The following is a 55708-nucleotide window of genomic DNA, read 5'->3' as shown; positions in this document are numbered from 1 at the left end:
GAACTGTGCGAAGAACCAAAAGAAGAGGCCCGCACAAGCGGGCCTCTTCTTTATATGGAGCCGCTGCATCAGCGACTGGCTTTCATCACGTCACGGGGTACGTACTTGCCGATCTCGTATTTGCCAATGGCGGCGCGATGCACCTCATCCGGGCCGTCGGCCAGGCGCAAGGTACGTTGCATGGCGTACCAGTAGGCCAGCGGGAAGTCGTTGGACACTCCGGCGCCACCGTGCATCTGGATAGCCCGGTCGATCACCTTGAGCGCGACGTTGGGCGCAACCACCTTGATCTGGGCGATTTCGCTGGCAGCGATCTTGTTGCCGACGGTATCCATCATGTAGGCGGCGTTCAGCGTCAGCAGGCGCGCCTGGTTGATCTCCATGCGCGAATCGGCGATGTGGTCGATGTTGCCCCCCAGGCGCGCCAGCGGCTTGCCAAAGGCGGAGCGACTCACCGCGCGCTTGCACATCAGCTCCAGGGCGCGCTCGGCCATGCCGATCGAACGCATGCAGTGGTGGATACGGCCCGGGCCAAGGCGGCCCTGAGCGATCTCGAAGCCACGCCCCTCACCCAGTAGCACGTTCTCATACGGTACCCGGACATTTTCGAACAGCACCTCGGCATGGCCATGCGGCGCATCGTCGTAGCCGAACACCGGTAGTGGGCGCAGCACACTGACACCAGGCGCATCCATCGGCACCAGGATCATCGAGTGCTGCTGGTGGCGCGGTGCGTCCGGATTGGTCAGGCCCATGAAGATCATCACTTTGCAGCGTGGGTCGCAGGCACCGGAAGTCCACCACTTGCGACCGTTGATGACCCACTCATCACCTTCGCGACGGGCGTTGGCCTGCATATTGGTGGCATCCGACGAGGCCACGCCTGGCTCGGTCATGGCGAAGGCAGAACGAATCTCCCCGGACAGCAGCGGCTCCAGCCAACGCTGTTTCTGCGCTTCATTGGCGTAACGCACCAGCACTTCCATATTGCCCGTATCGGGTGCAGCGCAGTTGAACGGCTCCGGCCCAATCAGCGAACGGCCCATGATTTCCGCTAGTGGCGCGTACTCGGTGTTGGTCAGACCGGCACCGTAGTCCGATTCGGGTAGGAACAGGTTCCACAGTCCCTCGGCTTTGGCCTTGCGCTTCAGTTCTTCCATGATCGCGGTCGGCTGCCAGCGGTCGCCCTCGGCCACCTGCTGCTCGAACACCGCTTCGGCCGGATAGACGTGCGCTTCCATGAACGCGGTGACGCGCTCACGCAGCTCTTGAACCTTCGGGGAATAGGCGAAATCCATGGAGATACCTTCTGACGGGTCGGTTTGTGACAAAGGGTGTGACGTTGTGGAAATGATGCTAGAACAGCGCTTAAGATTTATCGAACCTATTTTCAGCGTGTATGAACATTCATAACCGATATATGATCGGCCAATAACAATAGCTCTGGAGCACGTCCGGCATGAACCTGACCAAGGTGGATCTGAACCTCTTCATCGTCTTCGACGCCATCTACACCGAGGCCAATCTGACGCGAGCCGGACAGATCGTCGGCATCACTCAGCCCGCAGTGTCCAACGCCCTTGCCCGCCTGCGTGAAACCTTCAATGACCCGCTGTTCGTGCGCACCGCCCAGGGCATGGTGCCGACGCCGATGGCGCAGAACATCATTGGCCCGGTGCGCAACGCCCTGCAGCTGTTACGTGTTTCGGTGCAGGAGAGCCGCACCTTCAACCCGCAACAGGCCGGCAAGACCTACCGCATCAGCATGACCGACCTGTCCGAACAGATTCTCCTGCCGCCGCTGTTCCAGCGCCTGCGTCGCCTGGCGCCAAGCGTGTGCATCGAGAGTTTCCTGGCCAAACGCCGCGAAACCACCAAGGAGCTGGCTGCCGGTCGTCTCGATTTTGCCGTCGACGCGCCGCTCAATACCGACCCACAGGTGCGCCACGTCAAGCTGCTGGATGACCGCTACGTCTGTGCCATGCGTCCCGGCCATCCGCTGGCCAAGGACAAGATCAGTCTGGATGAATACCTGTCACTGACCCACATTCATATCTCCAGCCGCCGCAGTGGCCTCGGCTATGTCGACCTGGCCCTGGGCAAGATGGGGGTTCAGCGCAAGATCGCCCTGCGCTCGCAGCACTACCTGATGGCCAGCAGTGTGATGCAGCAGACCGATATGGTGATGACCGTGCCGGAACGCTTCGCCCGTCGCCACAACCTGCACCACGTGACCCTCCCGGTGGGTGACGTGCCGGCCCTGGAAACCCACCTGTACTGGCACGAAAGCACCGACCAGGACCCGGCCAACCGCTGGATGCGCGAGCAAATGATCGAGCTGGCACAGCAGGTTGCTGCGCAGGAGAAGAAAGCCGAGCAGGCCACCACCGCCTGATCGGTCATAGACAAACGCAAGAAGGCCCGCAGATGCGGGCCTTCTTGTCGGTGCCTGACGAATCAGCGAGCGAGCTTGCTATCGACCGACAGCTTGCCAGCACCTTCGAACAGCAGGGCCACGCTGATAGCCAGCAGCGCCAGAGCGAACTCGTAGCCGTTGTTGCTCATGAAGAAGCCATTGGCCAGGTGCACGGTGAAGATTGCCACCAGCATGGTCACCGCAAGCACCGCCGCAGCCGGACGCACCAGCAGGCCGATGATCAACGCCACACCGCCAAAGAACTCGGCGCTACCGGCCATCAGCGCCATCAGATAGCCCGGAGCCAGACCGATGCTTTCCATCCACTGGGCAACACCTGCCAGACCATAACCGCCAAACCAGCCAAAGAGCTTCTGCGAGCCATGGGCGGCAAAGGTGATGCCGGCGATGATACGCAGGATAGTGATACCGAAACCGGCCTGGCTGGCAGTGATGTTTTTGATCAGATTGTTCATTGCAAGGCTTCCTTTGGTGTGTGAGGTAGATGGCGCACAGAATATCCAATTTATTCGATAACAAAACAGCAAAATACCGCTTATAAAAATCAATTTAATAGATATTTAATTAGCCGTCAGCCGCCGTCCCTGCGGTTCGAGCAAATAGCGCTCACGGTCATAAGCAAGGTAGTACTTATTCACCGCATTCACATAACTCACCACCCCCATTCCCATCTGCTCCATGGCCACACGCTCGACCTGAAAGAACCACTGATTGGGATTGAGGCCTCGCCTGCGCGCCTCGGCGCGTAGGCTCTGGACCCGTTGCGGCCCCAGGTTGTAGCCCGCCAGCACGAACGCCATGCGCTCGCGCTCGTTGAGTTGCGGGCTATTGAAGAAGTTACGCCGGATCATCGCCAGGTACTTGCTGCTGGCCTGGACGTTATCGTCGAGATTCTGGATGTTGCTCACCCCGACACTGCGTGCCGCCGCCGGGGTGATCTGCATAAGACCGGTTGCCCCACTGGCACCGCGCGCCGACGGATTGAGGGTCGACTCCTTGAACGCCAGCGCGGCCAGCATCAGCCAATCGAAGCCCTGTTGCTCGGCGTGTCGCTGCAACACCTGACGCACCTTCTCCAGACGCTGGCGCTCAGTTCGCCCCAGCGGCGAGTGAACCTTGTACAGCCGGCGGTAGACGCGCTGGAACGCAACGTCCTGATCGGCCGGGCTCTGATAACCGGTGAAGAACCGATCAATGCTCGCACGCAGCATCGGCGAATCGGGCCGCACGAACCATTTCATATCGCCGTCGCGTGCCAGCACCAGATGCTTGTCGACCCGCAGCTTGGGCATCACCTTCGCCCAACGCTCGGCGATCGGCAACTCCACCGCCGTACGTTCGAAAATACCGGCCTGAACCATCTCCAGCACGTCCTCGACCGCGAGGCTGGGATCAACCCACTCGACCACGATGGGCGGCAGCTTGCGATCGGCCAGTTGCTGATTGATTCGTCTCAGCGCTTCCCCGACGGCGCTTCCGGCCGGCAGAGAAAGGCTGCGGCCGGCCAATTGCTCGAGGCTACGGTAATGCCTGTTGCCCTGCTTGGACACCAGCACCAGCGGCACCTCGCGACGAATCGCCGTGCTGGCGCTGACATCATGCCCGGTACGCACGCTAAGCAATTCACCAGGCGCCACGAGGTCGCCCTCGCCGCGCTGCAGGGCACCAAGCAACTGGTCCTTGGCCTTGGGAATGATCTTCAGCGTCAGTGTTCGGCCATCACGAGCATTGCGATTGAGGTACTGCTCGAAGGCTCGCAGACGATGGTATTCGACACCGATGCTCTGCCCCTTCACCGACCCCGAACTGTTGCGGCTCTGGTTGACCAGTACGCGCAACTCGCCGCTGCTACGGATAGTCGGCAGATCACGGGCGCTGCCAACCTGGCTGCCGACCTCCGGCGGGCCGGCCAGTCGTGCGCTTACCGGCAGCGGTAGCACGACCAGCAGGCACAGGATCAGCAGCAATCGCGACATCAATTCTCCGGGGATGTCAGGTAGGTCGTACAAGCATCAAGGGATGCGCAGCCGGGCTCCCGGCAAACCAGGCAACGCCGCCAACAGCGCTGGCAGGGGCGCGGAGATTGGCATAGCAACGTGCTGCAGCGCCAGCCCACAATCTTGCATCAACCTTAAAAACAACGACCAACTTATTGTTTTAGATGGACTTCCTGACGAACGGATGGCATCTGCTATGCTGCCCCTTCGCGCTTACCAGGTGGCACCATGCAACTCATCGATATTGCCGTCAATCTCACTCATCCCAGCCTGGCGCCACAGGCCGAGGCACTGCTCGAACGCGCCTATGCCGCCGGCGTCTGCCAAATGGTTCTGACCGGCACCAGTCTGACCGAAAGCGAAGCCTGCATCGCACTTTGCCGACAGCTGGACAACAGTGGGCAACGCCTGTTCTCTACAGCGGGCGTCCACCCCCATGATGCCAGCTCGTGGGACAGCGCCAGCAGCAGCCATCTCAAGGTACTCCTGGCGGAACCGCAAGTGCGTGCCGTAGGAGAATGTGGCCTGGATTTCGATCGTGACTTCTCACCGCGCCCGCTTCAGGAAAAAGCCTTCGAAGAACAACTGGCGCTGGCAGCGGAACTCCAGATGCCGGTCTTCCTGCACGAACGCGAAGCCAGTCAGCGCCTGCTGGACATTCTTCGGGACTACCGAGATCAATTGCCCGCAGCGGTGGTGCATTGCTTCACCGGTGAGCGACGCGCGCTCTATGCCTATCTCGATCTCGACCTGCACATCGGCATCACCGGCTGGGTCTGCGATGAACGCAGAGGCACTCACCTGCACCCTCTGCTCAAGGACATCCCTGACGATCGCCTGATGCTCGAAACGGACGCCCCGTTCCTCTTGCCACGCAGCCTGCGGCCGAAGCCCAAGAGCGGACGCAACGAACCGGCGTACCTTGGTGAGGTGCTACGCGAGGTTGCCTTGCATCGCGGTCAGAGCGAGCAGCAAGTAGCAGCGCAATCCACAGCCTGCGCCCGGGCATTCTTCAATATGCCGGCCATACTCAATGGCAACGCAGCAGACTCTTGATTGACGTCAAGACTCTGACCTCACCCCGATGCATACTAATGGCATATAGCCAATAGCGAACACAGCGAGACGGATAACTACAGCATGGGCGCCTGGATCAGCGATCTTTCTCTCAAGTACAAATTCTGGGCGGTCAACGCCGTTGCCTTCGTCATCAGCCTGATGCTGGTGCTGTTCGCTCTGCACACTGAACAGCAGGCACGCAGCGGCGATGCCCGGCTGGCTGCCAACGCCCAGGCACGCCTGCTCCAGCAATGGCCAGAGCAAGTGGCACTGCCCAACGCCAGCACTATCCAGCTGCTGCAAGGCAATACCCCGCTGGCGAATGCCCAAGGCGCAGCCGATGCCAGCGGCTGGCAGGCGTTGCAGCATGACGCCTGGTTCGGCGACATGCCTGCTGTTGGCGCTCAGCGAGTCACTCTCGGCGACGGGCGCAACCTGGTTGTACTGGCGCGCGCGCCAAGCCTGCTTGACCTGTTCGCCCAACATGCGCTGTCCTATGCGGTCGCGGTGGCCATCCTCATGCTGCTATTGCTGGCGGCCTCACAGTTGCTGATCCGCTTCCTGCTCAGCCACCTCAACACCCTCAAGGACGTGATGCTACAAGCCGAACGCAGTGGCGACCTGTCCCTGCGCGTTCCGCTGGACAGCCGTGACGAGGTTGGCCAGATGGCAGCGGCTTTCAATGCCATGCAAGCTGGTTATCAGCGCGTCGTCGGCACTGTTGGCCAAGTCGCCAGCGAGCTGAACAACGGTACGCGCGACATGGCCGAGCGTATGGGCTCCGTGCGCCAGGGCATGCTCAGTCAGCAGAGCGAGACCGACCAGGCGGCCACCGCGATCAATGAGATGTCCGCTACCGTGCAACATATCGCCGAACATGCCGGCACTACCCGCGATCAGTCACACAACGCCGATCAATTGGCACGCGCCGGGCAACAGGTGGTCGAGCGCGTCGAGCAATCCATTGCAGCCCTGTCTCAGGGCGTACGCCAGAGCGCCGGAAGCATCGAGCGTCTGGCCGAGGACAGTCAGCACATCAGCCGAGTGGTCGCGGTGATTCACGGCATCGCCGAACAGACCAACCTGCTCGCACTGAACGCTGCCATCGAAGCCGCCCGTGCGGGCGAAATGGGGCGTGGTTTCGCCGTGGTGGCCGACGAAGTGCGCAACCTGGCCAAACGCGTACAGGACTCCACCGATGAAATCACCCAGATGATCGGCAATCTGCAAGGCGGCACCCGCGATGCGGTGGAATTCATGCGCGAGAGCTCCGAGAGCGCCAATCAATGCGTGCAACTGGCTCAGGAAGCGGGTGAATCGCTGGCTGCGATTACGGCTGCAGTCGCCCTGATGCGTGACAGCAATACGCAGATCGCCGTTGCAGCCGCGCAGCAAAGCCAGGTCGCCGAGGAGATGAGCCGCTCGGTAGTCGGTATTCGGGACGTCACCGAACAAACCGTTGGCCAAACCCTCGAGTCGGCAGCCACCAGTCAGCAGTTGGCACAGCTGGCCAACGAACTGAGCAAGGCCATCCGCCAGCTACGCCTGTAACAGGCGTCCGCACAGGCACAGCAGCGTTCGTCTATCTGCGCCATAGCCAAGCACAATTCGTCGACGTCACCGGTCGTCCCTAGACTTGCACCATCGAGTCGAGGGTCACTCCATGAACAAACGTCACCCCAACCTTCTGGCCTGGCAATGGCGTCATTACGCCGAGCAACACAGGCATCCGACCAATCTGCTGCTGCATCTGATCGCCGTACCGCTGTTCCTGCTCTCACTGGCACTACTGCTGATCGGGCTCTGGCGCATGGGATTCGTACCGCTTGCCCTGAGCGCTATCGGCTTGTACGCCGCGCTTGCCCTGCAGGCCCACGGCCATCGCCTGGAGCAACAGCCAGCAGAGCCCTTTACTGACAGCAAAGATGCCTGCAAGCGTCTGCTCCTCGAGCAGTTCGTGACCTTCCCGCGCTTTCTGATCAGCGGCGGCTGGTGGCATGCCTGGCGCAGACGGAAGCGGTGATCGCTCCACTCGTCGGAGCATCTGAAGATTTTGCTCACAATGCGATAAGGTCGACAAAATATTGGCCAAGGACAGCAGTATGTCGCCTAAGCGGCATTTTTTTGTCACTTTATTTTTGACGTTTCTCTGCCAGTTGAATGCCAGTGCCGCTCCTCCTCCCTACCCCCTGGAGCGCACAGCGTTGACGATTCACCTGGCCAACGGTCAACAACAGACGTTCAGCCTCGAGCAATTGCAGCGCTTGCCGCATGCCTCGATACGACTGCGTAGTGCTGTGGGTGATCCACAGACATGGACGGGGGTACCCCTGCAGCGACTGCTGGCAGAGGTACCGGGCGCCGATAACGGTCGCCCCCTGCACACCTCAGCACTCAACCACTACTCGGTCGTCGTGCCCTACGAAGACATCCTGCGCTATCAGCCACTGGTGGCCTACAAGCTGAATGGGCAATTCATGTCCATTCGCGATCACGGCCCGCTCTACCTGATCTATCCCTTTGATGATCATCCCGAACTGCATCAACAGCTGTTCTACAACCGCTCCATCTGGCAGCTCAGCGATATTCACACCGAGTAAGCCAATGCCTGAGATGCCAGTCACTCCACTCAAAGCCGGACATTCCCGCCTGAAGCTTACCGCTCTGGCGGTACTGGTCGTCGCCATGACCCTCACCGTCGCCGGCTCGCTCTGGTTGGTACAGAAGAAAGCCAGGCAGCTGGCGTTGCCGACACTGCACAGCGAGCTCTGGCAGGCCTATCAGGTGCATATGGAAATGGACCGTCTGCTGCAGGCGGCAAATCAGCTGCTGGCGGGCAGCCTGGACAGCGACGACCTGGTCGTACGGATTCAAGTCTTGCGCAGCCTGACCGTGCCTCTCGAAGGCGAGCACCTGTTCGATTTCCTGCCCGAGTCGCGGCCGGCCGCCGAGAAGACGCTGCAACGCATCATCGCGCTCAGCCGCGAATGGGATGGACAAGCGCAATGGGGGGACGCCGCTGCTGCCCACAGAGTCGCCGTGCAGGCAGTGCAGGAGCTGCCCGCGTTACAGCGGCCAATGCACGAGGTCATGGTGGCCAGCAATATCTCTCTGGCCAATGAGCTGGATGTCGAACGACAAAACCTTTACGACTATTTCATCAGTTTGGGCTGGGCACTGCTCGGCCTGTTGATCGGCGTTTCGCTGCTGGTCCTGCGTCTGGTCGGCAATTACCGCGAAGCACGCGAGCTGTCGCGCAGTCTGAGCGAATTGAATCAAACCCTGGAGCAACGCGTATCGGAACGCACCGCTGAGCTGAGCGAAGGCCATGCGCTCCTCAGGCAGATTCTCGATGCCAGTCCCAGTGATGTGGCGCTGACCGACAGCAGCGGTCAGCAGGTGTATTTCGTCAATCGGCGCCTGATGCAGAGACTGAATCTGCACAGCGCCGCTGACTTTTCACTGAACCGGCTATTCAGCAACCCGCGCGAGGCACTGCACTTTAGAGAGGCGCTGCAGGCACGGCACCGCGTCGATGACTGGGAGGGTCTGCTCGCTGGTGAACCGCCCTACTGGGGCGTCATTTCAGGACGCCTGCTGGAGTACCGCTCAAGCCCGGCGCAACTGATCTGGAGCTATGACATCAGCCTGCGCAAGGCCATGGAGCAGGAACTGCTGACCCTGGCTACCACAGATGCACTCACCGGCCTGAGCAACCGCCACGCGTTCATGCAGCGCGCCCAGGAGTTGCTGAAGCATGCAGAGCGTTTCGACCAGCCCTGCGCTCTATTGATGCTCGATGTCGATCACTTCAAGCAGATCAACGACAGTCATGGACACCTGGTTGGCGATCAGGTACTGAGCCAGCTTGGGGAACTGTTGAAGGAGGAATTGCGCGAAGTGGACATCATTGGTCGTCTCGGCGGTGAAGAGTTCGCAGCGCTGCTGACGCAAACCGATCAGATCGATGCCATGCAGGTTGCCGAACGCCTGCGCGCCAGTGTCGAGGCCATGCAGCTGTCTTGCGCCCAAGGCACGCCGTTCGGCCTCACGCTAAGTATCGGCCTGGCCATTCGCCACCCGGCAGAGCCGCTGGAAGGCGTGCTAGGACGCGCCGATGCAGCGCTGTACAGAGCCAAGGCGGCTGGGCGCAATCAGGTGATCAGAGCGAACACCTGAAGCCAAATCTCAGCCGAATACTGTCACCGTTTGCCGGCTCAGCGCGATCAACTCACCAGCGGGCGTCCAGATCGCCGCAGCCACATGGCCGTAGCCATCCCGGGCATGTTCGATTTCCGCGCGATACAGACACCAATCCTCGCTGCTAAGCACCGGTAACGGTTGCACGAATTCAATCGTCCAGGTCAGCGAACTGCCAGGCGCCGGACTTTTCAGGTGCGGCAACACCGCCGGAGGCCAGGCATCGACCAGCGCCAGCAGATGCGCCTCGGTCATGTCCTGCGGCTCGCTCTCGCCACGCAAACGCACCCAGCCGCCCATTTGCCGTGACGGATTGTTGGTAAAAGGCATGCCGCCCAGGCCCCAACGCATGGCCAGAAAACGAGTGAATTCCGGTGTGACGCCACGCACGTAGGGCAACTCCTGACACTGCTCCGCCGGCGCGAGCTGCGGTGCGGCCAGTGCCTCCACAGCAATCGCCGAGTGACGAGATGCGCCAAAGCTGCCCTGCACCACCGTGACCACCTGACCATCCTGGACCGCGCGCAGGAACATCTGGCTGACCGCCTTACCCTCGCGCAGCACCTCGGCCTGGAAGCTAACCGGAATATCCGGCGCCACTGGTCCGACGAAAGTGATGGCCAGCGAGCGCACCGGTCGGCCCTGCGGCACCCTGGCGTGCATGGCCTCGAATGCCAGCGCCGCCACCAGGCCACCGAAACTGGCACGTCCCTGGCCCCATTCGGCAGGAATCACCACGGTATCAGCATCGCGGCGCACCGCTTCGAGCATTTCGGAGAAGATCATACGCACCTCGGCATTCATCAATGGCGATGATCTTAGGGGATGGCAGACGTACAACGATAGCTCGACGAGAAGGCTATACGGTCATATTGCCGGCGAGAATGTCACCTCGAGCCCTCAGCTGGAAAATCCACGTACAACGCCAGCAAGGCATCATCTGCACGCGCTTCGGCGGCCAACTGAGCCTGCAACCAGACATCCTCGCACGCCCGCAGAGAGTCGATGGCCTCAGCCTGCGCCAACCACTGCACATGATCGTGCCAGTCACCCAGCGCGCTTTGCGCTCGCTTGAGGCGCCCTCGCACAGCCTTATCCAGGCCGCTCTGCCGCGGATAGGCCTCGGTGGCATAACGCACTCGTTTGATCAACAGGCGCAGGCGATGGCGGTCATACGCAGGATCACGCAACGCCAATGCCAGCTGCAGCTGCTGGCGCCGCAAGCGGCGGCGGATGCGCTTGTCGATACCCTGCAACTGCCCGCGTCTTGCAGCTTCGTGCCAACCCGCAGGCCAGGCGTCGAACTGCGCCAGCAACTCGCCCAACTCGCGACAACCTGCAACTGCGGCATATCCTGCTGCGCGGGGGCTCGCGGCGGACGCCAGCAGCGACGCCTGCCCCAGGCGCTCGAGCTCGGCCAGCAGAACCTCACGATCACGCAGAGGCCCGGTCAGCCTGCCCAGAACTGCCGCGGCCTGTTCCAGTGCATCTATGCCAGCCAGGCCACGCATTGGGCGTAACACACTGCGCAGTTGCCTCAGGGCAATACGCAGGTCGTGTAACGCTTCGCTATCAGTGTCGCCTGCCAGCCGCGCCTGGCAGGCATACAGCCGTACCTGTAACGCCAACACGCGCACCAGGGTGTGTTCGAAGAAATCACTCATGCCGCTTCTCCCGAACCATGAAATCAAAGGCTATCAGGCCGGACTCCTTACCAGGTGTGCGACCCAGCGTCACTGCTTGAGCAACCGCCAGGGCAGAGCCTTGCGCAGCGCCCTCAAGGCATCGCGCAGAGCCACTCGCGAAAGTGGATCGCCGGCATATTGCTGACGCTCGAAGCAATGCGCGAAGTGGGTTATCTGCTCGGCCTGTTCAGGCAACTCTTGCCCAGCCCGCTGGGCGAAAGCCCGAATCCCCTCCCCAGCCTGGTAACGCACGCCATGGCGCGCCAGCAAGCGCTCGAAGCGCCTGAATGCCTGGCGCTGGGGATCCTGTCGACGCCGCCACGGCTTGAGCAAGCACAGCGCCAACAGCCCGACCAGGAAAGTGCCACCTGCGAGTAACAGTAGAGCGAGGCGCTGCCAATCGAACCTGCCGAACCAGTCATGCAACAGCTTGAACTGCTGCTCGCCCTGATAACCGAGCACCCAGCGCTGCCAGCCGTAGTTGAGATTCTCCCAGCCCAGGCGCAGCTGATTGAGCCAGGCCAGTTCGCGATAACGCAGCGGCGAGAATGGCTGGTCATCGAGGAAGCCATCTTCCTCGGGCAATGCATCCTGCAAACCCTGCTCGATTCGCTCGGGTGCAACCTGGAAGGTAGGATCAACGCTGCGCCAGCCCTGGCCCGGCTGCCAGTATTCGACCCAGGCATGGGCATCGAACTGACGCACCTGAATGTAATTGCCCGAAGGATTGAGCTCACCGCCCTGGTAGCCAGTGACGACACGTGCCGGAATGCCGGCAGCGCGCAGCACGAACGTCATCGCCCCCGCGTAGTGAGCGCAAAAGCCATTGCGGGTATCGAACAGAAACTCATCGATACTGTCCTGCCCCAGCGGCTGCGGGCGCAGGGTGTACACGAAGGGGTCACGATTGAAGTGTTGCAACAATGCGTCGACCAGCGCATCAGCCTGCGGATACTGTGCCTGCAATTCGGCGGCCCAGGCGCGGCTCCGCGGGTCGCCCTGCTCCGGCAATTGCAACGCGCGGCGCAATGTCTGTGGCTCGGCATCGGGCTCACGCAAGGCCTGTGGCCAGGAGCGCACCTGGTAGAGCAAGGGGCGATCCACGGGCCGCCGCCTCTGCCAGCGGAAATCGCTCATCATGCGATTGCCCTCTTGTGCAACCTCGCCAACATCGAGCGCAAACAGCCAGGGCTTGCCGCTGGGCTGCATTATGATGCTGTAATCGAGCGACGGGCCAGCCTTGCGCCACTGCGGTGCGATGGGAAACTCAGCATAGCCCGACTGTGACCAGCGCCGACCGTCGAAGCGCTCCAGCGTCAGCGCCCGCCAGTAAAGCTGGTTACGTGGCGGTACCGCCCCCTCGAAACTGACCCTGAAGGCCAGCTCCGACGAGCGACTGAGCTCGGCTATATCCGCCGGCTCCATGCTGTCCGACAGGCCGGTCACGCCCTTGTCGCTGGGCATTGGCAGCGACCACAGAGGGCCCATACGGGGAAAGAACACGAACAGCAGCAGCATCAGCGGCAGTGCCTGCATCAGCAGCCCGCCGGCAAGGCGTAAAGTTGGCCAGGAGCGCTCGGCGAAACCGCTACGCTGCAGGCCGATCAGAGCGGCCAGAAGCGCGGTGACCGGCAGCAGGCTGTATAGCGCGGCGAGAATGCCATCGTCGAACAGGTAGGCGGTGACGACACAGAAGAAGCCAAGGAAGATCAGCACCAGCGCATCGCGCGGCGTGCGCATTTCCAGCAATTTGAGAATGAAGGTGGCGATCAACAGCACCACTGCCGCATCCAGCCCCACCAGCGTTCCTCGAGAAAGCAGGATACCCAGCAGGACCAGCACCATCAGAGCGCCTTTGGCCCAGCCGTTGGGGTAGCGCGCGCGCATACGGAATATCTGCACGCGCCAACCCGCAGCGCCCAGCCACAGGGCAATCATCCACAACGGCAAATGCACCAGATGCGGAATAATCACCAGCACCTGAGCCACCAGCAACCAGGTCAGGGCGATTCGCGGAATACCCGGCAGCGCAGTCATGGGCGCGCTCCAAACAGCGCCAGGGCACGCAGACAGACATCACGATGCCCCTCTCCATAATCCGGGTCGATGACCATGCCCGGCAATTGCAGGCCAAAAACCTGCTGCCGATTGGAAAATTGCAATACCCAATAGCAGAGCAGCGACAGACGCATTTCACTGTCGCCCTCCATGCTGTCGTAATCCAGCCACAGATCACGCCCGCTGAGCATGGCGAAATCCTTGACCAGCAGCCCCTGGCCGCGCGAATAGGCTTTCCAGTCCAGGCGCCGCTTGGAATCGCCCGGCTGATACTCACGCAAACCCTGGAAGTCATCGGCGCCGTGACCTCGCGCTCGCATGCCCTCCTCTTCATCTTCATCGCCGAGGCCTGCAGAAAGTGGCAGGTCGCCTTCGAGTGGCCGCGGGTAGATCAGCACCGCCTGATCCAGGTCGACCCAGCTCCAGGCCACCAGCAAACCCAGCGGGAAACGACTCTCCACCCGCAGGCGAGCAGGTCGCAGCCATCCTCTTCGTCGCGCCGGCAAAGCAAGGTCGACTTCGGCCAGCCCCTGGCGCGGCACATCACAGATTGTCAGCTCAGCCGGCGGCCAACCCAACGCCACAGCCTGGTGTTCGCGCTCACGACTTTCCAGGCGCACTCGAAACATCGCCTGCTCACCGACGAACACCGCACTGCCACCACCAGCTTTCAGCACCAGCCCGGCGAGATTGCGGTAGGTATGCAATATGGTGACGATAAACACCGATACCAGCAGGAATGTCAGCCCGTAGGCCAGGCTGTTCTGATAATTGATGGCGACCAGCAGCATCAACAGCAACGCGACGGCGAAGGCGGCGCCGACCCGACTGGGCAGAATGAAAATACGCCGCTGGTTGAGACGCACGCTGGCCGCTGGCGGAATACGTTTCGCCAACCAACGCCCCCAAGCGGGCCTGAGCCGCGCCAGCATCAGAGTGCCGGCACTTCACGCAGCAGCCACTGCACCAGGCTGCCGCCACCGTGGCCTGTCGGATCGGCACGCTCACGCAAGCGATGGCCGACCACCGACGGCAGAACCGCCTGCACATCCTCCGGTATGACGTAGTCACGCTCGGCCAGCAACGCCCAGGCCCGCGCGGCGGCCAGCAACGCCAGGCTGGCGCGCGGTGAAAGCCCCCAGGCGAACTGGGGCTGGCTGCGAGTGGCCTCGACCAGGCGCAAGACATAGTCGACCAGTGCATCGCTGGCACGAATCTTCGGCACCTCGGCCTGCAGGCGGGCCAGTTCGGCGTGATCGAGAATCGGCTCGAGCCTCGGTAGCAGATCACGCCGCGCATCGCCGAGCAGCAGCGCGCGCTCGGCCGCCTGAGCCGGATAGCCGAGCGACAGACGCATGAGGAATCGATCGAGCTGGGATTCGGGGAGGGAGAAGGTACCGCCGCTGCTGACCGGATTCTGCGTGGCGATGACGAAAAAGGGCTCCGGCAGCGGGCGGGTCGCACCCTCGATGGTCACCTGCCCCTCCTCCATGGCCTCGAGCAAGGCGCTCTGGCTCTTCGGCGTGGCGCGGTTGATCTCGTCCGCCAGCACCAGCTCGGAGAAGATAGGCCCAGGATGGAACACGAACTGTCCGCTGTCCTTGTCGAAGACCGACGTACCGAGAATATCGCCAGGCAACAGGTCGGAAGTGAACTGAATGCGCTGGAAACTCAAGCCGAGCACCCGCGCCAAAGCATGGCTGAGCGTGGTTTTACCCATGCCCGGGAGGTCTTCGATCAGCAGGTGCCCCCGTGCCAGCAGGCAGGTCAGCGCCAGGCGCACCTGTGGTTCCTTGCCCAGCACAACCTGATTGACCGACTCGAGACAGGTATCCAGTTTGCTTCGCATCGTTTGCTCCTTCGTACGGAAGACCGATGCTACTGGGCCACTCGAGCGGGGCAAAGCGCCATGTAACCTTTGCTCACGAAACTGTGAAGAGTCGTCCAAAGTCTGCGAGCCGGGAACAGCGCTCGGTAGAGCATGCCGCAAGACATCGGTTACAGGCGAAAGTGCGCTGCCATTCCTTGCAGCTCACGCCCCAACTCAGCCAGCTGGATACTCGAAGCTGCGGTTTCGTCCATCGCGGTAGCCGACTGATCGGCAATGTCGCGAATCGAGGTGACGCTGCGGTTGATCTCCTCCGCCACCGCGGACTGTTGCTCGGCGGCGGCAGCGATCTGCTGGTTCATCTCGGAAATCAGCGACACTGCTTCGGCAATCGCAGTCAAAGCAGCCTCGGTCTGGTTGGCGTCACCGACCGTCTGCCCGACCAGGCCAGCGCTCTGTTCCATGTCCGCCACGGCCCGGCGGCTGCCTTCGCGCAGGGCGGAAATCAGCGACTCGATTTCGGCCGTCGACTGCTGGGTACGCTTGGCCAACGCGCGCACCTCATCGGCCACGACCGCAAAGCCACGTCCTTGCTCACCAGCACGGGCCGCTTCGATTGCAGCATTGAGCGCGAGCAGATTGGTTTGTTCGGCAACGCTCTTGATCACATCGAGCACCGCTTCGATGCGTTGCGTGTCCTGACTCAGGCGTTGGATGCTGCTGGTGGTGGCGTTCATCGCCTGGGCAAGCTGCTCGATTCGCTGCAGCGTCTGGCGTACCACCTGACTGCCGGTATCGACGCGCTGATCCGCCTGCTCGGTGGAGGCTGCAGCAGCTTCGGCATTACGCGCCACCTCATGCACCGTGGCCGTCATCTGACTCATGGCGGTAGCCACCTGATCGGTCTCCAGCTTCTGGCCGTTGACCCCCTGACGGGTCTGCTCGGCGGTCGCCGACAAGGATTGCGCCGAATTGGAAATCTGCGCCACGCCGCCCTGTAGCCGACCGACCATGTCACGCAGATTACCGGCCATGCTCTGCATGGCTGCAAGTAGTTGGCCGATCTCATCGCGGCGATCCTGCTCGATGCGCACACTGAGATCGCCGCCGGCGATCGACTGCGCCAGGGCGATGACACGCTTGAGCGGCCGTACGATCGCCAGGCTGATGATGACGGCCGCACCCAGACCGAAGAGCAGCGCCATCGCCGCCGCCACCAGGATCAGGGCACTGCTCGCCTTGCGCCCGGCCTGCATGGTCTGGTGCTGGGCCTCAAGGGCCTGCTCCACGCGCTGCAGCAGCAGCTCCACCTGAGCGACCAGTTGCCCATAGACTTCCTTCTGCTGCTGCAGTTGGCTCGCATATTCCTTGAGTCGTTCATTGAACGAGTCGACGTTGACGACAACCTCACCGAGCACAGCGGCATATCCGGGATCGTCCAGGGCATCGCGCAGCTCGGCAGCCAGGGCCTGCGCCTCGCCTGCCTGAGCAATTTCCGCCTGTTCCATCACATCACTGCGCCGACTGGCCTCCAAGCGCTGGCGCGCCTGATCGAGAGCCTGCAGTAGCAACTGGTGAATCTTGCCCACTTGGCCTGCGTGCAGCACGGACTCACCACCCTGCTCGCCCTGAGAGCTCTTGAGCATGTCGACGCCATCTTCGGAGAGACCTTCCTGCAACAGATCCAGACTGTTGGCGGCACTGACCACCAGCCAGTCAGCAGCCTGCAATGACAGCTGCATATTGTCTGTGAGTTCGACATAACGGGCGAAGGCGCTGCGGTAGTCGGCCAGGGCCGGTTCGACCTGAGCCAGAATTGCGCCAGTGTCGGCGTCCAGCTCACTCTGCAGGGCCTGCCCTGCCTGCTGGATGGCCTCGGCTTGCTCATTGAGCCGCTCGGCATACTGAGCGTCGCCCGTCACTGCGAAGGCCTGCTCACTGCCGCGCATGCGCAGCACCTGATCACCGAGCGCCCCCATTCGTTGCTGCAGCTCGGCGCCGGCCGTCACTTCTCGTAACGCCAGCAGTCCCGTGCCGGCGACCAGAGCAGTCAGCACCAGCACCAGCGCGAAACCCAGCATCAACTTGCTAGCCGTATTCAAACTGGCCAGCCGCTTGGTCAATGAGCTACCCATGACACCCCCCTGCCTACTGCAGCCAGCCCGAACTCTGGAAAATAGGAGCGCAACATTGCTGGCTACAAGCCAGTAAGCACGTAAATGGCCGGAACAGCTAACTTCAGGTCGCTTTCAGAACGGATTTAGGGGCGTTGCATCTGGAATACGTCGCGCGTACGGCAATAGGCACTGCCACCCAAACGGCCGATTAGATCGAGCTTCTTCGGGTCGAGGCGTCCCTGTTCGGACAATAATGCATCGTCGATATGGGCCAGCAGCACCTCGGCGAAGATCAGGTGGCTATTGGGCTGCTGCGGCGGATAGGGCTGAATCTGCGCCACTCGACACTCGAACGTCACAGGCGCCCCGGCAACACGCGGTACATCAATACGCTCGCACGGCAGATCGGCGATAGCGCAGTGAGCAAACTCGCTGGTTTCGTAGGGCAATACCGCTGCGCTGGCATTCATCGCTTCGGCCTGCGCGAAGTTGACGAGATGAATCGCCAGTTCACCGCTGGCCTGGGCATTGCGCAAGGTGTCCTTGAGGCTGCCATCGCCGCGGGTGTTGACGTTGACCAGCAACGTGGGCGGATTGTCGCTGATCACCTGGAAGAAGCTGAACGGTGCCAGGTTGGCGACCCCTTCGGGCGAACGCGTCGACACCCAGGCGATCGGCCGTGGGGTGACGCTGGAAGCCAGCCAGCGATACGCCTCAAGCGGCGTCAGGGTGGAAAAGTCGAGCTGCATCAGCGCCCCGCTCGTGATTCACGAATGTAGAAACGTGCCCGCTCGGCCTTGCTCGTGCAGCCCTCGTAGACTTCGAACTGCTGCTGGGTCTTGGCCGCCGTAAGCAACGAAAGCGCCTTGGAATAGCTGACAGTGCCGGCAAAACCTTCCGCCTCGGCAATGCTCAACTCCTTCCACGCAGCATCCAGCTGATTGGCACAGGTCTCACGATAATGCGTCTTGCCGGCACAACCGGCCAGCGCAACCGCAAGCAGCGGTAGACAGATCCATTTTTTCATCAACCTTACTCCTCGAACGGATATGACCACGATTTGGCCCATTCTATGACGCTGCGTCCTGATGAAAGTGCCCGCTTCACCGCTCGTTTCGACTACGCAGATACTCCACGACTGCCTGCTGCTCGCCAGCGAACTCGATGCGTCCAGACTTGCTTTCACGTTGGAACACGTACATAGGATCGTAGTACTCAACCAGCAAGGCTTCGATCCAGCCGCGATGGGTATCGACCACAGCGTCGTTCTGCTGCTCCAGCAACGCCTGGTCCATGATCGCGGCAAGACGTTGATAACGCTCACCCCCCAAGCGCCGGGTGATGTTGCCCAGACTCTCGCGCAAGCGCGCCGCAAAAGCAGGAAATCCACTCTCGGCACCCTGCACCTCGACAAACTCGGCGCAGAGCTCGACGACATAGGCCTGCAGAATGCGCTCAACGCGGTTTTCCAGGCGATCCTCCAGCCACACCAGCGGGTAATTCTGCATGCTCTGGTGTAGCGACAAGGGCAAGGAGCAACGACCGATCAGACGCGCTTCGTCCTCCAGCACGAACTGCCGCTGCCCTGTCGCCCGGCGCTTGAGCAGATCGATGGCCAGGGCATTCTCGAAATCGATCTGCGCTGGCTGGCCACTGGCTCGTTTGCCGAAACTGGAGCCGCGATGATTGGCGTGTGCTTCCAGATCCAGGCTGTTGCTCAACTGAGTGATGACCTCGGTCTTGCCAGTACCGGTCATCCCGCCGACCAGAACGAAATCACATTCTTCCACCGCCTGCTCGGTGGTATGCAGCAGGAAGTTGCGCATCGCCTTGTAGCCGCCGACCACCCGCGGATAGTCGATGCCTGCCTCGCTCTTCAGCCATTGCTGGACGATCTGCGAACGCAGCCCACCGCGAAAGCAGTACAGGTAACCTTCGGGGTTGGCCCGGGCGAAGCTGGCCCAGGCCTCGATGCGCTCGTCCTTGCTGCGCCCGCTGACCAGCTGGTGCCCCAGTTCGATGGCAGCCTGCTGGCCATGTTGCTTGTAGCAGGTGCCGACCTTCTGCCGCTCGACATCGTTCATCAGCGGCAGGTTGATCACGCCCGGGAAGGCGCCCTTGTGAAACTCGACCGGCGCACGGGCATCCATCATCGGCCGATCGTGCAGGAAGATGTCGCGGTAATCGGTGCAGTTGTCACGCATTACAGCACCTCGACCGCGTAGCGCTGTCGCTCGACCATCTCGCCGATGGGGGCCAAGTCCAGCCCCAGTTCGGCGGCGACCGCCAGGAACTGCGCCTCGCCCTCCGGCGCTACGGCCACCAGCAGCCCGCCGCTGGTCTGCGGATCGCACAGCAGCAGCTTGCTCAGCTCGGGTAGTGGCGCGATCTTGTCGCCATAACTGTCGAAGTTGCGCTGCGTACCGCCAGGTACACAGCCTTGCTGCAGGTAATGCTCGGCGCTGTCCAGACGCGGCACGCTCGCGAATCGCACGCGCGCACTGAGACCACTGCCGTCGGCCATTTCCACCAGGTGCCCGAGCAGGCCGAAACCGGTCACATCGGTCATCGCGCGCACGCTTTCCAACTTACCGAAGCGGCTACCCGGTTTGTTCAGGGTGCACATCCAGTCACGCGCCAGGCCGATATCCTCGCTGCGCAGCTTGGCCTTCTTCTCCGCCGTGGTGAGGATGCCGATACCCAGCGGCTTGGTCAGGTACAACTTGCAGCCAACCGTCGCGGTGTCGTTGCGCTTGAGGTGTTCCTTGCTCACCAGGCCAGTCACGGCAAGACCGAAAATCGGCTCCGGCGCATCGATGGAGTGGCCGCCCGCCAGGGTTATACCGGCCTCGTCGCACACTGCACGGCCGCCGCGAATCACCTCGCGGGCGACTTCGGGCGCCAGCACGTTGACCGGCCAGCCGAGGATGGCGATAGCCATCAGCGGATCCCCGCCCATGGCGTAGATGTCACTGATGGCGTTGGTTGCGGCGATACGGCCGAAGTCGAACGGATCATCGACGATCGGCATGAAAAAGTCGGTGGTCGATACCACGCCACGCGCCTCATCGATGGCATACACCGCCGCATCGTCGCGCGAGGCGTTACCCACCCACAGTTTGGGGTCGAGGTTCTGTGCTCCGCTCCCGGCGAGAATCACTTCGAGCACCTTGGGCGCGATCTTGCAGCCGCAACCGGCACCGTGGCTGTACTGGGTCAAACGAATGGGCTCGCTCATGCTTCTCTCTCACTGCGACGACTGGCGACGGATTCTAGCAAAGACCGCCTTGGCGCAGCGTCATCGCGCGAGTAAGGTCGTGGCTTGAACGGGGGATTTTCACATGAGCAAGAAAGTGGCGCTGGTGCTGGGCTCAGGGGGAGCGCGCGGCTATGCGCACATCGGCGTGATCGAAGAGCTGCAGGCGCGCGGCTATGAAATCGGCTGCATCGCGGGGTGTTCCATGGGCGCCGTGGTCGGTGGCATCTTCGCCGCCGGCAAACTGCGCGAATACCGTGAATGGACCGAGAGCCTGGACTATCTCGACGTGCTGCGTCTGCTCGATGTCAGCTTTCGGCTTGGAGCAATAAGAGGCGAACGGGTTTTTGGGCGAATCCAGGAAATTGTCGGCGAAGTGGATATCGAGAACCTCGACATTCCCTTCACCGCCGTGGCCACCGACCTGACCAACCAGCAGGAAATCTGGTTCCAGGAAGGCTGCCTGCACCAGGCCATGCGAGCCTCGGCGGCAATCCCCAGCCTGTTCACCCCGGTGGTCCAGGGCAAGCGCATGCTGGTCGACGGCGGACTGCTCAACCCACTGCCGATCGTGCCGGTGGTGTCCAGTCACTGCGACCTGATCATCGCGGTCAACCTCAATGCAACCAATCAGGTTCAATATCAGCTACCGGTAATCGAGCGGCCGGCAGCCTTGAAGGGGCGCATCGACCAGATGATGAGCAACCTGGGCTCGCGCCTGCCGAGTTTTCGCCGTAAAGGCGAGGATGACGCCTTGCTGCTTGCGCAGGAACAGCAACGCGTCGATGACGTCAGCCCAGCCGCCGCACCGGACCGCAGCGAAGACGGAGCGACACCCAAATCAGCCAGCGGCTCGCATGTGGCTGAGCTCAGCGGGCCGGCCTCGCTGCTAGAACTGGTCAACCAGAGCTTCGAAGTGATGCAGACCTCGCTGGCGCAGTACAAGATCGCCGGCTACCCACCGGACATTCTCATCAACGTGCCGAAACGCGTGTGCCGTTTCTTCGAGTTCTACAAGGCGCCGGAGCTGATCATGCTCGGCCGGCAGATCGCTCGCGACACCCTGGACAAGTACGAAGGTGAGCGCGGTTGATGCTCAACCGCGCGATTCCTCGCCCGGCAGCGGCTTGTCCACCACGGTTTCGGCGGGCGGCGCCCTGTCTGCCACCCAGTCGCTGAGCAGGCTGTAGGCCACGGCCAGCAGGGTTGGGCCAAGGAACAGCCCCATGAACCCAAAGGCAAGGATGCCGCCGAACACCCCGAGCAGGACCACCACCAGCGGCAGGTTGCCGCCGCGGCTGATCAGATAGGGCTTGAGAATGTTGTCCACGCCACTGATGACGAAGAAGCCCCAGATGCCCAGGAAGATCGCCATGCCGATCTCGCCCTGCCAAACCAGCCAGGCTACCGCCGGCCCCCAGATCAGCGGCGGGATCATGATGAAGCTGAAGGCGAAGGTCAGCAGCCCCAGCACCAGCGCGCCAGGCACGCCGGCGATGATGAAGCCGATATAGGCCAGCACGGCCTGCGCCGCCGCCGTACCGATCACGCCGTTGACCACGCGTTGTACCGTGCCGGCCACCAGTTCCAGATAGTGGTCGGCACGATCACCGATCAGCCGCTCCAGCAGGCTGTGCACGAACACCGCCAGGCGCGGCCCGTCGCGATAGAAAAAGAACACCAGCACCAGGCTCAGTGCCAGCTCTACCATGCCACCGCCAATTTTGGCGCTACGCGCCACCAGCCAGTTACCCACCTGGCCCAGGTAGGGTCGCACGGTGTCGAAGAAGGCTGCGCCCTGCTGATCGATGGTGTGCCACATCTCCACCAGGCGATCACCCACCAGCGGTACAGCCTGCAGCCAGCTCGGCGGAGGCGGCAGGCCTTCGACCTGCAGGTCCCTGACCAGTGCATTGGCATCCTTGATGTGGTCGGCCAGATTGAACCCGAGCCAGACCAGAGGCACGGCCACCAGCACCACCCAGACGCCGGTCAGGATCCCGGCGGCCAACGACATGCGGCCGTTCAACAGTTGTGTCAGCAGACGCATCAGCGGCCAGCTGGCGAACGCCAGCACCGCCGCCCAGAACAGCGCCGACCAGAACGGCGCCAACACCCAGAGACTGGCAGCGAGCAGACCGAGCAGCAGAATCTGCACCAGCAGACGATCATTCGTGGCCATCAATCGAAACTCCATTCGACGAAACGACAAAGCGCCCGAGATGGGCGCCCTGCAAACAACAACCGACTGCAGCAACCCGCTTAACGTAACAATCGCACATTCAGCGTATCGCCTTCGCTGTCACCCAGCTCGAGCCGTGACTCGCGTACACGCTGGGCCATCAAGGATTCGCGCCAGGCCGGCGCCTGGTTACCGGACAGACTGACGCGCAGGGTGCTGTCCAGATTCAGGCTGCGCGCCAGCACCTCTCCCCAGGCGCTGTCGGCTTGGGCATCGACTGGCAACTGCAATTGACCGTCGCTGCGCAGTTGCCGCAGCAGGGTCGCAGGCGTCGGTAACAAGGTGCCCAGTGGCGCATCGGCATCCAGCTGTTCGGCATGCAGATAGGCGCGGCGGTTACCTCGGGTAATGCTGTAGAGCGCCAGCAGGCTTTCGTGATTGGGCTCGGCCAGGCGCAACAGGGCGTAAGCCTGCTGGTCATCCGAGCCGTACAGGGTGGAGTTGTCGAATACGGCGTTGGCCCACAGGCTACTGGAGCCACATTCACGCCCCTGGCACCAATACAGCAGCTCGGCGCCTTGCTTGAGCAGCGCTTCGCGCGCCGCGGTGAAGACCTGGTCAGCACTGTGAGTGCGCGGCAATTCGTAAGTCACCGCGACATGCTGCCCCTGCGTCAGGACTTCGCGCTCATAGCGCAAGCGCCCACTGATACGGCGAACGGAACCCTGTGGGTAGATGCGCTCGGCGCCGGCCTGCTCCTTGAAGGCGACGATGTGACTGGCAGGAAAGCGCGGCAATGCTTCGAGGTCACGGCTGCCGGCCACATCGACGTCGGCCGCCAGCAGCGTACCGCTAAAGACCGTCACGAACAGCGCAGAGAATAGTTTCATGCCTCCCCTCATCAAGTGAACATCCTCTCAGGGGAAACGTTAGCCGGTCTTGCTGAATACTGGGTGGCGACTTCGAAAGAGTCGTTCATGCGATCCTCCATGGCAGACCGCCACACCTTTCCCCAGGAGCTGCTGGCAAGTCAAGGCGCGCGCAGGAATGGATTGAAACAATCCGCTACGAGTTGCGCACCACGCTCATCGTCCAGATGCAGGTGGTGGCCTCCTGGCAACTGGTGCACGTCGAATGGCAAGTCCTGCAGCAATGCCCTGACCGCCGTTTGCGCCCCCATCATGCCTTGCTCCGCCAGCACCAGGCTGACCGGACATTGCAGTGAACGGACAAATGCCTGGGCATGCGCCCAACTCAGGCGCAGCGGCGAAGGTAAGGTCAGGCGGCTGTCGGTGCGCCAGGTATAACCGCCAGGCACCGGCATCAGACCACGCTGAGCCAGCAGTTCCGCGGCCTCGCGACTGACGGCGCCGACACCCTTCATGCGTGCCTCCACGGCACGCGACACCTCGGGATACACCGGTTTGCGTTTGTCATTGAGCTTCTGGCGGGCGCGCAGCGCTTCACCGAGCTTTTCCGGCGCCTGCTCGGCTTCGCCGGTGTAGGGCACCAGGCCATCGATCAGGGCCAGGCGTGCGACCCGCTCGGGCATGGCGCCGGCCAGCAACACGGCGGTAATGGCGCCCATTGAATGGCCGAGAATGGAAAACCGCGACCAGCCGAACTGCTCGGCCACCTGCAGAACGTCGAACGCGTAGTCCCACAGCGCATAACCAGCGCCTGGCGCACGGTGTTCGGAATGGCCATGGCCGGCAAAATCCAGCGCGACGATACGCAGCCCCTCGAGCCTGGGAGCCAGGCGGGCAAAACTCGCGGCGTTGTCCAGCCAGCCGTGCAAGGCGATTACTGGCACGCCGTCCTCAGGGCCATACAGGTGAGCGGCCAGCTCGATATGCGGCAGACTCAGACGTACTTCTTCGAAACCGCTGTTCATGCTCTCTCCTCATGACTGTCTGCCCACCGAACGAACAGCTGGCGCAACAGCTCGGCAGTCGCCTGCGGACGCTCCAGAGGGAACATGTGCCCTCCGGGCAAACTGTGATATTCGGCACGCGGCATGCTGCGCAGCAGGCGTGCGTGGTGCGGCAGGACCACACGACTATGACGGCCGCGCACCATGGCCAGCGGCACCGCCAACTGCTGTGGGCGGCCAGGCAATGTATGCGGCACGCTGCGATAGATACTGATCTCGGTGGTCGGGTCGAAACGCAGGCGCAATCCCTGCTCGCCAGCCTGCAAACCATGGCTGACATAGGCATCGAGGCATTCGGGATCGAAGCGGCGAAACAGACTCTTGCCGGCGAAATAGTTACGCGCCTCAACCGGATCAGCGAATGTTTCACGCCGGCCGAGGGTACGCCCGGCCGGCGTGATGCGGTCGATAAAGCCGAAACGTTTGGCGGCGCGAATCACCATGCGGTCGGCCAGCGTCAAAACTGGCGAGTCGAGCATCACCACCCCGCGATACAGCTCCGGGCGGAGCATGGCGGCGTGATAGTGCAGCACCCCGCCCAGTGAGTGGCCCACGCCCCAGACCGGCTCGTCGCTGAGCTGCAGATGATGGATCAACTCATCGACCAGATTGGACCAGTTGTCATTCACCGGGAAACGCGGGTCGTGACCATGCTGCTGCAGATGCCGAACCTGAAAGTCCGGCGCCAGGGCGGCGAACAGCTTGCCGTAGGTCGCGGACGGAAAGCCGTTGGCGTGAGCGAAGAAAAGCGGCTGCGGCATGCATGCAACTCGAAAAGTCAGTACCTGTGCAATTTTCCGGCAGCCCGTGAGGCACGACAATGACCGTAACCGCCATTGATGGCGGCGCAATGGTCAGGACTATAACAACAGGCGGCCAACGATACTCGCCGCCACCAGCAGAAACACCAGGCCGCAAACGAAGTCGATGGTCGGCGCCACCTGCAGCAGGCGCTCACGCATTAGCGGGCGGCTCAGGGTCATGCCAAGCAGGCTGAACCAGAACAGGCTGAGGCCGAACAACAGCGCCGCACAGGTCATCTTGCCGGGCAAGGACATGTCCGCCGGCACCACGCTGGTGAGCAACGCCAGGAAGAACACCAGCGCCTTCGGGTTGCCCAGGTTGGTCAACACACCGCGCAGCCAGGGACCAAAGACCGAGGGAGCCAGCTCGCCGTCCAGGCGCCGACTACCAGGAGCGCCGCGCCACCAGGCCTGTACCGCGCCGATACCCAACCAGCCCAGATAGAACGCCCCACAGACCTGCAGCAAATCGAACAGCCACTCGGTGCGGCTGAGCAGCAGTGCCACACCGCTGAGCACCAGGGTGCCGTGCAGGAGAATCCCGCAAGCCAGGCCCAGCGCGCTGAGCAGGCCTGCACGCTGGCCCTGGTGCAATGCGGTACGCACGACCAGTGCCACATCGGGCCCGGGACTGATGAGCGCTACCGCGAACACGGCAGCCAGCGACAGCAAGACAGACGTCTCCTGCATGGTGAACTCCACGAGATTGAGGGAATTAAACGGAGGCTACGGCTGGCTCAGCGCTGACGCAGTCGCGCAGGTGGCAAACCATAGGTGCGGCGAAACAGCCGCGAGAAATGCGCCTGGTCGTAAAAACCCAGGCGCAGGGCGATTTCGCTGAGCGGCTCGCCAGCCAGAACCAGCGGTAACGCCCGCTGCAGGCGCAGCTGAGTGAGCCACTGATGCGGCGGCAAGCCTGTGTGTTGACGGAAACGTCGTAGCGCCTGCCAGGGACTCATCGCACAGAACGTTGCGATCTCTTCCAGCGAAGGAGGATCGTCCAGGCGGCTCTCCAGCCAATCGCGCAACAGCTGCCAGGTGCGCGGATCGAATACGCTGTCTGGCTCGCTGATACGCAAGGTCGAGCCCATGTCCAGCAAATAGGCCAGCGCTTGCCAGAGCGCACTTTCCTGCGCCAGCGTCGAGCCTTCGAGCATGGCTGCATGAAAGCGTTGCAGGTGCTGCGACAGCAGCGGATGACGCAGGCTGGTAGTGGTCAGCCTGGGCGCACCCTGGCGCCCATCGCTGAGGGTCCGGCTGGCTTCGTCAAGCCAGTGCGGGTCGAAGGCCATCACGCGAATGCGGTAGCTTTCCCCTTCCAGGCACGCGCCATCATGAATCCCCTCAGGCGCCATCAGCAGCACATCCCCTGCCCCGACCTGACGTCGCTCGCCGCGATAGGCATAGCGATGCTGCCCCTGAATCAACAGGCCAACGTGATATTCCAGGTGGAAGTGCCGGGGAAAGGCAAAGCGGCGATACTCGGCGTCGATCAGGCGAACGCCGGGCAAACTGCTCTGGATGTGGGTGATCTGGTCCATGGCGCTACTCTAGCGCCATGTGCCGGGTAAATCTTGGATGAAATTGCAGCCTGGGCGCCAGCTCAATGGCGCCGATAGCAGCCTCTCAGGCCTTCGGCGGCTGCTCACCCACTGGCACGATGGCCATGGTCAGGCGCGAGATGCAACTGGGCTTGCCGTCATCACCGCTCAGGCGGATGTCCCACACATGCGTGGTTCGCCCCAGGTGCACCGGCCGCGCCACGGCATGCACCCGGCCACTGCGCAGGCCACGCAGGTGATTAGCGTTGACCTCCAGCCCGACGCAGTAGAAGCGACTGTTGTCGATGCACAGGTAGCTGGCGGTGGAACCCAGGGTTTCCGCCAGCACCACCGACGCTCCGCCATGCAGCAAGCCGTAGGGTTGATGAGTGCGTGAATCGATCACCATGCTGGCGCTGATGGATTCAGCGTCGAACGCCTCGAAGCGGATATCCAGCACCTCGCCAACCGTGTTTTTCAAGGTCGCATTGAGTTCATCGAGATCGGGAGTTCGTTGCCACAGGCTCATGCAGAAATACCTCGCGTCCGCTGGAAACAGGGCCGGCCAGGCCGGCCCTGTGCGTTCAATCGTGCCAGAGCACTGCTTCGCTGCGCTGCTGCCACTCGGCGAAGCGTTCGCCGTAGGTGCCTTCGATCACCGCCCGTTTGATCTTCAGCGTCGGCGTGAGAAAGCCGTTTTCCACCGCCCAGACCTCCTTGACCAACACCAGTCCTTGCAGACGCTCATGCTGATCCAGACGACCATTGACGTCCGCCAACAGGGCCCTGAGGCTGCTTTCCAGAGCGCCGCGGCTGTCATTGGCAGCCTCCTGACGCCCCATATCGGAAAGCACGCACAGCGCAATCGGCTGCGGCAGCCCATCGCCAACCACACAGACCTGTTCGATACGCGAGTGCTCGCCGATGCGGTTCTCGATGGGCGCGGGCGCAACGTATTTGCCCTTGCTGGTTTTGAAGATCTCCTTGATCCGCCCGGTCAGACGCAGATTGCCCTCGGCATCCTGCTCGCCCTTGTCACCGGTACGCAGGAAGCCATCGTCAGTCAGCGCTTCGGCGGTCTTGAGTGGATCCTTGTAATAGCCCTGCATGGTCGCACCACTGCGCACCTGCACTTCACCATCCTCGGCGATGCGCACCTCGACGCCCGGGTTGTTCTGACCGATCCAACCCTGCTTGAACCGGCCTGGCCGGCATACATGCGAGTAACCGCAGTTTTCGGTCATGCCATAGACCTCCTGAATCTCCATGCCCAGACGGCGATACCAGCCCAGCAGCGCCTCGGGCACCGGTGCCGCACCGGACAACGCATAGCGGATGGCGTCGAGGCCCAGTCCGGCGAGCACCTTGCGCCCAACGATGCGGCCGATGATCGGCAACTTGAGCAGGCGATCGAGTTTCTGCGCTGGCATCTTGCCGTATACGCCCATCTGGAACTTGGTCCAGATTCGCGGCACACCGAACATTACCGTCGGCCGCGCCCGTTTGAGGTCTTCGAGGAAGGTATCCAGGCTCTCGGCGAAAAAGATCGTCTGCCCGGCGTACAGGGACGCCAATTCGACGAACATGCGTTCGGCAACGTGGCAAAGCGGCAGGTAAGAGATCAGGCGGTCGTCTTCACCGACCCCGAACAACGCGATGGCGTTGCTGGCGGCGAAACCGAAGTTGGAGAAATTATGCATCACCCCCTTGGGCGTGCCCGTGGTACCGGAGGTGTAGATGATGGTGGCCAACTGATTGGCTGCGGGCTTGGGATCGTCCTGAATCGGCGTACTGCGCTGCAGGTCTTCCCAGCTGTAATCGAAACTGCCTGGCGGGTGCAGCGGCAAACTGATGCTTGGCAAGCCTGCCGGTAACCCTGGCGCCATCGAAGCCCAGTCATCGAGCTTGCCGACAAAGGCCAGCGCCGCCTCGGAGTGCTCCAGCACCTGCCGCATCGACTCGGCAGTCAGGTTGGGATACAGCGGCACGGAGACGTGACCGGCCATCCAGATCGCCAGATCGGCAATGATCCAGTGCGCGCAGTTCTTGGAAATGATGGCGATACGGCTACCGGGCGGCATATCCCGGCTGCGTAGCCAACTGGCGGTACGTCGCGCCTGGTCGGCGACATCGGCCCAGCTCAGTTCCAGCAGCTCGCCGCCCCCCAGAGGCTGCACCATGTAGCGTTTGTTCGGGTGCCTTGCTTCACGTTCGTAGAACAGCTCGAGCGGCAAACGGATTGCATCAGCCACAGGGCTTCCTCCTTGTTGTTTTTGTAGGAATCAACCAAGCACTTGCTTGGTTGACTATTCCACGCAGACAAAGGAGGCGCAAGTTAAGAAATGTTTCTCGCCTGAACACAATTGCACAGGCTGGAAGTACATGAGGTGAGGTTCCGCAACAGAAGTAGCGGCCAGAAATCAGCGAGGATGGATCAGCGCCAGCAGCTCCATCAATCCCGCAGCCGGAATGTCACCCTCCAGCTCGGCCAGGCTCGCGGTGCGCATGGGCAGCGGGTCCTGGCGGTGACCATGTACCAACAGGCCACCCAGAGCGCCGATAAAGGGCTGATGACTGACCAGCAGCACCTCCGCCCGCTCACGCTCGTCGAGGTATTTGAGCGCGTCACGCGGGTCGCTATCCGGCGTCAGCCAGGATACGGTGCTTACCTTGCCACTGAAGCCCAAAGCGCTACGCACCAGCTCGGCAGTCTGCTGGGCGCGCACATACGGACTGGCAAGGATTGCCGTCAGCGGCCGGCCGCTCAGTTGCGCAGCCGCCTGCTGCACTTCGGTGCGACCCTGGGCAGTGAGCTCGCGAGCTGCATCGCTCGCAGCTCGCGGTTCGGCCTCGCCGTGACGCAACAGCCATAGCCTCACAGCTTGGGCTCCTCGTCGCGCACCGGGTGCGGCGCTGGCGGAATGCTGTGCGCGGTTTCGCCTTCTGGCGCGCGAGGCACAGGCCAGTCTGCGAACGGCCAGGGTTTTTCGTCGGTGTTGAATGTACCGAACCGGCCGATTTGCGCCAGGTACTGGCTCAGGCTATCGCCGAAACCCAGCAGGCTCGCATTCGGCGCACCGTAGAACAGGCGGTAGCCCAGCTGCAGCACTACCACGGCACCGAGCAGCAATTCGGCCAGTTGCCAGACGATGACGAAAATCACCATCCACAGAATGCGCAACAGGATCGACTCGCGTTCCAGCTCCTGTCTTTCATCGCTCATGCTTCGCTCTCCTTGATTGATTTCGCGTTATCAGAAACCTGCGGTGGGAATGAAATCGACGTCGGTCTTGGGGTCACCGGTCATCAACAGTTCGATCACCTGGGCCAGGGTGCGCCCCTCGAAGAGAACGGCATGCAAACCCGCGACCAGCGGCATGTAGACGTCCATTTCCTCGGCACGCGCCTTGAGTACCTTGAGCGTATTGACGCCTTCGGCCACTTCACCAAGGCGCTCAACCGCTTCTTCCAGACTGAGCCCTTCACCCAGGGCAAAGCCGACCTGATAGTTGCGGCTTTTCGGTGACGAACAGGTGACGATCAGGTCGCCCACGCCCGCCAACCCCAGAAAGGTCATGGGATTGGCGCCGAGCTTGACAGCGAAACGGGTCATCTCGGCCAGCGCCCGGGTGATCAACATGCTCTTGGTGTTCTCACCCATGCCCAACGCGGCGGCCATACCGGACATGATGGCGTAAACGTTCTTCAGCGCGCCGCCAAGCTCCACGCCGAAGCGATCAGAGCTGGCGTAAACGCGAAACGTCCTGCCGTGCAGCGCCTGCTGCACGCACAAACACAGTGCTTCGTCCTCGCTGGCTATCACCGTAGCGGTCAGGGCGTGATCGGCGACTTCCTTGGCCAGGTTGGGACCGGAGAGCACACCAATGCGCGCCTGCGGGGCGATCTCTTCGAGAATCTGGCTCATCAGCTTGAAGCTCTTTGCCTCGATGCCCTTGGTCGTGCTGATCAGCATCTTGCCTGCCAGCAATCCGGCCACTGGCTGCAGTGCGTCACGCAGTGCGCTCGACGGCAGCGCAACCAGTACCAGCTCCGCCTGCTGCAGCACGGCAGTCAGGTCACTGCTGGGCTCGATCCCACTGTGCAGCTTCACGCCTTTCAGGTAACGCGGGTTTTCACCGCTCTGACGCATCTGCTCGGCCTGTTCCGGATCACGCATCCACTGCAGGACGCGCTGGCCATTCTCCGCCAGCAGGTTAGCCAGGGCGGTACCGAAACTGCCGCCGCCGAGGACGGCAATGGGTTGAAGCTCTGTCATATCTATTCCGATTGGGGCCATCCACGATGGCGATCTGCGGTCATTATACGGAGCCGAGAGTACCCGGCCAGGGCAAAAGTTCAGTCCGATGGAGAAGCAAACGAGAAATACCGCAGACTGCGCAAGCCTGACACTGGCAAAGCCTGACGGCTGGGTTAACATGCCTGACCGACCTCAGTTGCCAAGGACAATTCGTGCCCACAGGCAAGCCTTTGCCCTCGACCTGCCCTCAATCTACTGAGGAGGCAGTGTCACATTCGACCAAGGACGGCAGGGCTGCGAGCCAGCGCCGCGGCTGGAGCATCCATACGCGTACGCAGCTGATCAGCGTAGGTCCGGCGCTACTGCTGACTCTGCTGCTGACAGGTTTCCTGACCTTCACACGACTACAGGATCTGCGCCAGGAGCAGGGGCACACCGGCCAGCTGGTCGCCAATCAGCTGGCTCCAGCCGCCGAATACGGCGTACTCAATGGCAATCTGAGCACCCTGGAAAACCTGCTGCGCGCAACACTGAGCACCCCCGATGTACGCTTCGCCGAAGTACGCGACCGCGACGACAACATCCTGGTCTATGTCGAGCGCCCCAAGGAACAGGGTCACAGCACACCACAGGTAGAGGTTTTCCAGGCATCGATTCGCCTGCAGGATTGGCAATACCGCAATCAGGTGCCCCCGCCACTTGGCAGGTTCTTGGGCGATGGTTATCTCGGGCGTGTGGTCGTTGGCATGTCCAACGACACCTTCAATACCCGCCAACAGGAAATTCTGCTCAAGGCAGCTGTACTGTCGCTGTTCGCACTACTGCTGACCTTCCTGCTCGCCAGGCGTCTGGCCAGGCGTTTGGCACAACCGCTCAGTGCCATGGGGCAGGCACTGGAACGTATTCAGAGCGGCGACTATCGCCCCTCGCTGGTCGAACGCGGCAATGACGAGCTGACCGACCTGGCTCGCCATATCAACAACCTCGCCTGCGCCCTCGAGCAAAGCGGACGAGAACAGCAACAGGCGATCGCCGAGCTGATTCAGGCCCGCGAAGAGTCAGAGCAGGCCAACCGCGCCAAGTCGGATTTCCTGGCCATGATGAGCCACGAGCTGCGCACGCCAATGAATGGCGTGCTGGGAATGCTGCAGTTGCTCGAGACCACCAGCCTCAATGATGAACAGTCCGAATATGCGGCGCTGGCTACCGAATCGACCGAGCACCTGCTCAAGGTCATCAACGATATTCTGGACTTCTCGCGCATCGAACGCGGCGCACTGGAGTTGGAGGCCATACCCTTCAGCCTGCTGGAACTTCTGCAAGGCTCGATCCAGGTGTTCCAGCACAGCGCCCAGCAACGCGGTCTGCAACTGATCCTGGAGGCACAGCCAGGACTGCAGCAACTGGAAGTAAGTGGCGATCCAACACGCATTCGACAGATTCTGGTCAACCTGATCGGCAATGCCCTGAAATTCACCGAAGAAGGCCAGATCCGCGTGGAGACCCGCTGGCAGCCACTGGATGATCAAGTGCTGTGGTTCACCTGTGCCGTGCACGACAGCGGCATTGGCATCAGCGCTGAACGCCTGGAGCACATGTTCGATGCCTTCCAGCAGGCCGACACCTCGATTTCCAGACGTTATGGAGGCACCGGCCTCGGCCTGCCGATTGCTCGCACGCTGGCCGAGCGCATGGGCGGCACCCTGCGTGCAGACAGCCAACTAGGCACCGGCTCGGTATTCACCCTGGAAATTCCCCTGCCATTTCGCACCTGCGACGATAAGGCGCAGAGCGGCGACAACACCCCGGCAACCCATGACGGCGGCGATGGCCAGGCCGTGCTGCTGGTGGAAGACAACCCGGTCAACCAGACCGTCATCGAGGCCATGCTGCGCAGCCTTGGCTATCAGGTAAGCCTGGTCGGCGATGGCCAGCAGGCAGTTCACAGCTGCGCACAGAACGAATACGCGGCGATTCTCATGGACTGTCGCCTGCCGTTGATGGATGGTTATGAAGCGACCCGGCAGATTCGCCAGTTGCCGCAGGGCCAGAACACTCCCATCATCGCCCTGACGGCCAATGCTCTGCAGGGCGACCGGGAAGCCTGCCTGGCAGTCGGTATGAACGATTACCTGGCAAAACCGTTCAAAAGAGCAGACCTGCAGCGCATTCTGCAGCGCTGGTTGCCAGCCCGACCATAGGCGAGTAGCGCCGCTGACAAGCAGAGGTTACAAGGAGAAACTGCTGGGTCTGTGACATTGCCAAGCCAGCAGAGTACAACTGTACTCACTGCGCTGTGACTTTCACCACAACGCAACAGTCTATGACTAGGCTACCGGCAGATGCACATGGCGCATGGCCGGCCAGGACGATTCGCCCAGCCTTAGAAGCGTGGGGACAATTGAGGAGCTCGCATGACAAGACAAAACGCCTACACCCGGGATGACCTGCTCGCCTGCAGCCGTGGCGAACTGTTCGGCCCGGGGAACGCGCAACTGCCCGCCCCCAACATGCTGATGATCGATCGTATCGCTCACATCAGCGAGACCGGCGGCAAGTACGGTAAAGGCGAAATCGTCGCAGAGCTCGATATCAATCCGGACCTGTGGTTCTTCGCTTGCCACTTCGAGGGTGATCCGGTGATGCCAGGCTGCCTGGGTCTCGACGCCATGTGGCAGCTGGTAGGTTTCTACCTGGGCTGGCAGGGCAACCCCGGCAAAGGCCGTGCACTGGGCAGTGGCGAAGTGAAATTCTTCGGCCAGGTGCTGCCGACCGCCAAGAAGGTCACCTACAACATTCATATCAAACGCACCATCAACCGTTCGCTGATCCTCGGCATCGCCGACGGCAGCGTCAGCGTCGATGGTCGCGAGATCTACAGTGCCGAAGGCCTGCGCGTCGGCCTGTTCACCTCCACTGACAGTTTCTGAAGGACTTGCACATGCGTCGTGTCGTGATTACCGGTCTGGGCATCGTTTCCTGCCTGGGCAGTGACAAAGCAAGCGTTGCCAGCAGCCTGCGCGAAGGCAAATCGGGTATTCGCTTCAACCCTGCCTACGCCGAAATGGGCCTGCGCAGCCATGTCTCCGGCTCGGTCAACCTGAACCTGGAAGAGCTCATCGATCGCAAGATCATGCGCTTCATGGGTGATGCCGCCGCATTCGCCTATCTGTCCATGGAACAGGCGATCAAGGACTCCGGCCTGGCTCCCGAGCAGGTGTCCAACCCGCGCACCGGTCTGATCGCCGGCTCCGGCGGCGCTTCCACCTTCAACCAGATGGAAGCCCTGGACACCCTGCGCGAGAAAGGCGTCAAGCGCATCGGCCCATACCGCGTAACCCGCACCATGGGCAGCACCGTTTCCGCGTGCCTGGCCACTCCCTTCCAGATCAAGGGCGTGAACTTCTCCATCTCCTCGGCCTGCGCCACCAGCGCACACTGCATCGGCCAGGCCATGGAGCAGATCCAGCTGGGCAAACAGGACGTGGTATTTGCCGGCGGTGGCGAAGAGGAGCACTGGAGCCAGAGCTGCCTGTTCGACGCCATGGGCGCCCTGTCCACCCAGTACAACGAAACCCCGGAAAAAGCCTCCCGTGCTTACGACGCCAAGCGTGACGGTTTCGTCATCGCCGGCGGTGGCGGCATGGTCGTGGTCGAGGAGCTGGAGCACGCTCTGGCCCGCGGCGCGAAGATCTACGCTGAAATCGTCGGTTACGGCGCCACCAGCGATGGCTACGACATGGTCGCCCCGAGCGGTGAAGGCGCGGTGCGCTGCATGCAGCAGGCGCTGTCCACCGTCGACGGCCCAATCGACTACCTGAACACCCACGGCACCTCGACTCCGGTCGGCGATGTCGCGGAAATCCGCGGTGTACGCGAAGTGTTCGGCGACAAAGCACCGAAGATCAGCTCGACCAAGAGCCTCTCCGGCCACTCGCTGGGCGCTGCCGGCGTGCAAGAGGCGATCTACTGCCTGCTGATGATGGAGAACAACTTCATCGCCGGTTCCGCCAATATCGAAGAGCTCGACCCGGAAGTGGCCGACCTGCCAATCCTCTGCAAAACCGAGGAAAACGCCAAGGTCGACACCGTGATGAGCAACAGCTTCGGCTTCGGCGGCACCAACGCTACTCTGGTGCTCAAGCGCTGGGCCGGCAAGTGATCTAGCGGTTCTGCTGCACAGAAAACGGCGCCTACGAGGCGCCGTTTTCGTTATCTAACCGGCACAATATTTAGCTGAACAGTAGCTACAGAGTCATCAAAAGCGCCTGGCCAGTATGTTCGCCTGGTTAATACTCTGCACTCGCTCCGCAACGAATACCTTTCGACGACTAAGCGACCAAGCCGTCATAGCGGCGACAGCCTTACGGCAAACGCTTTGGCCAAAGAGGCGGAGCGCCGGGCCTGAGCATAGGTCGTCAAAGCCGTCAGTAATGCAGGAACTGCCAGCACGCTGAACACCTGCGCAAAAGGCCAGCCCAGGCTCAGCATATACGCCCCGGCAAAAGCACTGAGAATCGCACCAAGACGCCCCACCCCGCTCATCCAACTGGCACCTGTGGCGCGCGCCTCAGTAGGGTAGATCGACGCGGCCAGCGCGTTCTGGCCAACGCTGCCACCGTTGAAACAGAATCCGGCCATCCACGCCACCACACACATCAGGGCAAAATGCTGCATGGTCTGCCCAATGACGAAAATGACCAGACCGCCGAGCATATAGTTGACGATCAACACCCTATATTTGCTCCAACGATCCATTGCCCACCCCAGCACCAATGAGCCGACAGGGCCGCCAATCTGGAACATCGCTGCCACGATGGCGGCATCCGTCACGCTGTAACCGCCCCCCTCCTTGACCAGCATCGGCAACCAACTACTGAACAGGTAAACCAGAAACAGGCCGAGAAAGTAGCCACTCCATAACATCAGGGTACTGAAACGGTAATGGGCAGAGAGTACGATCTGCGGCCCGCTGGCATTCACGATTGCTGCCTTCGGCAGGCAGAAGGTTGAGCTAGCACTGGCCACGCCGGGTGCCAGTTTGTCGACGATGCGGCGGATCTGGGCAGCAGGCGCCCGCTTGATCACCAGGAAGACCACCGATTCCGGCAGTTTGAAGAACAGCAACGGCACCACCAGTAGCGGTGCGACACCACCGAGCACCAGCATACTGTGCCAACCGAAGTGGGGAATCATCCAGGCAGAAACAAAACCTCCCGCGGCCGCTCCCAGGGAAAAACCGCAGAATGCCAGTGTGATCATGAACGAGCGCTTGCGGTCCGGGGCGTACTCGGAAACCAGCGTACAGGCATTAGGCATCGCAGCCCCCAACCCGAGCCCGGTCAAAAAGCGCAGGATCACCATGCTGGTCAGGTCGGGAGAGAACGCAGTGGCCAATGTCCACACGCCAAAAAAGAACACACTGACCACCAGCACGATCTTACGACCGTAGCGATCCGCCAAGGGGCCAGCCACCAGCGCCCCCAAAGCCAGGCCAATCAGGGCCGCACTGAGTACTGGGCCAAGATCCTGATGCGTGAGCCCCCAGTCGGCTTTCAACTGCGGGGCAATGAATCCCATGATCGCCACATCGAAGCCATCCAGCGCGATGATCAAGAAACCCAGAAAAACGACCCATTTTTGATAAGCCCCAACGGGCCGCTCGTTGATCAGTTCACGCACATCGATTACTTGAGAGTTATCCACCACATTTCACCTCTATTTGTAGGGGTGCCCGATCGTCACGCTGCGGCACCCACTTTTTTATTGTTGAAGCGATTCGCACGGCATTCTTATGCTCGGTTACAGCTGATCGAGCTGCCGAAACTGCACGGGTTTGATAATCCGTGTCTCTTGCGCCACGATCAGATGCGCGGACGCCTGCAGATAGGCCGCGAACGACTCATCACTGTCACGCGCGGCGCTGCGCCTCTCGAAGTCATCCAGGCTGTCATACCCCCACAAGTGCACCACCTGATTGAGAGGCCCGATGCAACTGCTATAAAACGCCAGCGGCATTCCCAAGTGCTTGAGCAGCACAGGCATGGCCAGACGTTCGAATACCTCGATGAACTCAGCCATCCCTCGGGGTTTGATGGTGTAGATACGGTGATCGACGATAGCTTTCGAGTTCATCATGCGACCTCCCGCCGTGAAGGCTTGTCTGCCTGCGGTCTTTGGCTTTGCGCCAAATGGCGAGCGGTGATGTAAGCGAAGGTCATGATTGGCCCCAGAGTGATCCCTGCCCCCGGGTAGTTGCCACCCATCATGCTCGCGCGATCGTTGCCGACGGCATACAGACCGGCAATCGCAGTGCCCGCTTCGTTGAGCACTTCGCCAACGACACTGGTTCTGAGTCCGTCGAACGTGCCCAGATCACCCATGACAACCTTTACCGCGTAGTAAGGCCCCTTAGTGATCGGTGCCACGCACGGATTCGGTTGATGCTGAGCGTCCGCCAGGTAACGGTTAAACGAGGTGCTGCCACGCCCGAACTCACGGTCCTCGCCATGTACCGCACCAAGGTTGTACTGCCTTACCGTCTGTTCCAGACCAACCGGGTCGATACCGGTCTTGCGCGCCAGCTCCGCCAGGCTGTTGCCCTTGAACAAGTAACCACTGCCCAGAAGGTGGCTGAGAGGCATAGGGGCAGGCTTGGCATAGCCAAGACCATACTTGGCCATGGCTTGCGCATCGCAAACCAACCACATGGCAGTCTCGGCCTCGTCAACGCAAGCGCGTATGAGCGCCGCGCCGACGTCGTGATAGGAGTTGGACTCGTTGGTGAAGCGCTTGCCATTGCGCAGCACACCGATGACCCCCGGCTTGTAGCGATCCAACAAGTGAGGGAATGCAGCGAAACCGCCATCGCCCGTTGGCACCTTGGACACGGGCATCCAGGCAGCGGCATCCTTGAAACGAATATCGACCTGGCCACCGACGGCCTCGGCCATGCGCGCGCCATCGCCAGTGTTACCCGCCGGCACTGGGGAAAAGTGTTCGCCGCCACGCTTGACATGGGGATAGGCCTGCTTGAGACGCTGCAGGTCATGTGAAAAACCGCCACCGGCCAAGACCACCGCGCATCGAGCATCAATGCGCAACTCCCCCTCTGCGCTGTTGAGGAGCGCCCCGCTCACCCGCCCATTCTCTTGCAAGAGCTGGCGCGCGGCGGTGCGAGTATGAATGGGGATAGCCAAATCCAGCGCGGACTTGGCCAAACGTGCCGCCAGAGCATTGCCACTGGTGACATTGATACCGCGACGGTACAGCAGCAGCTCTTTGAGGTGGGTTGCCAACCGCTTGGTTACATAGGCGAATGAGGCCAGTGACTTGGTGGCCTTGAAGAAGTGCTTCAGATCAGCATTCGAGGAATTGAACATCATGCCAATGAACGTGATGGTCTTCAGCGGGGGGCGCAGCCGAGCCATATCGCCCCCGAGTTGACGAATATCAAAGGGCGCGGCCAGGATCGAACGACCAACGTCTACCCCGCCAGGCACATCGGGGTGATAGTCCGGGTACAGCGTCGGCACGAATTTGACGGATGTCTCGCGTTCGAAGAACGAGACCATGGCCGGTGCATTGTCGAGGAAGGCCTCAACCGCCTCGGCATCGAAGTAGTCACCCGTTTCATTGCGCAGATATGTCTGCGCCGCCTCACGGCTGTCCACAATGCCCTTGGCACTGGCCAGGGGGTTGCAGGGTACCCACAGAACCCCACCGGAAAACGCCGTGGTACCGCCGAAGAAAGCGTCTTTCTCCACCACGACCACATCCAGCCCCTGCTTCTTGGCAACGATTGCAGTGGCAAGGCCGCCAGCACCGGCGCCGACCACCAACACATCACAGGTCTGGATGGCTGTTGAACTCATTCTTGTCATTGTGTTTTTCTCCGTGTTCATTTCACGCAGGCAAACGCCCGCCGCGCACGTCGAGTACGCAACGTTCTAGGCTCGTTTGGATTAGCGGCGAATGGCCGGGGATTCGTAGCCTGGCCGCGGAATCAATGCCATCAACATGCTTTCGAGGCCGCCGTCGACGGTCAGCTCGGTAGCATTGACATAGCTGGCTCGTGGACTGGCCAGAAACAGAGCGGCATTGGCGATATCACCAGGTTGTCCAATGCGCTGGCTGGCGGTCATCGCCTTGCGCTGTTGCTCGACCTTGGGGTCGGCATAGAAGGCCGCAGACAAGGGGGTATGGATCAACCCGGGGCAGATTGCATTACTACGAACTCCCAGCGCGCCCCACTCGGTGGCAAGCTGCTGCGAGAGCATGCTCACCCCAGCCTTGGCCGCACTGTAAGCGCCGCTGTGGGTCTGCGGGAAATGAGCGGCAATCGATGAAATATGAACGAGGCTACCCGCCTGATTGGCCAACATCAGCCGACCGAACGCCTGGGAGCACAGCAAGTACCCGGTAAGGTTGACCTCCAGTAGACGATTCCAGTTAGCCAGGCTGATATCGGCCAGACTGCCGGGCTGCAGCACGCTGGCATTGTTGATCAGCACATCGCAACGCCCAAAGCGCTCACTGACTCGGTCGGCAGCACGCTGAACACTCTGCGCATCGGCAATATCGCAGCTCAGCGCCAACACTTCAGTCTCGGCCGTTTCTGACAATGCAGCCGCCAGGGCTTGGCAGCCTTCGGCATCACGATCGAGCAGCACCACTCGGGCCTGCTGCTCCACCAATGCACTGGCGATGGCCGTGCCTATGCCACCGGCTGCTCCAGTGACCACACAGACGGCCGACTCCAGCCCTAACCAATTGTTCGCTTGATTGTTGTTATTCATGACGCTCTCCAGCATGTCTCGAAGGCGCGGCGGCCCGGCAAGCCGCCCTGTTTGCACGACACAAGGCCGCAACCCAAACGAAAAAGCAGCCAGGCAGCCCTTTCTCGCGAGACCAAGCATAGGAGCATCAGGTTCTTGCTCAGAATGGACAAAACCCACAACCAACCAGACTTTTCCGACAATTGTGCCGCGCACCACGCAGACAGTCGGCATGGAGTTGCCTGATCTCCTGAAGGTTGGTTAGGGTAAAAATACTTAGGGCCTGACGGCCGACAACACACATAACAATAATGATGAACAAGATCCCCAACTACGCCCTCTACGGCGAGTCACCTCAGCCGGCATGGCATGAAGCCTTGCATGTGGAATCGATTTCCAAGCGTTCTGGCGCTCATGACTGGGAGATTTCGGCGCATCGCCATGAAGGGCTACTGCAGATCCTCTACTTGCAGAGTGGCGCGGGTGACGTGTTGCTGGACAACGTCAAGGTCAGCGTCCAGGCCCCCTGTGTGTTGTTCATTCCCTCGCAGATCGTGCATGGCTTTTCTTGGGCAGGAGCAGTCGAGGGACATGTCATTACCGCAGTGCAGCACCCACTGGAAAGCATCACCCGCATGCTATGCCCCGCACTGTCTGCGCAATTGCTGAAGCCGCAGGTGATTGCCGTCCCGCGCTTGTCACGCTCACAAGACCCGCTTCTCCCCTTGTGCCTGTCCTTGTATGAGGAGTATCACAATCGCGCTCGCGAGCATGTAGCCTGCAGCATGTCGCTGCTGTTGGCCCTGGTGATTCAGGCCATGCGGTTCAGCCTGTCAGGTGACTCGCCCGCCCTCCCCAACAATCGCCGCGGTCAACAAGTCACCAGCTTTCGTGAACAGGTAGACCTGCACTTCCGCCAGCACCGCTCACTCAACGATTACGCCGATGAACTGGGCGTCACTGCAGCCACCCTTGGGCGACTGTGCCAAGAGCAACTCGGGATGACGCCCATGACCATAATCAATGCTCGGCTGATACTCGAAGCCAAACGCGAGCTGGCTCACTCCAGCCAGAGCGTGAAGCAAATCGCGCACGGGTTGGGGTTCAGCGACGTCGGGTATTTCAGCCGGTTCTTCCGTAAACACGTCCATTCCAGCCCTGGAGAATTCCGCAGCCAAGCATTGACCCTCGGCTCAATGATGAAGAAAGCCTAGGGTTTGTACGAAAAGTCGTCGAGCGAAGGTCAGGCAATACCGATGGCGGCACCGCAAAAACGGGTGAGGAACGGACTGGGCTCGCACTCGAGTTTACGAGCTGTAAATGAGCATTCGACCGGGCTGGCGTTCCAGCCCGGTTTTAACGGAGCATCACCGAGCGCAGGCACTTCTCGTACAGAGCCTAGCGGCAGGGCCTCTCTTCTGCGCTAGGCATTTGCGTCAGACCTTGAAGCGCGCCACCAGGTTGTTCAGATCCACCGCGAGGCGCGACAGCTCCTGACTCGCCGCACTGGTCTGATTGGCACCGGCCGAAGTCTGCATCGATAGATCGCGAATGTTGACCAGGTTGCGGTCTACCTCCCGCGCCACCTGCGCCTGCTCCTCGGAGGCGCTGGCAATGACCAGGTTACGCTCGTTGATCGAGGATATCGCCTGAGTGATCTGCTCCAGTGCCGCGCCAGCGGCCTGCGCCACCTCGAGGGTCGAGCGTGCCCGACCATTGCTGCTCTGCATGGCGGTAACAGCCCGCTCGCTGCCGTTCTGGATGCCGCCGATCATCTGCTCGATTTCCTGCGTCGACTGCTGAGTGCGATGCGCCAGCGCCCTCACCTCGTCGGCCACCACGGCAAAACCGCGGCCGGCATCGCCGGCCCGAGCCGCCTCGATGGCAGCATTGAGCGCCAATAGATTGGTCTGTTCGGCGATGGAGCGGATCACGTCGAGCACCTTGCTGATCTCGCGCACACGCTCCGCCAGTTGCTCCACTTCCCCTGCCGTGCTGCCGACATCATCACTGAGCTGGCCGATGGACTCGACGGTCTGACGCACCTGTTCGCGACCATGCTGCGCCGTGACGTTCGATTCACGCGACGCCTCGGAAGTACTCACCGCGTTGCGTGCCACCTCCTCCACGGCGGCAGTCATCTCGTTGACTGCAGTGGCCGCCTGCTCGATCTCGGTGTTCTGCTGATGCAGACCGCGCGTCGCATCCTCGGTCACCGCATGCAGCTCCTCGGAGGCCGACGCCAGTTGATTGGAAGAGTCGGCGATACTCTGGATGGTGCCACGCAGGCTTTGCTGCATGCTGCGCAGCGCCGCCAGCAGGCGTGCAGGCTCATCCGTTCCCTGGGTCTGGATGTTTTGCGTCAGGTCGCCCGAAGCCACGACTTCAGCGACTTGCACCGCCTCGGTCAGCGGCGCGACGATGCTGCGCGTCAGCAGTATGGCCAGCGCGACGGTAGCCAGTGCCGCCACGACCATCATGCTGATCACCCAGATACGTGCCGACTCGAACACCGCAAGCGACTGATTGGCAGCATCGGCGGCGCCCTTTCTGTTCAGCTCGGAAAGCTCGCCGAGCGTCCGGGACATCTCATCGGCATGCTGGTTGATGGGACCCGTCATGACGGCTGTAGCATCGTCGAAACGCCCTTGCCGGACAGACTCGACTATTTGCCCCTGCTCCTGAAGGTAGCTGGCTTCCGCTCGCCTGAAGCCATCATAGAGCGCTCGTTCCTCGCTGCTGGAGATCAGTTTCTCGTAGCTGGAATCAGCGTTGTTCAACTCCGAACGCAGCTCTTCGGCAAGACGCAAGTTGCCCTGCACCGCCGCCGACTCCTGGTTGACCAGCAGGCGCAGGGTAATCGCGCGCAAGCGCTGAATATCCTGACTCACCTTTCCCAATGCCATCACGCTGGGCAACCAGTTGCTGTCGACCGACGCAGACTGTTTGCGCATCTCGGACATCTGAAACAAAGAGAACATCCCGAGCAGCAACACCAGCAACGCCACCAGGCCGAAGCCCAGAGCTGCTCTGGGTGCAATAGACAAATTACGCAGGGACATTTGGCGAAACTCCTTTTACGCGCAGAAAACGAGACATCCCTCGCCACACCAGGCGAGGGACCTGGGGCGATTGCGCCAACTCACCCCGTTTATCTATCGGCGCAATTCGCCAGCTCTTGAAAGGAAAATGTTAGCGGCGTAACGCCCTGGCCATGGCCTGATCGACCTGGTGGTGCCACTGCCGATCGGCACGCTCCTCGTCACGCGCCCAGCGCCAGTCGTCCACCGTCTGCGCCCGCTCGCATTGGCGATAACCGTCATCCCAGCCTTGCGCGTACAACGGCTCGCGCTGATAGCGCAACGGTGCCTTTTTGAACCTCCCCAACGGCCCTACAGCCGCACGACCGGAGCTGCAGCCAGCCTCGAAGCCATCCACATAGACCGGCGGATAGTCGGCGGCGAGCAACTGTTCGCGCAGACCTTCACAGCCAGCGAGCATCAACAACACGAGCATGCAGGCGAGCAGGCGCAGCGCGCTCATTTCAAACGCCCTCGACCAGAGCCGAAAGCCGCGCCTTGAGCGCACAGAGTGCCCAGGGGCTGGTGCTACAAGCGCCGCGTTCTAGGGCAATATGCAGCGCGCCGATATCCGCGCCACGAATGTAACGCTCGGCATCGCCCATGCGGTCTTCTCCGCCAAAACCACCACCCGCCATTTCCGCCAGAGCCTGTTCCTTGCTCCAGCCCTGATAGATCACTCGATACATCGCTGCGATCAGCCCAGTGCGGTTCTGCCCATGCTTGCAGTGAATCAACACCGCACCGCGACTTTCGGCCTCGCGAATGCTACGCAACGCTGCGATCACGTCACTGTCATCGATACGGTCGGTGTGCATAGGCAGATGCACCTGATCGACCATGGGGTCTGACAACCATTCGGCATCACTACGCTGATAGAAGTTGACCACCGTGGCCACGCCCAATCGCTGCAAGGCCGGCCAGTCTGTGGCACTGGGCAAGGCGCTGCGGTACAACCCCGGCGCCATGCGGTAGAGATTGATCCGTGAATCAAGCGGCTGTGCCCAGCCAGCCGGGCGTACCGGCTTGATCGGTAATGCGCTGCTGGCACCCCAGGCCATGCTCAACGGCAGCGCCAGCAGGGCCCCGAAGAACACCAGCGAGGCAAGCCCCAATCGAACCAGTTGCAGATAGCGAGTCATTGAGCCTGCCCTCCTAAAACCAATCGGGTATCTGATGAGTGAACGGCCGGTGCGCGGTACAGCACGAGCCGGTAGGTGACCAGGCAGATGACCCAGTCGATCAGCAAGGTCCAGACGTTGTGCGAGAGAAAGTGCGCGCCTTGCAGCATCCGTCCGAGCGAGAACAGCGAACCCAGGCCCAGCGCCACGGCCAAGGCGACACGGGCGGCCCGTGGGCGGCGATCACGCAGGACGAAGAACAACGCCAGCAGCGAGAACCCTGCCGAGGCGTGTCCGCCCGGCCAGCAACGCCCGGGTTTGGCCGTGGGGGCACGCTCGGCGAGCAGTGGGGTGAACTGCTCCTGACCACCGAACTCGGTAAGACTCCAGGGGCAATGCATGCCGGTCAGGGCCTTCAGCGGGGTCACCACCGCGGTCGACAAGCCCAGCGCCAGCACCAGATAGCCCAGCGAGCGGCGCCAGGCGCGCAGCCTCGTCGGCAGCAGACTGAGAACGAAACCGGCGATCGCCAGCACACCGACGACGATCACCGCCTGCTTGGCGCGGTCATGCAGAATGTCCTCCAGCCAGAAGCTGTGGCGCCCGATGAAGCCCAGCCCCGGTTCGTAGAACAGGTTGGCCAGGGCGAAATCCAGTGGCGCCGGGTCGATCAGCAGCAAGGCCGTCATAAGGGCCAGCGGAATGCCCAGGGCCAGGCGAAAGTCCAGATAGAGAGAAGTCATATGCGCTTCCATGGAAATGCCTCTAGCGCTGGCTGACATGCTGTTGGCCGTCGCCATCGGCACGCCAGGCGATCAGGCGCTTCTGGAAGGCATGACTGGCGCCCTGGTAGTAAGCGATGTCACGGCGCAACAGAGGGTCTTCGTTGCCGACCTGTTCTTCGTGACTCAGGCCCAGGGCATCTTCGTGGCGACGCATGCCCTGCTGCGGGCTGAGGATGGCCAGGTCATGCCCGTCGAACAGCCCCAGGTGCTGGTAGTTGCCCAGCAGGGCGCGGCCCGGCGCATGGTCCTCGCGCAGCACGTTGCGGCCGAAGAAGGTGGACACATAGTCGAGGTTGAGCAGGCCTAGCAGCGTCGGCGCCACGTCGATCTGACTGACGACGTCGGTGTACTCGGCCGGCTTGACGTGTTTGGGCGAATAGACAAACAGCGGGATGTGGTAGTTGGCCACCGGCAGATCCTCACGCCCGGCGCTGCCGGCCGTGTGGTCGGCGACGAACACGAACAGCGTGTCGTCGAACCAGGGCTTGCTGCGTGCCTCGGCGAGGAACTGGCCGATGGCGTAGTCGGTGTATTTCACCGCGCCCTCACGCCCCTCCCCCGACTTGATATCGATACGGCCATCGGGATAGGTGTAGGGGCGATGGTTGGAAGTGGTCATCAGTTGCAGGAAGAAACGCTTGCCGCTGGCGTGATCAGCGTCGGCCACCTTCATGGCCTGGCGATAGAGATCCTCGTCAGCCATGCCCCAGGCGTTCTGGAAGCTCATGTCGGCGTCGGCGACGCTGCTCTGGTCGACGATGCGGTAGCCGTTGCCGCCGAAGAAGGCGTTCATGTTGTCGAAATAGCCGCGGCCGCCATAGACGAACACACTGTCGTAGCCCTTGGCGCCCAGTTGCTGGCCGAGGCTGGCGTAACCGGACTCGCGGCCGATGCGCTTGACGATCGAACGCCCCGGCGTCGGCGGAATCGACAGGGTGATCGCCTCCAGGCCACGATCGGTACGGGTGCCGGTGGCATACAGGTTGGTGAATACCAGACTGTGCTTACGCAGCTCGTCGAGGTTCGGCGTCAGCCCGCGGGTATCGCCAAAACTGCCCAGGTATTTGGCGCTGAGGCTTTCAATGGTCACCAGCACCACGTTCAGCGGCTTGGCCTTGCCGGGGTTGTCGATGAAACGACGAATGTCCTCCGGGTCGTGGCCAATGAAGCGCGAGTTGGTCTCTCTGACCTCTTCGCGCAGCAGCCGCGCCACCGCGCTGTCCGGCAAGGTGGCGTAGAACTGGCGGTAATCCAGCTCGTTGTTACGGAAAGCGGCAAAGAACTGGTACGGGCCGTTGCTCGCCAGCTCACGCTGATAGGTGTTGCCGCCCAAGCCACGCGGTGCATCCTGGCCAACCAGGCCACTGCACAGGCCGACCAGCAGGGCCAGCATCAGCACGCCATAGAGCGACCGGCTGAACGGCAGGCGCGGAGCCTGCAACGCGGCGTGCAGGGTGCGACGCAGGGCGAAGGTCAGGCCGATGGCCACGACCGCCAGCAGCGACAGCAGCGGATAGATCGGATAGGACTCGAGGATGTTGTTCACCACCTCCTTGGAGTACACCAGGTAGTCGACGGCGATGAAGTTGAAGCGCACCCCGAACTCGCCCCAGAACAGCCACTCCGCCACGGCAGTGAAGAACATCACGAACAGGCTTACGGCCACCACTCCGACCAACATGCGCTGGTGCCAGCGCCGGCGCCACAGCCAGGCCGGGCACAGCAACAGGTACAGCGTCATGGGAATGGCGGCGTAGAGCAGAAAGCTCAGGTCGTAGACCAAGCCAACCCCGTACAGACTGAGCAGGTTGCCCGTGCTGATGCCTGCGTCGCCCAGGTTGCCGAGCAGCAGCACGCTGCGCGTCAGGAAGAAAACCGCCAGCCAGGCCAGCAGAATGATCGACAGATAACGAAGTTGCGCGTAATGGAGCCGAGGCATCGTATGATCCTTGCAGGATGAACGAGCCGAAGTCTGCTCAGTACGCCGTGAGCCGTTCGTCAAAGCCGTGTGAAAAATTCGTCAAACCCGGGACTATTCGCCGATGCGCATTCTGGTCATCGAAGACAACCGCGACATTCTTGCCAACGTACTCGACTATCTGCAGCTCAAGGGTTTCAGCGTCGACTGTGCCCAGGACGGCCTCAGCGGCCTGCACCTGGCCAGCACCGGACATTACGACCTGATCGTGCTGGACATCATGCTGCCAGGCATCGATGGTTATCAGGTGTGCAAGCGCCTGCGCGAGGACGGCCGCAACGAGGTGCCGATCCTCATGCTCACCGCGCGCGATGCACTGGACGACCGCCTGCAGGGCCTCAATGCTGGCGCCGACGACTACCTGATCAAGCCGTTCGCTCTGTCCGAACTGGTGGCGCGCATCGAGGCCATCCTGCGGCGCAGTCAGGGCAATCGCAAACGCCAGCTGCAGATCGCCGACCTGATCTACGACCTCGATACCCTGCACGTCAGCCGTGCCGGTCAGGCGCTCAAACTCAACCCACTGGGGCTGAAGCTGCTGGCCATCCTCATGCAGCGCAGCCCGGCCGTGGTGCGCCGCGAGGCACTGGAGGAAGCCCTGTGGGGCGACGACTGCCCCGACAGCGACAGCCTGCGCAGCCATATCCACCAGTTGCGCCAGGTCCTGGATAAACCCTTCCCTGCCCCCCTGCTGCATACCATCCACGGTGTGGGTTACCGCCTGGCGGAGAGCGAACATGCTGGCTAAGCAGCCGTTCGAACGGCGCATCCTGATCGCCTTCGTGCTGATGACCGTGATGGTCAGCGGCCTGTTCTCGCTGAGCATCGTCGCCGTGGTGCACTTCATCGAAGAACACCTGGTGTCGCAGGAGATGAGCCGCGAGCTGGGCGAAACGCTCAACGAGGACATTCGCCAGGGGCGCGCACCGCGCCTCGATTCCAGCACCCGTTTTTTCTCCTCCAGCCATCCCGACTACGCCATCCCGACGGAATATGACGGGCTCACGGAAGGCTTCAATGAGATCGTCAGCGGCAATGAAGCGTTCTACGTCTACGTAGAAAAGATCAACGGCCAGACCTACATGCTGGTGCAGGAGCAGCAGGAGTTCGAGGACCGCGAAAATGCCCTGTTCAACGTCGTCCTGGCTGGCTTTCTGCTCACGGTGATCGCTGCCTGGGGGCTTGGCTTGATCACCGCACGCAAGGTCATGGCGCCGATCACGCGCCTGGCCCAGCAGGTGCGTCATCGCGACCAGTTGCATCCTCTGGCACCGCCTCTTGCGCCGGATTACCCGAACGATGAAATCGGCCAACTGGCCGCCGCCTTCGACAGCACGCTGGGCCAGGTACGTCAGTCGCTGGAGCGCGAGCGACTGTTCACCAGCGATGTCAGCCACGAGCTGCGCACGCCCTTGATGGTCATTGCCAGCTCTTGCGAATTGCTTGCCGAGGCGCAACTGGCCCCGCGCGAAAAAGAGCAGCTCGCCCGTATTGCCCGCGCCACCGAGGAAATGCGTGAGCTGGTACAGACCTTTCTCGAGCTGGCGCGAGACAAGTCCAACGAGGCGGCCCTCGTTGGCACGCGCCCGCTTGCGGCCATCGCCACCGAGCAGGCCAACCGCTGGGGCGCACTAATGAGAGAAAAGGGCCTGGACTTCCAGTTGATCGTCGAAGGCCAGGACGATGGCCTGTACAACACCACCTTCCTCGCCACCGTGATCGCCAACCTGCTGCGCAATGCCCTGCACTACACCGAACGCGGCAGCGTGCGCCTGGTGCTGGAGCGTGGAGCCTTCCGCATAGAAGACAGCGGTGCGGGCATTCCCCCCGAGCAGCACGAACGCATCTTCCAGCCTTTCGTCCGCGGCGCGCAGGCGCGCGGTGAAGGGCTCGGCCTGGGCCTGTCACTGGTCAAGCGCATCTGTGCCAAGCAGGGCTGGAGCGTCAGCCTGCAAAGCGAGCCGGGTGATACCCGCTTCCGGGTGGCATTGAACAACGAGGTTTGACGAATTTTTCACTTCTCTTTGACATTGCCTTGATGCCGCGACTCTTAGGGTGACGAACGTATCCATCAGCGGACGTTCGTCATGCCCAAGCCAAGCCCCATCGAGCTGGAATTCTCCCGCAAGTACGATCTCGACCACGCTCAGCAGTACTTTCACAAGCATCGCGACGGCCTGGCCCGTCGCCTGTCGCACTGGCGTGACATACAGGTCGCGCGCCATGCCCTGAAAATGGCCGATGAACCCAACCTGTTACTCGACCTGCCCTGTGGTGCCGGGCGTTTCTGGCCCATGCTCTGCGAGCAGCCCAACCGGGTGATCCTCGCGGCCGACAACTCCGCCGACATGATTGCCACCGCACGTGCAGCGCAGGCTCCGGAGATCGTTGCCCGGGTCAACAGCTTCCGCACCTCGGCTTTCGATATCGACCTGGGTGCCAACGCCGTGGACTGCATTTTCTGCATCCGCTTGCTGCACCACATCGAATCGGCCGAGCACCGCCTGGCGGTACTGAGTGAGTTCCATCGCGTCAGCCGTGACACGGTGATCGTCTCGCTCTGGGTCGATGGCAACTACAAGGCCTGGAAACGTCGCCGCCTGGAAGCACGCAGGGCGGCACAGGGCCGTGCTGCGCAGAACCAGAATCGCTTCGTGGTGCCGCGCGCAGTGATCGAGAGTGAATTCCGCCAGGCCGGCTTCGACATAATCGGCCATCTGGACTTTCTACCGGGCTACGCCATGTGGCGTACCTACGTGCTGCGCAAGGAGGCTTGAAATGGGCGTCCTCACCGAGAAGGCCATCGTCGCCCTGCCCACCACCGAGTTCGACCGCTGGTGGCACAGCCCAGGCGAGTGGGTCGAGCCAGCCAATCAGCGCCGTGGGGGTGAAAGCGGCGTGCTGCTCCTGCAGAGTTGGGACAACAGCCGGCCGCCGCTGTACTGCAAACGTCAGAGCGGCCACATCCATCGTTCACTGCGTCACCCTCTCGGGCGTCCGACCATCCTGCGCGAGCTACAAGCCTATCGGGCTCTGGCTCGCCTCGGCATCCGTACACCCAACATCGTCTACTGCGCAGCACGGCGCCAGGCCGGAGACTGGCAAGCGCTGCTGGTGACCGAAGCCCTGCAAGGCTTCATCAGCCTGGAACAGTGGTACGCCCAGCAGATGCCCCGCGCGCTGACGGAGGAAATGTTGCGTCAACTGGCAGTTACCCTGGCACGTATGCACCTGGGCGGCTGGCAGCATGGCTGTTGTTATGCCAAGCATATTTTCATCAAGGCACATGGCGCTGGCGACGTCGATATCGCCTTGCTGGACCTGGAAAAGAGCCGTCGCCGCTGGCGCATCAGCGGTGCCTCGCGACGTGATCTTGGCCAGTTGCAGCGCCATCGTGGTGACATGCCGGACAGTGACATCCTGTATCTGCAGCAAGCCTACCAGCACGCGCTGAACAGTCCTTGGGGAGTCCTCCAGCCATGAACGACGCCCACGATCTGGACGCCCTTTCATTCAAGGGGCGCAGCGGTCTGACACGCCTATTCAACGCTACCGGTTATTCGCTGGCCGGCCTGCGCGCGGCCTATCAGGGCGAGGCTGCCTTTCGCCAGCTGGTATGGCTGAACCTGGTGCTATTGCCGCTGGCCTGCCTGCTGGATGTCAGTCGGACGGAACGCGCCCTGCTGATGCTGATGCCGCTACTGGCGCTGGTGGTGGAGCTGCTCAATTCGGCCATTGAAGCGGTGGTCGACCGCATCTCACTGAACCTGCATCCGCTGTCGAAGCAGGCCAAGGACATGGGCAGCGCTGCGCAATTGCTGGCGCTGCTGATGGTTGCCCTGACCTGGGCATTGATCCTGCTCTGATCAGCGGACCAGGAAGCGCTGCTCGGCCAGCTTGCGATCACCCTGATAGACGATGAAATGCCACTCGCCGGGTACCACTTCATGGTGCTCGGTGAACTCGAACGCCATCACGTCCTGCGGTGCCCCGACCACCAGCTTCTGCTGCACTTCGAATTTGTCGTGACGCTGGCCATCCGGCGTGACCACGCCAGGCGTCAGGTACAAAAGGGTCAGCGGCAGATCACCCTCACGCTTGCCTGCCAGGCTGTAGCGCATGCCGAACTTGGTGCCGAGCTTGGCGGGAACCTCATTGGTACGCTGGATATCCTGATTGCTACGCGTCAGCACCCGCTCGCCGGGCTGAAAATCCTGGTATTGGCTGCTGAAAACGCCGTATTCGACCGGACCTTCCACACGTACATCGGCCTGGGCCAGGCCGGCGCAGGCCAGCAGGCCGGCAATCAGAGTCATTCGGGTGTGATGCATGACGCGCTCCTCGTTGAGATGAGCGCGAGCCTATGACGCCCGAATGACAGGTTGATGACAACGGATCAAGGGTCGAGCTCGGCCTGTACCTTGCGCGGCAGCACGGCGAGGAAATTATCGCGCGCCACCTTGTGCGCAACATCCTCGGGAAGCGCGTCGAGGAACGGGTCGAAGCCCGTCATGTAATCGCCCAGGCTGTTGAAGCGCCCCACCACATCCGAACCGATCATGAAGCGCTCCGGGTAACTGCTGACCAGATGGACCCAATCGGGGTCCGGCTTGCCGTCCGCGTCCAGCAGGTACGGGCGCAGCATGGTCCAGGACAGGTCGATGTACAGATTGGGGTACTGGCCAAGCATGCGCTCCAGTGTATCCAGGAGAAAGCCCAGCTTCTTCTGGTGACGGTGAATCTCCGCACTGGTACCGGCATGCGCCCAGATGAAGCGCACATGCGGATGGTTGCGCAGCGGCGCCTCGATTTCCTCCAGATAGATAGGTTCGCGCTCACGCTTGGAGGTGATGTTCGAATGCAACATCACCGGCAGGTCGTATTCGGCCGCCAGGTGAAATACACGAGCCAAAGCCTCGTTGTCGGCGCGCGGTGCGCTGCCGTGAATCAGCGCAGTCAGGTCGTCGTGCCGGGTGAACACCTCACCGATGCCCTGCCACAAACCGGGGTCCAGCTCGAGCATGCGGCGGATATGCGCATCCGCGTTCTTGTCGTTGGGATTGAAGCCGGAGAGAAAGGGATGGAAGCGTTTGCGCTGCTCGGCCGGCAGGCGCTTGTAGGCGTCGGCGATGAACACGTCGGTGGCGCTGTACCAGTAAGCGTTGGCATCGTCACCGGCGTAGTAGCGCGGCCGCTTGGGCTCGTCCTCATCCCACTTCTTGGCCACCGGAATACCGGAGAACATCACGTGGTCGACATTATTCTCGGCCATCTTTTCCAGCAAGGCGTCCATGCCGGCGCTCTCCTGGAAAAAGTCGACATAATGCAGATGAGCGTCGCTGTAGCGGTAGTCGCGAGCCTGAACGCTGCAGGCAATCGCGGCGCTGAGTGCGAATATCCATGACATCTTTCGGCGTATGAACACGTCGAGTCCTCCTGACGATACGAGCAGCATAGACCCGCGATCCTGGCCGCAAGTTCGCCAGCACGCCTCTGACGATCTCAATGAGCGCCCTGCACTGGAGCGGCCCGGCAAACAACGCACCAGATTTGCCCGCACGTCACCCGGCATGAGGCTGGGATAGCCTGGTTTGGTTGGTAAATGATGGCACCTGGCTTGCAGTGCGACTGGCAGACCGAAAAAGGAGAGTCACCATGCTGCAGTTGCTGCGCAATCCAGCCCGCAAAACTCAGGACGAAGCCGCATTGAATGCCTTGTTCCAACAGCATGACCTGACCATCAGGTTGCCGGAGCATCATCAATGGATAGCGCGCCTGAACGACTTCAGCGCCGGACTTCAGCAACGCATCAGAACCAGCCTGGGTGCCGCCGTCGGCATCGCTGCGCACGCCCCTCAACTGGCCAGCATCGCCGCCGCCAACCAGCAAAGCGGGCAAACCCTGGCCCAGTCATCGGAGCTTATTGCCAGCGCCAGCGAACAGGTCACCACCACCCTGGACGCCGAGCTGGTGCCGGGTGCCGGCGAAGTCGCGCGCCTGTCCGCCGAAGTCTCCGCGACCCTGCACCAGTGCCAGGAAAGCGGCGAGGCCGTGTTACGCCAGGTGGAGGTGATCGACGCCAGCGAGGCGCAACTGGCCCAGGTCATTCAACAATTGGCCGGCCAGCTCGACGAAGTGAGCAAGGTCATTGGCGTGATCGCCAGCATTTCCCAACAAACCAACCTGCTCGCCCTCAATGCGGCCATCGAAGCTGCGCGGGCAGGCGAGCATGGTCGCGGTTTCGCCGTGGTCGCTGAAGAGGTTCGGCGTCTGGCTGGGCATACCACCGACGCCACCGGCCAGGTCAGCGGCATCATCGAGCGTTTTCGCGACGGCATGCAGCAGTTGGGTGACGCCGGACAGCATATGAACCAGGCCGTCGCCGATGGTCGTGCCGGTATCCTTGCGGTCAGTAGTGGCCTGGACAGCACCCGCCAAGCCATGGACCGTCTCGATGCACAAGTCGGCCAGATAGCCGCAGGCACCGAGCAGATCGGCCAGGCGGTACGCTCGATCAATGGCGACGTGCAGAACATTGCCCAGGTTGCCGGCGAACTGCTCGGCAAGGCTGGCCAGGTCCTGCATCACAGCAAGGCAGTGCGTGAAGACGGGGACCGCCTGCTCGCCGGGCTTGGCGACTTCCGCCTGGAGATCCATAGCGCGGTGCGTAGCAGTATCGAACAACTGGCCAGGCAACCGGCCTTGGCGGGCGATGTCACCCAGGCCGAGCGCCTGCTCGCTGACACCCTGGCCCGCGATGCTCGCTTCGAGCTTTTCTACCTGGTCGATAACCGCGGCGTGCAGATTTCCGAGAATGTCTTCGCCACCGACGTCGCGCACAGCGATACGGCCAGTTGCCGTGGTCGAGACTGGAGCCAGCGCCCCTGGTTCCGCGCCGCCGCCGAGCAGATGCAGAGCCACATCACCCAGGTCTACCGCTCTGCCGCCACCGATGACTTCTGCTTCACGGTATCGGTGCCCATCGTTGATGCGCAGGGCCGCCTGTTACGTGTACTGGGCGCTGATGTGAGGCTTTCGGCACTGGTGTGAGCAGGCTGCGCTGGGCTAGGCTGGCGGCCATTGCCTGCTCAGCCTATGAGGAAACGCCATGATCCGTATCCATAACAGCAAGGGTCTGCAACAACAGATCGAAATCGGCGCGCACCTGCTTCTCGGGGACGTATCACCGGAGCTCGGTGGCGAGGGCGCAGGCCCCGACCCACATGATCTGTTCGATGCCTCGCTCGGCACCTGCAAAGCCATGACCCTGCTGCTCTATGCACGCCAGCGCGGTCTTCCGCTGGAGGGCATCGACGTCAACGTCGAGCGTGACGACAGCGAGGAACGAGAGGGCAACTATCGCCTGGTCGTCGAGCTGTCGTTCGAAGGCCCGCTGGACGATGCCCAGCGCCAGCAACTGCTGCGCGTGGCCGACAAATGCCCGATCCACAAACTGATGACCAGCACCGACATCCAGATCGAGACCCGTCTGGCCGGAGCGACAGCATGAGTGGGCTGCAGCTGATTCGGCCACGCGCCGAGGACATTTCCGGCCAGCCGATCCTGCGTCCCCTGCCCTCGGCAAGCTTTCGCAGCATCGGCCCCTTCGTGTTCTTCGACCACATGCTGGAACAGGACTACCCGACGGGTAGTGGAATGGACATCGCCCAGCATCCTCACATTGGCCTGTCCACCCTTACCTACCTCTTCGAGGGGCAGGTGCAGCACAAGGACAGCCTCGGCTCTGATCAACTGGTCAAACCCGGCGACGTGAGCTGGATGACCGCCGGCCATGGCGTCGCTCACGTAGAGCGAACGCCACAGGCGCAGCTCGAGCAGAACAAGCGTCTGCACGGCCTCCAGGTCTGGCTGGCACTGCCGGAGGCCGATGAACGCTGCGATCCCAGCTACAGCCATCACCCTGCGGACGCCTTGCCACGCAGCGATGCGCTAGGCGTGCGTATCACCCTGATTGCCGGCAGTGGCTTCTGTCTCGAATCACCGGTTGCGGTCCGCTCGCCGACCCTGTATGCCGAGTTGCACCTGGCCGCTGGCGCCAACCTGATGATTCCCACCGAATACAGCGAGCGCGCCCTGTATCTGATCGACGGAGAGGCCGAGCTGGATGGCGAATCACTGCCTGCCCGCGCCATGGCCGTCATTCCAGCCGGAGAGACGCCACTGCTCAGCGCCTGCGGCGAATGCCATCTGGCACTGATCGGCGGCGAACCCATCGGTCCACGGCGAATGAACTGGAACTTCGTTGCCAGCAATGCGGAGCTGATCGACCAGGCTCGTCAGCGCTGGGCCGCCGGCGACTGGCCACAGGTGCCAGGCGAAACCACGCGTATTGAACTGCCACGCTGAAAATAATCGCCCGTGAACAGGCGTCAAACGGCGCCTGCCTCACAAAGGATTGCCCTCTTGCTCCGCATCAATTCACTGCCCCTGTTGTTGCTATTGCCCGCGTACGCTGTGGCGGATCTGCCTCACCTTGAGCCCGAGCCCGGTGTATACGCCCAGGTACAAAAACAGGGCGAACGCTACTTCCTGCAACAACCGGATGGCAGCCATCTAGAACTGAACATCCCCGAAGGCAACGACGTAGAAGCA

General features: G+C 61.8%; 55 protein-coding genes and 3 pseudogenes (1 of these 58 cut by a window edge). 21 read left to right on the top strand and 37 right to left on the bottom strand.

The window, feature by feature from the left end:
- Positions 1–68: 68 nt before the first annotated feature.
- On the bottom strand, positions 69–1298 hold the full coding sequence (locus tag ACJRW5_RS09020) for an acyl-CoA dehydrogenase (RefSeq protein WP_484570180.1): 1230 nt from the start codon (positions 1296–1298) through the stop codon (positions 69–71).
- Positions 1299–1459: 161 nt separating this feature from the next.
- Between ACJRW5_RS09020 and ACJRW5_RS09015 the strand changes: the two genes are divergently transcribed.
- Positions 1460–2395 (top strand): LysR family transcriptional regulator, encoded by a 936-nt coding sequence (locus ACJRW5_RS09015; RefSeq protein WP_484570179.1) that lies wholly within the window; start codon positions 1460–1462, stop codon positions 2393–2395.
- A gap of 62 nt (positions 2396–2457) precedes the next feature.
- On the opposite strand, the gene ACJRW5_RS09010 is transcribed toward ACJRW5_RS09015, so the two are convergent.
- Both ACJRW5_RS09010 and ACJRW5_RS09005 read right to left on the bottom strand, forming a co-directional pair.
- Positions 2458–2892: a DoxX family protein gene (locus tag ACJRW5_RS09010; RefSeq protein WP_484570178.1), complete on the bottom strand. Its 435-nt coding sequence runs from the start codon at positions 2890–2892 to the stop codon at positions 2458–2460.
- 105 nt (positions 2893–2997) lie between these two features.
- Complete coding sequence (locus ACJRW5_RS09005; RefSeq protein WP_484570177.1) at positions 2998–4413, bottom strand: MltF family protein; 1416 nt, start codon at positions 4411–4413, stop codon at positions 2998–3000.
- 249 nt (positions 4414–4662) lie between these two features.
- On the opposite strand from ACJRW5_RS09005, the gene ACJRW5_RS09000 reads away from it, so the two are divergent.
- The 5 genes from ACJRW5_RS09000 to ACJRW5_RS08980 all read left to right on the top strand — a co-directional run bounded on the left by ACJRW5_RS09000 (position 4663) and on the right by ACJRW5_RS08980 (position 9672).
- Positions 4663–5490 (top strand): TatD family hydrolase, encoded by an 828-nt coding sequence (locus ACJRW5_RS09000; protein ID WP_484570176.1) that lies wholly within the window; start codon positions 4663–4665, stop codon positions 5488–5490.
- An 84-nt stretch (positions 5491–5574) separates the two neighbouring features.
- A complete protein-coding gene (locus ACJRW5_RS08995; protein ID WP_484570175.1) occupies positions 5575–7044 on the top strand; it encodes a methyl-accepting chemotaxis protein in 1470 nt (489 codons plus the stop codon).
- Between the two features lie 112 nt (positions 7045–7156).
- Positions 7157–7516: an Mpo1-like protein gene (locus ACJRW5_RS08990; protein ID WP_484570174.1), complete on the top strand. Its 360-nt coding sequence runs from the start codon at positions 7157–7159 to the stop codon at positions 7514–7516.
- 181 nt (positions 7517–7697) lie between these two features.
- Positions 7698–8093 (top strand): putative pterin-binding protein, encoded by a 396-nt coding sequence (locus tag ACJRW5_RS08985; RefSeq protein WP_484570173.1) that lies wholly within the window; start codon positions 7698–7700, stop codon positions 8091–8093.
- A 4-nt stretch (positions 8094–8097) separates the two neighbouring features.
- Complete coding sequence (locus ACJRW5_RS08980) at positions 8098–9672, top strand: GGDEF domain-containing protein (protein WP_484570172.1); 1575 nt, start codon at positions 8098–8100, stop codon at positions 9670–9672.
- Between the two features lie 9 nt (positions 9673–9681).
- On the opposite strand, the gene ACJRW5_RS08975 is transcribed toward ACJRW5_RS08980, so the two are convergent.
- The 11 genes and pseudogenes from ACJRW5_RS08975 to selD all read right to left on the bottom strand — a co-directional run bounded on the left by ACJRW5_RS08975 (position 9682) and on the right by selD (position 20619).
- Positions 9682–10479: an acyl-CoA thioesterase gene (locus ACJRW5_RS08975; RefSeq protein WP_484570171.1), complete on the bottom strand. Its 798-nt coding sequence runs from the start codon at positions 10477–10479 to the stop codon at positions 9682–9684.
- Between the two features lie 101 nt (positions 10480–10580).
- Positions 10581–11357: a CHAD domain-containing protein gene (locus ACJRW5_RS08970; RefSeq protein WP_484570170.1), complete on the bottom strand. Its 777-nt coding sequence runs from the start codon at positions 11355–11357 to the stop codon at positions 10581–10583.
- 69 nt (positions 11358–11426) lie between these two features.
- A complete protein-coding gene (locus tag ACJRW5_RS08965) occupies positions 11427–13415 on the bottom strand; it encodes a transglutaminase TgpA family protein (protein ID WP_484570169.1) in 1989 nt (662 codons plus the stop codon).
- Entirely contained in the window at positions 13412–14368 is a 957-nt protein-coding gene (locus tag ACJRW5_RS08960; RefSeq protein WP_484570168.1) for a DUF58 domain-containing protein, read from the bottom strand. The genes ACJRW5_RS08965 and ACJRW5_RS08960 overlap by 4 nt, the downstream gene beginning before the upstream one ends.
- The gene (locus ACJRW5_RS08955; RefSeq protein ID WP_484570167.1) at positions 14368–15285 is read right to left on the bottom strand and encodes an AAA family ATPase; all 918 of its coding nucleotides are present in this window, start codon (positions 15283–15285) and stop codon (positions 14368–14370) included. Before ACJRW5_RS08955 ends, ACJRW5_RS08960 begins: the two co-directional genes overlap by 1 nt.
- A 149-nt stretch (positions 15286–15434) precedes the next feature.
- Positions 15435–16148: a methyl-accepting chemotaxis protein gene (locus ACJRW5_RS08950; protein WP_484570271.1), complete on the bottom strand. Its 714-nt coding sequence runs from the start codon at positions 16146–16148 to the stop codon at positions 15435–15437.
- 141 nt (positions 16149–16289) lie between these two features.
- Positions 16290–16469: pseudogene (locus ACJRW5_RS08945) on the bottom strand (HAMP domain-containing protein); the annotation flags it as partial.
- Between the two features lie 1055 nt (positions 16470–17524).
- On the bottom strand, positions 17525–18130 hold the full coding sequence (locus tag ACJRW5_RS08940) for a flavin reductase family protein (protein ID WP_484570166.1): 606 nt from the start codon (positions 18128–18130) through the stop codon (positions 17525–17527).
- Positions 18130–18408 carry a hypothetical protein gene (locus ACJRW5_RS08935; RefSeq protein WP_484570165.1) on the bottom strand — a complete coding sequence of 93 codons (279 nt, stop codon included), beginning with the start codon at positions 18406–18408 and terminating at the stop codon, positions 18130–18132. Before ACJRW5_RS08935 ends, ACJRW5_RS08940 begins: the two co-directional genes overlap by 1 nt.
- A gap of 76 nt (positions 18409–18484) precedes the next feature.
- Positions 18485–19585 (bottom strand): tRNA 2-selenouridine(34) synthase MnmH, encoded by a 1101-nt coding sequence (gene mnmH, locus ACJRW5_RS08930; RefSeq protein WP_484570164.1) that lies wholly within the window; start codon positions 19583–19585, stop codon positions 18485–18487.
- On the bottom strand, positions 19585–20619 hold the full coding sequence (selD, locus tag ACJRW5_RS08925; RefSeq protein ID WP_484570163.1) for a selenide, water dikinase SelD: 1035 nt from the start codon (positions 20617–20619) through the stop codon (positions 19585–19587). Before selD ends, mnmH begins: the two co-directional genes overlap by 1 nt.
- 103 nt (positions 20620–20722) lie before the next feature.
- Between selD and ACJRW5_RS08920 the strand changes: the two genes are divergently transcribed.
- The gene (locus tag ACJRW5_RS08920; protein ID WP_484570162.1) at positions 20723–21730 is read left to right on the top strand and encodes a patatin-like phospholipase family protein; all 1008 of its coding nucleotides are present in this window, start codon (positions 20723–20725) and stop codon (positions 21728–21730) included.
- 3 nt (positions 21731–21733) lie between these two features.
- Here the strand turns inward: ACJRW5_RS08920 and ACJRW5_RS08915 are convergent, their stop codons facing one another.
- The 11 genes from ACJRW5_RS08915 to ACJRW5_RS08865 all read right to left on the bottom strand — a co-directional run bounded on the left by ACJRW5_RS08915 (position 21734) and on the right by ACJRW5_RS08865 (position 31372).
- Entirely contained in the window at positions 21734–22819 is a 1086-nt protein-coding gene (locus ACJRW5_RS08915; RefSeq protein ID WP_484570161.1) for an AI-2E family transporter, read from the bottom strand.
- An 80-nt stretch (positions 22820–22899) separates the two neighbouring features.
- The gene (locus ACJRW5_RS08910) at positions 22900–23709 is read right to left on the bottom strand and encodes a DUF4892 domain-containing protein (protein ID WP_484570160.1); all 810 of its coding nucleotides are present in this window, start codon (positions 23707–23709) and stop codon (positions 22900–22902) included.
- 140 nt (positions 23710–23849) lie between these two features.
- Positions 23850–24713: an alpha/beta hydrolase gene (locus tag ACJRW5_RS08905; RefSeq protein WP_484570159.1), complete on the bottom strand. Its 864-nt coding sequence runs from the start codon at positions 24711–24713 to the stop codon at positions 23850–23852.
- Complete coding sequence (locus tag ACJRW5_RS08900) at positions 24710–25513, bottom strand: alpha/beta fold hydrolase (RefSeq protein ID WP_484570158.1); 804 nt, start codon at positions 25511–25513, stop codon at positions 24710–24712. The genes ACJRW5_RS08905 and ACJRW5_RS08900 overlap by 4 nt, the downstream gene beginning before the upstream one ends.
- 99 nt (positions 25514–25612) lie before the next feature.
- A complete protein-coding gene (locus ACJRW5_RS08895) occupies positions 25613–26245 on the bottom strand; it encodes a LysE family translocator (RefSeq protein ID WP_484570157.1) in 633 nt (210 codons plus the stop codon).
- 47 nt (positions 26246–26292) lie between these two features.
- Positions 26293–27096, bottom strand: coding sequence for a helix-turn-helix domain-containing protein (locus ACJRW5_RS08890; protein ID WP_484570156.1), 804 nt, complete (start codon positions 27094–27096; stop codon positions 26293–26295).
- A gap of 85 nt (positions 27097–27181) precedes the next feature.
- Positions 27182–27625 carry a hotdog fold thioesterase gene (locus ACJRW5_RS08885; RefSeq protein ID WP_484570155.1) on the bottom strand — a complete coding sequence of 148 codons (444 nt, stop codon included), beginning with the start codon at positions 27623–27625 and terminating at the stop codon, positions 27182–27184.
- 55 nt (positions 27626–27680) lie between these two features.
- Entirely contained in the window at positions 27681–29348 is a 1668-nt protein-coding gene (locus tag ACJRW5_RS08880; RefSeq protein ID WP_484570154.1) for an AMP-binding protein, read from the bottom strand.
- A gap of 168 nt (positions 29349–29516) precedes the next feature.
- Positions 29517–29975 carry a phosphohistidine phosphatase SixA gene (gene sixA / locus ACJRW5_RS08875; RefSeq protein WP_484570153.1) on the bottom strand — a complete coding sequence of 153 codons (459 nt, stop codon included), beginning with the start codon at positions 29973–29975 and terminating at the stop codon, positions 29517–29519.
- Positions 29972–30319, bottom strand: coding sequence for a DUF4389 domain-containing protein (locus tag ACJRW5_RS08870; protein ID WP_484570152.1), 348 nt, complete (start codon positions 30317–30319; stop codon positions 29972–29974). The genes sixA and ACJRW5_RS08870 overlap by 4 nt, the downstream gene beginning before the upstream one ends.
- A gap of 30 nt (positions 30320–30349) precedes the next feature.
- Complete coding sequence (locus ACJRW5_RS08865; protein ID WP_484570151.1) at positions 30350–31372, bottom strand: NAD(P)H-dependent glycerol-3-phosphate dehydrogenase; 1023 nt, start codon at positions 31370–31372, stop codon at positions 30350–30352.
- A gap of 248 nt (positions 31373–31620) precedes the next feature.
- Here ACJRW5_RS08865 and ACJRW5_RS08860 point away from each other — a divergent pair, with 248 nt between their 5' ends.
- The 3 genes from ACJRW5_RS08860 to fabB all read left to right on the top strand — a co-directional run bounded on the left by ACJRW5_RS08860 (position 31621) and on the right by fabB (position 35516).
- Positions 31621–33555: an ATP-binding protein gene (locus tag ACJRW5_RS08860; RefSeq protein ID WP_484570150.1), complete on the top strand. Its 1935-nt coding sequence runs from the start codon at positions 31621–31623 to the stop codon at positions 33553–33555.
- Positions 33556–33768: 213 nt separating this feature from the next.
- Positions 33769–34284 (top strand): 3-hydroxyacyl-[acyl-carrier-protein] dehydratase FabA, encoded by a 516-nt coding sequence (gene fabA, locus ACJRW5_RS08855; protein WP_484570149.1) that lies wholly within the window; start codon positions 33769–33771, stop codon positions 34282–34284.
- A gap of 11 nt (positions 34285–34295) precedes the next feature.
- Entirely contained in the window at positions 34296–35516 is a 1221-nt protein-coding gene (gene fabB, locus ACJRW5_RS08850) for a beta-ketoacyl-ACP synthase I (protein ID WP_484570148.1), read from the top strand.
- Between the two features lie 185 nt (positions 35517–35701).
- Here fabB and ACJRW5_RS08845 read toward each other — a convergent pair whose 3' ends face one another.
- The 4 genes from ACJRW5_RS08845 to ACJRW5_RS08830 form a co-directional block, all read right to left on the bottom strand.
- Complete coding sequence (locus ACJRW5_RS08845) at positions 35702–37060, bottom strand: MFS transporter (RefSeq protein ID WP_484570147.1); 1359 nt, start codon at positions 37058–37060, stop codon at positions 35702–35704.
- Positions 37061–37156: 96 nt separating this feature from the next.
- Entirely contained in the window at positions 37157–37489 is a 333-nt protein-coding gene (locus tag ACJRW5_RS08840) for an NIPSNAP family protein (protein ID WP_484570270.1), read from the bottom strand.
- Positions 37489–39258: an FAD-dependent oxidoreductase gene (locus ACJRW5_RS08835; RefSeq protein WP_484570146.1), complete on the bottom strand. Its 1770-nt coding sequence runs from the start codon at positions 39256–39258 to the stop codon at positions 37489–37491. The genes ACJRW5_RS08840 and ACJRW5_RS08835 overlap by 1 nt, the downstream gene beginning before the upstream one ends.
- A gap of 60 nt (positions 39259–39318) precedes the next feature.
- Positions 39319–40152 (bottom strand): SDR family NAD(P)-dependent oxidoreductase, encoded by an 834-nt coding sequence (locus ACJRW5_RS08830; RefSeq protein WP_484570269.1) that lies wholly within the window; start codon positions 40150–40152, stop codon positions 39319–39321.
- A 293-nt stretch (positions 40153–40445) separates the two neighbouring features.
- Between ACJRW5_RS08830 and ACJRW5_RS08825 the strand changes: the two genes are divergently transcribed.
- On the top strand, positions 40446–41345 hold the full coding sequence (locus ACJRW5_RS08825) for a helix-turn-helix domain-containing protein (protein ID WP_484570145.1): 900 nt from the start codon (positions 40446–40448) through the stop codon (positions 41343–41345).
- 222 nt (positions 41346–41567) lie between these two features.
- Here ACJRW5_RS08825 and ACJRW5_RS08820 read toward each other — a convergent pair whose 3' ends face one another.
- The 6 genes and pseudogenes from ACJRW5_RS08820 to ACJRW5_RS08795 form a co-directional block, all read right to left on the bottom strand.
- The gene (locus ACJRW5_RS08820) at positions 41568–42431 is read right to left on the bottom strand and encodes a methyl-accepting chemotaxis protein (protein ID WP_484570268.1); all 864 of its coding nucleotides are present in this window, start codon (positions 42429–42431) and stop codon (positions 41568–41570) included.
- Positions 42426–43193 (bottom strand): annotated as a pseudogene (locus ACJRW5_RS08815) (MCP four helix bundle domain-containing protein); the annotation flags it as partial. The gene ACJRW5_RS08820 and the pseudogene ACJRW5_RS08815, both read right to left, overlap by 6 nt.
- A gap of 130 nt (positions 43194–43323) precedes the next feature.
- Entirely contained in the window at positions 43324–43674 is a 351-nt protein-coding gene (locus ACJRW5_RS08810; RefSeq protein ID WP_484570144.1) for a hypothetical protein, read from the bottom strand.
- A 1-nt stretch (position 43675) separates the two neighbouring features.
- A complete protein-coding gene (locus ACJRW5_RS08805; RefSeq protein ID WP_484570143.1) occupies positions 43676–44353 on the bottom strand; it encodes a phosphatase domain-containing protein in 678 nt (225 codons plus the stop codon).
- Entirely contained in the window at positions 44350–45075 is a 726-nt protein-coding gene (locus tag ACJRW5_RS08800) for a phosphatase PAP2 family protein (protein WP_484570142.1), read from the bottom strand. The genes ACJRW5_RS08805 and ACJRW5_RS08800 overlap by 4 nt, the downstream gene beginning before the upstream one ends.
- Before the next feature lie 22 nt (positions 45076–45097).
- Positions 45098–47056, bottom strand: a complete 1959-nt coding sequence (locus ACJRW5_RS08795) for an LTA synthase family protein (protein ID WP_484570141.1) — start codon at positions 47054–47056, stop codon at positions 45098–45100.
- A 103-nt stretch (positions 47057–47159) separates the two neighbouring features.
- On the opposite strand from ACJRW5_RS08795, the gene ACJRW5_RS08790 reads away from it, so the two are divergent.
- The 5 genes from ACJRW5_RS08790 (at position 47160) to ACJRW5_RS08770 (ending at position 50961) form a co-directional block, all read left to right on the top strand.
- Complete coding sequence (locus tag ACJRW5_RS08790; protein ID WP_484570140.1) at positions 47160–47843, top strand: response regulator transcription factor; 684 nt, start codon at positions 47160–47162, stop codon at positions 47841–47843.
- Positions 47833–49101: a sensor histidine kinase gene (locus ACJRW5_RS08785; protein ID WP_484570139.1), complete on the top strand. Its 1269-nt coding sequence runs from the start codon at positions 47833–47835 to the stop codon at positions 49099–49101. Before ACJRW5_RS08790 ends, ACJRW5_RS08785 begins: the two co-directional genes overlap by 11 nt.
- Before the next feature lie 81 nt (positions 49102–49182).
- Complete coding sequence (locus ACJRW5_RS08780; protein WP_484570138.1) at positions 49183–49872, top strand: class I SAM-dependent methyltransferase; 690 nt, start codon at positions 49183–49185, stop codon at positions 49870–49872.
- A gap of 1 nt (position 49873) precedes the next feature.
- Entirely contained in the window at positions 49874–50578 is a 705-nt protein-coding gene (locus ACJRW5_RS08775; RefSeq protein ID WP_484570137.1) for a lipopolysaccharide kinase InaA family protein, read from the top strand.
- Positions 50575–50961, top strand: a complete 387-nt coding sequence (locus tag ACJRW5_RS08770) for a diacylglycerol kinase (RefSeq protein WP_484570136.1) — start codon at positions 50575–50577, stop codon at positions 50959–50961. The genes ACJRW5_RS08775 and ACJRW5_RS08770 overlap by 4 nt, the downstream gene beginning before the upstream one ends.
- On the opposite strand, the gene ACJRW5_RS08765 is transcribed toward ACJRW5_RS08770, so the two are convergent.
- A complete protein-coding gene (locus ACJRW5_RS08765; RefSeq protein ID WP_484570135.1) occupies positions 50962–51426 on the bottom strand; it encodes a DUF3859 domain-containing protein in 465 nt (154 codons plus the stop codon). It abuts the gene before it with no gap.
- A 65-nt stretch (positions 51427–51491) separates the two neighbouring features.
- Positions 51492–52502 carry an amidohydrolase family protein gene (locus ACJRW5_RS08760; RefSeq protein WP_484570267.1) on the bottom strand — a complete coding sequence of 337 codons (1011 nt, stop codon included), beginning with the start codon at positions 52500–52502 and terminating at the stop codon, positions 51492–51494.
- A 737-nt stretch (positions 52503–53239) separates the two neighbouring features.
- Here ACJRW5_RS08760 and ACJRW5_RS08755 point away from each other — a divergent pair.
- From ACJRW5_RS08755 to ACJRW5_RS08735, 5 genes and pseudogenes are all read left to right on the top strand, one after another.
- Positions 53240–53581: pseudogene (locus ACJRW5_RS08755) on the top strand (methyl-accepting chemotaxis protein); the annotation flags it as partial.
- A 423-nt stretch (positions 53582–54004) separates the two neighbouring features.
- Positions 54005–54145: a PDC sensor domain-containing protein gene (locus tag ACJRW5_RS08750; RefSeq protein WP_484570266.1), complete on the top strand. Its 141-nt coding sequence runs from the start codon at positions 54005–54007 to the stop codon at positions 54143–54145.
- Positions 54146–54203: 58 nt separating this feature from the next.
- Entirely contained in the window at positions 54204–54605 is a 402-nt protein-coding gene (locus ACJRW5_RS08745; protein ID WP_484570134.1) for an OsmC family protein, read from the top strand.
- On the top strand, positions 54602–55462 hold the full coding sequence (locus tag ACJRW5_RS08740; protein ID WP_484570133.1) for a pirin family protein: 861 nt from the start codon (positions 54602–54604) through the stop codon (positions 55460–55462). Before ACJRW5_RS08745 ends, ACJRW5_RS08740 begins: the two co-directional genes overlap by 4 nt.
- 57 nt (positions 55463–55519) lie before the next feature.
- On the top strand, positions 55520–55708 hold the 5' portion of the coding sequence (locus ACJRW5_RS08735) for an XAC2610-related protein (RefSeq protein ID WP_484570132.1). The gene runs 621 nt beyond the window's last position; only the first 189 of its 810 coding nucleotides appear in the window; the start codon lies at positions 55520–55522; the stop codon falls past the right edge of the window.

The organism is Pseudomonas pichavaramensis (genome assembly GCF_050473265.1).
Classification (GTDB): domain Bacteria; phylum Pseudomonadota; class Gammaproteobacteria; order Pseudomonadales; family Pseudomonadaceae; genus Aquipseudomonas.
This window is presented reverse-complemented; position numbering and strand designations above follow the sequence as displayed.

Excerpts from the sequence above, each read along its gene's own strand:
- ACJRW5_RS09020 (WP_484570180.1), bottom strand. The coding sequence starts at position 1,298 with ATGGATTTCGCCTATTCCCCGAAGGTTCAAGAGCTGCGTGAGCGCGTC.
- ACJRW5_RS09015 (WP_484570179.1), top strand. The coding sequence starts at position 1,460 with ATGAACCTGACCAAGGTGGATCTGAACCTCTTCATCGTCTTCGACGCC.
- ACJRW5_RS09010 (WP_484570178.1), bottom strand. The coding sequence starts at position 2,892 with ATGAACAATCTGATCAAAAACATCACTGCCAGCCAGGCCGGTTTCGGT.
- ACJRW5_RS09005 (WP_484570177.1), bottom strand. The coding sequence starts at position 4,413 with ATGTCGCGATTGCTGCTGATCCTGTGCCTGCTGGTCGTGCTACCGCTG.
- ACJRW5_RS09000 (WP_484570176.1), top strand. The coding sequence starts at position 4,663 with ATGCAACTCATCGATATTGCCGTCAATCTCACTCATCCCAGCCTGGCG.
- ACJRW5_RS08995 (WP_484570175.1), top strand. The coding sequence starts at position 5,575 with ATGGGCGCCTGGATCAGCGATCTTTCTCTCAAGTACAAATTCTGGGCG.
- ACJRW5_RS08990 (WP_484570174.1), top strand. The coding sequence starts at position 7,157 with ATGAACAAACGTCACCCCAACCTTCTGGCCTGGCAATGGCGTCATTAC.
- ACJRW5_RS08980 (WP_484570172.1), top strand. The coding sequence starts at position 8,098 with ATGCCTGAGATGCCAGTCACTCCACTCAAAGCCGGACATTCCCGCCTG.
- ACJRW5_RS08975 (WP_484570171.1), bottom strand. The coding sequence starts at position 10,479 with ATGATCTTCTCCGAAATGCTCGAAGCGGTGCGCCGCGATGCTGATACC.
- ACJRW5_RS08970 (WP_484570170.1), bottom strand. The coding sequence starts at position 11,357 with ATGAGTGATTTCTTCGAACACACCCTGGTGCGCGTGTTGGCGTTACAG.
- ACJRW5_RS08965 (WP_484570169.1), bottom strand. The coding sequence starts at position 13,415 with ATGACTGCGCTGCCGGGTATTCCGCGAATCGCCCTGACCTGGTTGCTG.
- ACJRW5_RS08960 (WP_484570168.1), bottom strand. The coding sequence starts at position 14,368 with ATGCTGGCGCGGCTCAGGCCCGCTTGGGGGCGTTGGTTGGCGAAACGT.
- ACJRW5_RS08955 (WP_484570167.1), bottom strand. The coding sequence starts at position 15,285 with ATGCGAAGCAAACTGGATACCTGTCTCGAGTCGGTCAATCAGGTTGTG.
- ACJRW5_RS08950 (WP_484570271.1), bottom strand. The coding sequence starts at position 16,148 with ATGAGTCAGATGACGGCCACGGTGCATGAGGTGGCGCGTAATGCCGAA.
- ACJRW5_RS08940 (WP_484570166.1), bottom strand. The coding sequence starts at position 18,130 with ATGCAGCTCGACTTTTCCACCCTGACGCCGCTTGAGGCGTATCGCTGG.
- ACJRW5_RS08935 (WP_484570165.1), bottom strand. The coding sequence starts at position 18,408 with ATGAAAAAATGGATCTGTCTACCGCTGCTTGCGGTTGCGCTGGCCGGT.
- mnmH (WP_484570164.1), bottom strand. The coding sequence starts at position 19,585 with ATGCGTGACAACTGCACCGATTACCGCGACATCTTCCTGCACGATCGG.
- selD (WP_484570163.1), bottom strand. The coding sequence starts at position 20,619 with ATGAGCGAGCCCATTCGTTTGACCCAGTACAGCCACGGTGCCGGTTGC.
- ACJRW5_RS08920 (WP_484570162.1), top strand. The coding sequence starts at position 20,723 with ATGAGCAAGAAAGTGGCGCTGGTGCTGGGCTCAGGGGGAGCGCGCGGC.
- ACJRW5_RS08915 (WP_484570161.1), bottom strand. The coding sequence starts at position 22,819 with ATGGCCACGAATGATCGTCTGCTGGTGCAGATTCTGCTGCTCGGTCTG.
- ACJRW5_RS08910 (WP_484570160.1), bottom strand. The coding sequence starts at position 23,709 with ATGAAACTATTCTCTGCGCTGTTCGTGACGGTCTTTAGCGGTACGCTG.
- ACJRW5_RS08905 (WP_484570159.1), bottom strand. The coding sequence starts at position 24,713 with ATGAACAGCGGTTTCGAAGAAGTACGTCTGAGTCTGCCGCATATCGAG.
- ACJRW5_RS08900 (WP_484570158.1), bottom strand. The coding sequence starts at position 25,513 with ATGCCGCAGCCGCTTTTCTTCGCTCACGCCAACGGCTTTCCGTCCGCG.
- ACJRW5_RS08895 (WP_484570157.1), bottom strand. The coding sequence starts at position 26,245 with ATGCAGGAGACGTCTGTCTTGCTGTCGCTGGCTGCCGTGTTCGCGGTA.
- ACJRW5_RS08890 (WP_484570156.1), bottom strand. The coding sequence starts at position 27,096 with ATGGACCAGATCACCCACATCCAGAGCAGTTTGCCCGGCGTTCGCCTG.
- ACJRW5_RS08885 (WP_484570155.1), bottom strand. The coding sequence starts at position 27,625 with ATGAGCCTGTGGCAACGAACTCCCGATCTCGATGAACTCAATGCGACC.
- ACJRW5_RS08870 (WP_484570152.1), bottom strand. The coding sequence starts at position 30,319 with ATGAGCGATGAAAGACAGGAGCTGGAACGCGAGTCGATCCTGTTGCGC.
- ACJRW5_RS08865 (WP_484570151.1), bottom strand. The coding sequence starts at position 31,372 with ATGACAGAGCTTCAACCCATTGCCGTCCTCGGCGGCGGCAGTTTCGGT.
- fabA (WP_484570149.1), top strand. The coding sequence starts at position 33,769 with ATGACAAGACAAAACGCCTACACCCGGGATGACCTGCTCGCCTGCAGC.
- fabB (WP_484570148.1), top strand. The coding sequence starts at position 34,296 with ATGCGTCGTGTCGTGATTACCGGTCTGGGCATCGTTTCCTGCCTGGGC.
- ACJRW5_RS08840 (WP_484570270.1), bottom strand. The coding sequence starts at position 37,489 with ATGAACTCGAAAGCTATCGTCGATCACCGTATCTACACCATCAAACCC.
- ACJRW5_RS08835 (WP_484570146.1), bottom strand. The coding sequence starts at position 39,258 with ATGAACACGGAGAAAAACACAATGACAAGAATGAGTTCAACAGCCATC.
- ACJRW5_RS08830 (WP_484570269.1), bottom strand. The coding sequence starts at position 40,152 with ATGAATAACAACAATCAAGCGAACAATTGGTTAGGGCTGGAGTCGGCC.
- ACJRW5_RS08825 (WP_484570145.1), top strand. The coding sequence starts at position 40,446 with ATGAACAAGATCCCCAACTACGCCCTCTACGGCGAGTCACCTCAGCCG.
- ACJRW5_RS08820 (WP_484570268.1), bottom strand. The coding sequence starts at position 42,431 with ATGCAGCAAAGCCTGCGTGGCACCATCCAGAGTATCGCCGACTCTTCC.
- ACJRW5_RS08810 (WP_484570144.1), bottom strand. The coding sequence starts at position 43,674 with ATGAGCGCGCTGCGCCTGCTCGCCTGCATGCTCGTGTTGTTGATGCTC.
- ACJRW5_RS08805 (WP_484570143.1), bottom strand. The coding sequence starts at position 44,353 with ATGACTCGCTATCTGCAACTGGTTCGATTGGGGCTTGCCTCGCTGGTG.
- ACJRW5_RS08800 (WP_484570142.1), bottom strand. The coding sequence starts at position 45,075 with ATGACTTCTCTCTATCTGGACTTTCGCCTGGCCCTGGGCATTCCGCTG.
- ACJRW5_RS08795 (WP_484570141.1), bottom strand. The coding sequence starts at position 47,056 with ATGCCTCGGCTCCATTACGCGCAACTTCGTTATCTGTCGATCATTCTG.
- ACJRW5_RS08790 (WP_484570140.1), top strand. The coding sequence starts at position 47,160 with ATGCGCATTCTGGTCATCGAAGACAACCGCGACATTCTTGCCAACGTA.
- ACJRW5_RS08785 (WP_484570139.1), top strand. The coding sequence starts at position 47,833 with ATGCTGGCTAAGCAGCCGTTCGAACGGCGCATCCTGATCGCCTTCGTG.
- ACJRW5_RS08780 (WP_484570138.1), top strand. The coding sequence starts at position 49,183 with ATGCCCAAGCCAAGCCCCATCGAGCTGGAATTCTCCCGCAAGTACGAT.
- ACJRW5_RS08775 (WP_484570137.1), top strand. The coding sequence starts at position 49,874 with ATGGGCGTCCTCACCGAGAAGGCCATCGTCGCCCTGCCCACCACCGAG.
- ACJRW5_RS08770 (WP_484570136.1), top strand. The coding sequence starts at position 50,575 with ATGAACGACGCCCACGATCTGGACGCCCTTTCATTCAAGGGGCGCAGC.
- ACJRW5_RS08765 (WP_484570135.1), bottom strand. The coding sequence starts at position 51,426 with ATGCATCACACCCGAATGACTCTGATTGCCGGCCTGCTGGCCTGCGCC.
- ACJRW5_RS08760 (WP_484570267.1), bottom strand. The coding sequence starts at position 52,502 with ATGTCATGGATATTCGCACTCAGCGCCGCGATTGCCTGCAGCGTTCAG.
- ACJRW5_RS08750 (WP_484570266.1), top strand. The coding sequence starts at position 54,005 with ATGCAGAGCCACATCACCCAGGTCTACCGCTCTGCCGCCACCGATGAC.
- ACJRW5_RS08745 (WP_484570134.1), top strand. The coding sequence starts at position 54,204 with ATGATCCGTATCCATAACAGCAAGGGTCTGCAACAACAGATCGAAATC.
- ACJRW5_RS08740 (WP_484570133.1), top strand. The coding sequence starts at position 54,602 with ATGAGTGGGCTGCAGCTGATTCGGCCACGCGCCGAGGACATTTCCGGC.